The sequence below is a fragment of the Kitasatospora sp. NPDC097691 genome (assembly GCF_040302665.1).
In the GTDB taxonomy this organism is placed as follows: domain Bacteria; phylum Actinomycetota; class Actinomycetes; order Streptomycetales; family Streptomycetaceae; genus Kitasatospora.
Genome location: NZ_JBEORY010000006.1, coordinates 57,672 through 114,496 on the forward strand (window position 1 = coordinate 57,672; position 56,825 = coordinate 114,496).

Consider the following 56,825-nt stretch of genomic DNA (forward strand, 5'->3'; position numbering starts at 1 on the left):
AGCCGGTGGGCGACTTCCGCGGCCTCGGAGCCGCCGAAAGCATGGGCCTCCGGCTCGTAGATCACGGTGGTCCACCTCTTGACGAGCCCATCCTCGACGAGCCTGTCCAGTAGTGCGGTGACGGCGGGTTCGGGGGCGTCGGCGCGGTAGCGCAGCCGCAGGCCCGCTTTGCGGATGTACCACCAGTCTTCCAGCGCTCCGCTGTGCTGGGCGGCGTTGAGCACGGGGGCGAGGAGAGCGGCGGAGCGTCGGTCCATGGCTTCGCGGTCGTTGGGCGTCAGAGTGTGCTGGATCCAGCCGGTGGTCATCGGATCGGTCCTCGGTCAGGCAGTCAGGAGGCAGGTGTCCCAGAGGGTCGCGGGGAGGGTGCCGGAGGCGGGGGCGAGCAGGGCGAGGGCGGTGCCGGCCGCACCTTCCAGGAACGCGGGTCCCTCCGTTGCCAGGAGGCGACATGCCTGCTCATCGGGGTCGGCGTGCGGCGGATGGATGGTGTCCAGGAGCAGGTCGGTGGCCGCGTGGAGCCGGGCGGCGTTGCGCGGCGTGGCGTCGGCGGCGGCGCGGTGGGCGATGTGGGCGAGCCCGCCGTAGCCGTGGCAGGCCGACAGGCCGGTGGTCGCGGCGAGCACCTTGGCGTCCACCAGCGTGGTGGCGAGGGCGTTCTCGGCGTCGTGGCGCAGACGGGGGTCGTCGAGGGCGAGGGCGGCAAGTTGCAGGGCACGCGCGATACCGGCTGTGCCGTAGCACCAGCTCGGCCGCTGCGGCGGCAGTGGCCTGCGGTGGGGATCGCTCAGCTGTGCAGCTGTGATCCAGTACGGCCAGGCGTGTCCGTCACGCCAGCGCTCCAGCCAGGCCAGGATGGTACGGACCGCCTCCCGCTGCCCGTCAATCTCGACACCGTGCCGCAGTGCGAGGGCGAGCAACGCCAGCGGGCCCGCGATTCCGTGTGCCACGCCGGTGTTGGCGTGCCCGTTCGGGAACCGCTCGTCCGGCCTTCCGGACGGTCCGCTCGGGGTCCACCAGCCCGGCAGGGCCTCGCCGTTTTGCCCGTTGATGTCCTCGGTCAGGCGAACCAGGTAGCCCAGGACCCGCCGGATCGTCCCGCCGTCAGGCGCCCGGCGCAGGAGCACGGCGCCGACGCCGGCCAGGCCGCGGATGGCGTCGAACTCGGCGAGCTCCGGAAGGTGGCCGCGGTCGATCCGGGCATGCGCGTCGTCGCAACGCTGGACCACATCGGCGATGACCGCTCGGTCGAGGTGGGCGAGGGCACGGCGGTAGGAGCCGGGGCGCGCCTGGGCTGCACAGGCCAGCGCGTGCGTGAACGCAGGTGCGCCGTAGTACAGATAGCTGTCCGAACCGCTCGTGACCGGGGCGGCGGCCGAGACCGACAGCCAGGCACGGGCGGTCTCCCACGGGCCCCGGCCGGTGGCGGCGCGTTCGATGTGAAGCAGAGCGATGCCTGGAGCGCCGTGTGCGAGGGATTGCCGCCACTGCGGGCGGGACGTCCACGCCTTCGGGGCATCGGCCGGTTCGGCCAGTAGTTCGGCGATCCGGTCGGACAGTTGGAGAGCGGGGTGCGGGATGATCACTGGTCACCGTCCCGGCAGAGACGGGCGAGAGCGGCGGCGCGCGCCAGGTAGAGGATCCGGGCCTCGTCGTCGAAGTCGATGCGGTGCGCGCGGACGTAGGAGCAGTGCAGCAGGGAGCCGAGGACGTCGTCCGCGTCCACGCCTTGTGTGTGCGGACCGGGGAAGTACCGGCGGTAGGAGCCGAGGGCATGGTGGCGGCCCGCCCAGGCATCGACGATCGCGTTGCACGCGGGCTCGGCACGCAGCGAAGCCCAGTCGCGGGCCGGGTCCGCGAGACGTACGGCCTCGCGGAACACCGGCCGGGGCACCGCAGTCGGAGCCTTCGCAGGGATGTTGTCGACGAGCCAGTGCAGCCCTGCGGTGGTTGAGCCGGCGAACCCTGCCGCGATGGCCACCGCATGAGCGGTGAGCAGCGTTCGCCGGTCAGGCAGCGCGGGCCTGGACAGCTGGGCGAGGACGGCGGCGGAGTCGGCGCGGAAGACCTCCTCCGCTGCTGCCCAGGCCGGGCCACCACCCCAGCGTCCGGTCTCGGTGTAGGAGGTCGGGTACACGACCTCGGACAGCAGGCCGGCCTGACAGAGCTCGGCGCTCCACGTGCTGATCACGGCGGCGGCGGGACCGAAGGCGTCCGGGTCGGGCAGAGCGATGCGCAGCCGCAGGTGCTGGCGCGGGTCGCGGAAGCGCACGAACCACCATTTCGGGTGTCCCAGCCGTGCGAGGAGGTCGGGCAGGTACAGGGCCAGGACGGTGTCCTGGCGTTCCAGGTCGCCGTAGAAGGAGGCGAGGAGCACGCGGGAGATGCCTGGTGCGTCGCCGTGGCCCCGCTGCAGGATCCGGGCCGGGGTGGGCTTGGGCAGGCGTGGCCAGGCCGGGGGGCGGGTGGCGGTGACCGGGATGACGATCTCGTGGGCCCGCCCGTCGGCCCAGCCGAGGTCGGCCGGGTCGGGCTCCTCGACGAGGACTGCGTACGGCGCGGAGCGCAGGTGGTCGCGCAGGAGGGCCCGGTGGCCGGGATGGTGGAGGTCGAGCGGCAGGCCCTGGCTCTCGGCGGTCAGCATCACGTGCCGCGGTGCCCGGCGTCGCGTCAGCCACATGGTGAGGGCCGCGCTCCACTGCCGCTGCGGGGCGTTGCCGGCAGGGAGTTCGGCCGCGGTGAGCCGCCAGGCGGCCGGGGAGAGAATGACGCGCCGGTGCCGCAGCCGGGGCCGGAACGGGAGTAGGTGAACCGAACCCCAATCGAAGCGGGTGACCTGCGCCGCCTGGCTGCGGGACAGCTCGGTGATCAGCCGGGCGAGCGGTGGGGTGTGCGTGCGGAGGTTCAGGGCGTGGGTGGCAGCGGCCTCGACCCTCACGCCGAGCGCCGGAGCCGCCAGGTACATGCGCCGCCCGTCGCAGCCCACCGCCAGGTCCTGCGGACCGAGGATGCCATCGGTAGCGGGGCGGTGTTCGGCGAGGCTGATCACCATCTGGCCGGTGGCCGCGCTCCGGGCGACGTGTCCGGTCGTCGCGTCCAGCGGCGGGTACGAGAGCTGCGCGGTGATGGTGTGGCCGTCCATGGTCGGGAGGTTCGTCAACACGTCGGTGAACGCCACCCGGTGCTCGGGGTCGAGGAGGTGGAGGAAGCGGCCGACGGAGACGCCGGCCGCGCGGGACGCCGACACCACCTCCAACCGGAAGTCTCCCCGTTCGAGGGCCTGCTGGGAGCCTGCGTGGAGGCGGGCGAGGATCTCCAGATGCGGGGGCAGACGCAGTTCTGCCGGGCCCAGGTCGAGTGCGGTGATCAGTGCCTCGTCGAGGACGATCTCGCGCTCGCCGTCGAGCGCGGCTCGTTGGGCGAGGGCGGCAAGCAGCTCATCGCGATCGTCGAAGCGCGATCCTTCGGCCGGCCGGGCGCCGGGGTAGCCGTCGGGCCAGCCGATCCCGCTGTCGGCCACCATGTCGAGCAGCGGCACCAGGGCGCCGCGGCCGTACCGCTCGTAGAACCTCTGGTGGTACGCCCGCCACGACGCCGTGCCGTAGGGAGCGGCGCTCAGCCGGGCCAACAGCTGGGCGGCCCGGGCGGCGTCGTCCGCCACTGCGCGCGGGAGAACGAGGTTCGCGTCCAGCCGCAGGTCGACGGCCGACGCAGGACGACTTCCCTCGGCGGTACGGAGGTCCGCCAGGACTTCGGCCGCCTCAGCGATCTGCTCGGCGTCGACGCTGTTCAGAGCCGTCAGGAGGTGCCCGAGGGGGTCGGGGTCGGTCGCCGGAGCACGGAGGTTCGTGACGAGTACCCGGTGGGCGACCAGTTCGGACAGGGCACTGGTGACCTGCTCTTCGGTCGTGGTGGGGAACTCGGCGCGGACCTGGTCGGCCAGGTCCTGGAAGCCGAGCGGAAGTCGGGCGCTGGTGAGCGCGACGGAGACGAACCGGGTGTGGCGCAGGGTCGTCTCGCCGGTGGCCGTGCCGCCGGACCGTTCGACCGGCTGGTGCGGGACGACGAGGCGGTCGCCTCGCACCTGGACGACGTTGTTCACCATCACGTCCAGACGCGCAAGCAGGGTGGGACAGCGCTCCAACTGCCCGATCGCCCTCGCGAGCCGGGATGCCGAGACGCGGGTGACGACGCGGTGCCTGTCACCCCACCGCGTGTCACAGGCCGGTCCGAACCATGCTGCCTGCACGCCGGCGAAGTACCCGAACGGCGTGGGCCGGCCGGCCGCGCGCACGAGGTAGCGGGCGGTGGAGGTCGCTGCGCGCAGTACTTCGCGCGAGTCGGGGTTCGGCTCGGCGATCAGTTGGGCGACGCGATCGGCGAGGGCCGGGCCCGCTACTTCGAGTGCCTGACCGAGCCGAGCGTCGGCCCAGACCGTGCGCAGCCACTGCGCCTGTTGGTGGGCCGCAGCGGGGCTGTCGTCGTCGAGGGCCGGCCAGCTGGGAACCGGCAAGGACGGGTGGGCGACGGCGCGCACGAGCGCAAGATCAGCGGCGCGGTAGGAGATCGTGGGAGCGGGTGGGCGCATGACGGCGGACCTCAGGCTTCGGGGACGGGCCGGGGAGGGCGCTGGTTCCCCGGGAGCGTGTCCCGGGGAACCAGCCGGGAGGGATCAGTGCACGCCGGTGGTGCACGCGCCGCACGTGGCGCCGCAGCCGTCGTCCGTCAGGACCTGCAGGCTCGCCGCGTCGGTGGTCTCGACGATGCGGACGTCGAGGTCGAAGTCGTCGCCGACCACGACGGTCGTGGCGGCCTTGATCTCGGCCGTGATCTTCTGAGCCATGATTGGCTCCTCCTTCGGAGGTTTCCCTTGCGGGGCCTGGAGCCAGGGCGCGGGCTGCGCCCCGCATCACCAGGAGACGGTGGGGCGGCAGGGACGGGCGTCGACGGCCTGCCACCGTGCGGGAGCGAGTAGTTCGCCGGAGGTGCCTGCGGGCTGGGGGTCCACGTGCACAGTGGTCGTGGGCAGCGACCACTGCGCGGGGAAGCCGGGGCCGAGGCCGAGGGCGGGGTGGGGTTCACCCAGTGCGCGCAGTATCAGCCGCTCGCCCGAGAAGGCCGTGCGTCCGTGCAGCAGACGGTGGTTGTCCAGCACGATGCCCTGCCCGGGGGCCAGACGCAGCCGACGGATGTGCCGGTCGACGGCCTGACGCAGAGCAGGCAGGTGCGCCTCTGCGCCGGGCGAGAACCGGGCGAGGTCGTCCTGCCTCAGTCTCAGTCGCCAGCGGCCGTCGAGCAGCTGCTGAATCACCGGAGCGAAGTGGCCGCCTGATCCACCGAAGTAGGCGGCCCGATCAGCGGCAAGCGCCTCGATCGCGGCGGGGTGGTAGGCGGCCAACTCGGCGAGGACAGCCTGCGCGTCGACCAGCAGGGTCTCGCCGCCCGTGTCGCCGGCCCGCGCGCACGCCAACAGGAGCAGTCGGGGCGGCTCCGCATGCTGCGCGCACTCGGTGTGGAGGGCCAGAGCGCCGCGCCCCAGGCCCGCGAACCCCACCTGTCCCGCGTGACGGCCGGTGTCGCGGATGACGGTGAGCCCGTCCGGGTCGGCGTCCCGATGCTTCCAGAGTGAGGACATCAAACGACCAGCTGCGAGGAGCACATCGTCGCGCCCGCCCAGCCTGGTGAGCCTCATCAGCCCGTACTCGCTCAGCACCGTTCCGGCCCGCTCGCGGACTGCCCCGTCCAGCACAGCTGCGGTGAACTCGTCGCCGCAGGTGCCGCTGGTGCCGCTGGTGTCGGAAGACGACATGGTGGATCTCCCTCGTGGGACCGAGTGGGTGGGAGGCGACACACTCTCCACGCCGGACCGTCCCGATGGAAAGTGACAGATTGTCAAAGCGCGATCACGAGAAGCAGGACGTCGGACCACGGTGCAACTGCTACCTTCGACAGACCCGTTCCCGCCCGCGCGCCCCGGAAGAAGAGATGACCGGACAGACCGAACAGCCCTACGTGCCAACGGCTTTCCCGATCTCCGTCAAGGGCGTCGTGCTCGACCAGCAGGGACGGGTACTGCTGCTGAAGAACGAGCGTCAGGAGTGGGAGCTGCCCGGCGGGAAGCTGGAGGGGGCGGAGACACCCGAGGAACGGGTGATCACCGAGATTCAGGAGGAGAGCGGCTGGGAGGCGAGCGCCGGTCCGTTGCTGGACGTGTGGATGTACGAGCCGCTCCCCGGCCGCAAGGTCTTCATCGTCACCTACGGCTGCACCGCCGTCGACGGGCACCGGCCTCCGGTCGTCAGCCACGAGCACAAGGAGGTCGGCCTGTTCCACCGCCACGAGGTGCCCGGTCTGGTCATGCCGCAGGGCTACAAAAGCTCCATCGCCCGCTGGTACGACCTGCAGGACTGGGGCTGACCGGTGGACCGGATCGACCACTGCGGCGGGATCCGCTGGCACTGGACCACTCCCAGGGCCCAGGACATCCTGCGCCGCCGCGCCCTGCCCGAGATCCTGCAGCTCTACCGCGAACTCCACGGCCTGCCGCAACAGGAACTCGCCGACCTCCTCGGCTACTCCACCAGCTACGTCTCCCGCATCGAGACCGGCTCGCGCACGATCACCGACATCGGGGCCCTGCGCCACCTCGCCGATCGGCTCGATCTGCCGCCGCACTGCCTCGGCATCACCGACGACGTCGACGGAGATCACCGGCTCGTGATCCAGCTCGCAGATTCCGTCCTGCGCCTGGCCGAGATCGCCCGCCAGTCCGGCCAAGCAACCACCGCCGTCGCGGAGCTGTGGCCGCTGGTCGCCCGCTTGGAGGCCCGCGCCGCCGATGGCCACGCGGACCTCGACGCCCTGCGCCTGCTCGCCCGGGCCAGGGTCGGCCTCGGCGTCGCCCTCGGCCACGTGCTGCCGGAGGAGCGGATGGCCGCTGCAGCCGGCTGGACCGGAAAGGGGCTGAGCGTCGCCCGGCGCCTGGACGATCCGGCGCTGCACGCCCACGCCCTGCGCCACCACGGCAACGAGCTGCGCAAGTCCGGCCTGCACCTTCGGGCACTGGACCGGCTCGGTCAGGCCCGCGACACCGCCCGCACCGCCACCGAACGCGCCGAAGCGGTCGTCCTGCTCGCCCGTGCGGCCGGAGCCGCCGGGAATGCCGCCGTCTTCGATGAGGCGGTCGAGGACGGTCGCCGGCTCTTGGAGGAGACGGCACCCACCGCTCTGTTCTCCGAGTTCACCCTCCACGAGGTCCGCCTTCGCGGCCTCATGAGCACCGGCCGGGTCGCGGAGGCGGTTCGGCAGCTCGACCAGGCGCCGACAGCCGGGCTCGGGGCGACGTCGCAATGGCGGATCATCGCGGCGATCACCGCCGGCGAGGTGCTGCTGCGGCGTGGAGACACCGCTGGAGCCACGCGACAGCTGACGACCGCGGTCGACGGGGCGACTCTCCACCGTCTGCCTCACCAGTTGCAGCGCATTGTTCGTGCCTGCCGCAGCCTGCCCGCGGTCCGGGATCGGGCGGACGATGCCCTGGCACAGCTGAGGGCCGACATAGCTGCCTGAAGGGCCGGGTCGGGGCGGCGCGGGAACGAGCGCGGGTTCGGGATCACGGGGCTGCCCGAGCGGGCGGGGCGGGCAGTGGAGCCTGGCCGCTCCCTTGCGGGCGAGCGCCGAAGCACCCCGCAGCACCCGGGAGTGGATGACGGGTTCCGACTGCACGTCCGCTACCACGGTGGCCTGGCCGAATTGCTCCCGCAGCGTCACGTCGAGCTCGAACCAGACGGACCAGCCCGTGGGCCGCCCGTCGTCATCGAGCCGCTGGTGCCATCCGAGACCGTCCGCGTAGCCGTCCGCGACCACCAGCCCTCGGCCTCCGGTCGCGTCGAGGTCGTCGACGCGGCTGTTCATCGCCGGTACGACCGTGCCAGGATCCGTAACGGTGATTCGCAGCCGACCCCGCTCGCGATCGACATCGCCCTCGATCAACAACTCGGTCGTGCCGGCCCGATGTTGATCAACAGCGTGCTTGATCGCGTTGTCGACGATCTCCGACGAGCACACGCGTAGCGCATAGGCCCGGAGCTCGTCGAGATCGATGCCGGACTCCGCGACCTTCGCGGACACCTGGTTGCGAATGGCGCCGAGGGACGCGACCGCGAGTCGGGCCTTGATCTCCAGAACACGGTGCATGGCTGTTCCTCCAGGCTGTGCGTGGGGCAGGAGTTCCCGGGCCGTGTGGCGGGGGTTGGCGCGCGGCGGTCATCGCGTGCCCACAGAGATACGCTGCGTGACGATCGAGAGGCAAAGGGAAGAATCTGCTGCTTCGGGTCGAACTCACCGGTTCGGACCCGAAACTCCCGCAAACCAGTGAGTGGTTACTGGTTTTGATCCATCATCAGGAAGTCAGACGGCTAGGCTGTGCCGTCGTAACAGGGAGGTGTGCTGTGGCACACGGGCCGTCCTGCGCAGCGCGCACCAGAGCCAGTGCCGAGGCGAACGGCTGGACGATCGACACTGTGGTTTCCGTGATCGTCGAATGCTGTGAGGTCAGCCGTCTCCGTGCTCACCGCCTGGCTCGGGGGTGGACGCGCGAGGTTGCTGTCGATCAGTTGGCGGCCCTGTGTGCAACGTCCGGGATCGTCGGCCCGAGTGTGGATCCGGAGCAGTTGGGCGTGTGGGAGCGCCACCGCCGGATGCCCCGAGCTCAGACCATCGACCTGTTGTGCCGCCTGTACGAGACCGACGCGCAGGGCCTCGGACTCGCGGGCGGCTACGGCGCGAGCACTCCCTCGCCCGTGGGCGTGCTTCCCGCACTGGCCCTGCGCCGTCCTCCGGCGCCCCACCCTTCGCCGTTCTCGATCGCGCCGGATGCCGACGATCCGCTCGAAGCTGTGGCGCGCTCCCACCGCCGTGCCGTCGAACGCACGCTGGCTGGAACGACGCTCACCAGCGGTGAACTGGAATCACTGGACGGGAAGCTCCTCATCCTGCGGCAGGAGTACGTGACCGGACCCCCGATGGCGATGTTGGCAAAGCTGCTGACGACCCTGGAAGAAGTCCGGCAATACGCAGAAGAGCGGCAGCCGGCCGCCGTCCAGGTGCGACTGTCAGAGATGCTTGCCGTGCTGTCCACCCTGACCGCTGACGCCTTCATGAAGCTGGGGCGCAAGGAGCTGGCCCGGGACTGGTACGGGACAGCGAAGTCGGCCGCTGACGACAGCGGAAACCGCGAACTGCGGACACGGGTGCGCGTGCAAGCAGCGATGCTGCCGTTCTACTACGGTCCGCCGGACGAGGCGGCTGCACTCACCCACGAGGCCGTGCTCCTGAACCGCGGACGCCCGACCGTGACCGGCGCGTTCGCCGCGGCCGCGGACGCACGTATCAGGGCGCACCGAGGCGACGGAGACGGCGCTCGTGCAGCGATCGCACAGGCCCGTGACCTCTTCGAACGCAACCGGCACACAGCCACCGGGGACGACGCCTGGGCGTTCCCCTACCGGCGCCTCCAGCTCTACCTGTCCGGCGCCTACACCGCGCTCGGTGACACCGTCCAGGCCGCGCGGGCCCAGGACGAGGCGCTGCGCCTCTATCCCGACCGCACCGGCATCGACCCTGCGCTGCTGCACCTGGAACGCGCCATGTGCCTGGTTCGCGGGCGCAGCATCTCGGAAGCCTGCCAGCTGGCTCGCGACACGTACCTGACCGTGCCCGAGGGTCACCGCACCCGGATCCTCGGCACCCGTGCAGCCGACATCATCAAGACAGCGCCGGAGAAGGTTCGCTCCCGAGCCGCCCGTGAACTCGGCGAACTCTTGGCACTTCCGGTCGGCGTGACGTGACAGACACACCCACTGGCCGTCAGCCTGACAGGCATGAGTCCTACGGTTCTCCGGATCGGCGGGTTCGCCGAGTCCGAGGTTGTCAACGTCCTCACTACCGCGTGTGATCGAGCAGGGCTCGACCCGGCCGACGCCGTGATGCTGCGCGGCCACACCAACGCCGTCTACCGGCTCCCGGCCGCAGGGGTGGTTGCCAAGGTCGCCAGGATCGGAACACCCCTGGCCAGTGTTCGCCGCACCGTCCAGCTGGTGAAGTGGCTCACCGCCCACGGCTTCCCGACTGTCGAACTCCTTCCGGTGGACCAGCCGGTCATTGCCGACGGGCATGCCGTGACGTTCTGGCAGTACCTCCCTCAGCCCGGCCACCCCGTTCCGGCGGCGCAGCTCGCCGGTCCTCTCCGTGCTCTCCATGAGCTTCCGCGTCCGCCGTTCGATGTGCGCCCCGTCGACACGGTCGGGGCGATCAGGCGGTCGATCACCGAGGCGACCGCGCTTCCGGCGGATGACGTCGCTTTCCTGGAGCGGCGGTTGGCCGAGCTGGACGACGCTCGGCGCCAGTTGCGCTACGTCCTGGCTCCTGGGTTGTTGCAGGGCGATCCGCAGCACCGGAACGCTCTCCACCACCGAGGGGCGGCAGTCCTGTGCGACTGGGACACCGCCAGCTTCGGGCAGCCGGAGCTGGATCTCGTCACCGTCGAGATCCACTGTCGTCGGTTCGGCTACGGGCGGCGCCACTACCGGGAGTTCGCCGACCGGTACGGCTTCGACGTGACGTCGTGGCAGGGCTTTCCGGTTCTCTCGGGGCTCCGGGAACTGCGGATGATCACGACGAACGCCAAGCGGGCGTCGGCCGGCAGTCAAACGCTCGCAGAGGTACGCCGACGCATCAACGGCCTGCGGTCCGGCGAGGACCGGCTCGAATGGAGCATTCTCTGAACCATACGTTCGACCAGCCGGTGACTGATCAGCTCGGACGAGCGCGGCCTGGCGGCCGTGCGGGGGCGTACGGCCGCGTGAACCCGGTCGGTCGCAGGGGCCGTTGACCGGGACGACCACGGTTTCCGGTATCGGATGGGAGTTCCATGCCTCGATCCTCTTCTCACGACGTCCGTCCCAGGCCCCGGCGGGGGTTGCGGCGGGTGGCGCACCTGGTGACGGTGTGCGTCGCCGTGGGTGCGGCGCTGCTCGCGCCCGGCGTCGCCGGGGCGGCCGGGAGGCCCAACAGCGACGCCTTCGACAACCTCGGGCCGGCGTCCCGGGCGGACTGGATGAAGAACGTCGCCGGTGACACCTGGCTGGCGGCCATGTCGCTGCCGGGCACCCACGACACGCTCGCCGTCCACGGGGGCAGCTCGGTGCAGACGCAGCAGGACTTCGGCGACAGCGCGAACACCCTGACGGCGCAGCTGGAGCGGGGGATCCGCGCCATCGACATCCGGGTCCGCGTCACCGAGAACAAGTACTTCACCGTCCATCACGCGTCGTTCTACCAGAACGCCAACTTCGACGACGTGCTGGGCAAGGCGAAGGCCTTCCTCGACCAGCACAAGGGCGAGACGATCGTGATGCGGCTGAGGGCCGAGTGCCCGCTCAGCGGCGGCGGCCCGTTCGACTGCAAGAACGATCCGGAGACGGTCGACAACGCACGGCGCGAGGCCATCTTCAAGGACTACGTGTCCCGCTACCCGGACCTCTTCTACGCCGCCTCGGTGAGTGGGGCAGGCAGGACGGGGGTGCCCCGACTCTCGCAGGCCCGCGGCAAGATCGTGCTGGGCAGCTTCGACGGCCTCGACGGCGACAACTACGGCCTCCGCACCTTCAACGACCACAAGGAGGACCACTACGACGCGCCCGACGTGTCCAGGAAGTGGGACTACGCCAGGGCGAACATCGAGCAGGCGGTCGCCGACGGCAAGGGCGAGATGTTCGTGACGTACACGTCCGCGTCCACCGCTCCGCTCACGGTTCCGTACGTGTACGCGGGCGGGTACGTGACGGCGGGCAAGTACCCGACGCACATCCCGGGCGTGAACTTCAAGTTGATGGACTACCTGGACAACGGCGGGGGCAACGGTCACCTGGGCATCGTCCTGATGGACTTCCCCGGCTGGGGCCTGGTGGACGACATCATCGCCCGTAACCGGGGCAACGTGGTCGCGGACGGCCACCAGGCCATCTGGCAGGTCAACGCCGACAAGACGTACGTCGACACCAAGTACCACCGCTGCATGGTGCGTGGCCCGGAGTTCGACAGTTCCAAGACCGGGGGCCTGGTCACCCAGCGCGCGTGCCAGTCGACGGCGCCCGGCAGCCACCAGTGGGGGGCCGAGCACCCCTCCTACGACGGCAAGGGCTACTACTGGATCAAGGCGAGCAACGGCACCTGCCTGACCGTCCCGTACAACAACGGCACCCCGCCGGGGGCCGGGACGCAGCTGTTCTGGTGGGGGTGCGAGACCCGCTGGTCCTCGGGCAGTCAGCTGTGGAACGTCATCCCCACGTCGGTCGAGGTCGGGGGCGAACGGAAGACGGCCTACAAGTTCGTCAACCAGTGGACGGGCCTGTGCCTCTCGGTCGACCCGGCGACCGCCGCCACCTCCGGCGGCAAGGTGACTCAGGACACCTGCCCGAAGTAGCGGTCCTGCACACAGGGCGGCCCGGTGCGGGGGCCTGAGGGTCCCCGCGTCGGGTTTCCGGAGCCCTACCGCCCCAGGTGGTCGGCCAGGGACTCGACGGTGCGCCGGCGCGGGGTGTAGGCGGCGACCGCCGAGCCGTCCGCGAAGTGCAGCCGGAACCGGGCCATAGCCTGGAACCGCGGACGGCGCTCGATCCGGGTGATCAGGTGGCGCGGGGCGTGCCACAGCACGTCGGCGGCCTTCCGGATGTCGCTCGTCGAGACGAACGCGACCCGCCGGTCGGTGACCAGGAGCAGCTTGTGCATCGCCGCACCGGCACCGGTGGGGAAGCCCTGCGCCAGGCTGCCGGCTTCCCCGGACACCGCGCCGATCCGCCCCAGTTTGTTGCCGAGCCGGGCGCCCGCCCCGTCACCCAGGCCCTTCGCCCCGGCCACCGGGTAGACGGTGGCCACGTCCAGGATCCGCTCACCTGCCGCCAGGAGCGGTTCCACGGCCTGGCGGTAACGGTGCACCAACTTGTCGGTCATTCGATCAGACTAGCGAGGATCGGTAGGCGGCCGACGTCCGGCCTTCCGCCGGGCCCCGTCCGGAGCCCGCCAGGCCCGCCACGCCCGCCACGCCCGCCGAGCCCGCCGGCCGGGTCTGGACGGGGCCCGGCACGAGGGGCGCGATGACGTGCTGGGTGGGGTTGGTGACGTCGTCGTCGTTGTCGTCCGAGTCCACCGAGGCGGTGATCGAGCTGGTCGTCCAGGAGACCACCCCGAGGAGGATGAAGACGACGAGCAGGCCGCGCCCGGCGCCGCTGAGGACCAGCGGGCGGGTGGCCGACACCGGGCCGTCCGGCTCGCTGCCCGGCTCCTCGCCGAACAGGCGCTTGGGGTAGGCGGAGGAGAGCATCACCAGGTAGGCGGCGTAGCGCATCCGGTAGCGCATGATCGCGGCCGTCGCCTCGTACAGTGGCTGCGGCATCCGGCCGAGGACCAGCACCACGAGCCAGCTGATGAACGCCACCATCCACCACCCCGCTTCCAGCAGGCCCTGCACGATCGAGGCCGGGATGACGAGGATGATGCGGAACAGGACGGCGAGCCGGTTAAGCTCACCCGGCCGCAGCCCGACCTGCACCGGGTACTCGGGGGCGTGGAACCGGAACGGCGGGTAGCGGTCCACGGTGAGCATCAGGTACGCGGTGACGCGGGTCTCGTACGGGACGTACACGGTGAGGTAGTCGGCGACGAAGCCGGGCAGCCGGCCGAGCACCAACGCGCCGAACCAGCCGATGACGGTGACGAAGAACGCCACCACCGACAGCACCCACACCACCACCAGCTGCGGGATCGCCAGCAGCGCGCGCAGCAGCACCGTCCAGCGGTTCTGCGCGCCGGGCGCCGGCATGTCCAGTACCGGGAGCCACTCACGGCTGACGGGGGCGGGGGGTGCCTGCCACATCCGGGCCTCCACGGTCTCGGGTCTCGGGCGAGGGACCCGGCGGTCGGACGGCGGCCGCCGGGCGTGCGTCCTCCGAAGATCGCAGCCCCCCGCCCGACCCGCGCGCCACGCTGCGCCGGACGGGTCACCCCCGGCGGACCGGCGGACCGGTGAGTCGGTCGGCCGGCCGGGGAGCGTCCGGTCAGCCGGGCGAGCCGGTCCAGGTGACGTCCTTGCGCTGCAGCCCGGTGCCGTAGTCGAACCGGACGGAGAACGGGTCGGCCGCGCCCTCCGGCAGGGCGTACGCGGACACACTGGTGGCTTCCTGACCCGGGGACACCGAACCGGGGAGGAACTTCAGCCGGTTGCTGCCGTCGATCAGCGTGAAGACGAGGCCGCCCTTGGCATCCCTGACGGTGGGGCTCCCCGATCCGTAGAGCGAGAGCTCCTGGGAGCCGGTGTTGACGACGGTGATCCTCACCTGGATGATCTTGGCGTTCTTGGGGGTCTCGAACACGGTGTCACGCGGGACGTACGGCTCCGGAGCGGCCATGGTGACCTTCAGGCCGTCCGGGTACGTGTAGGACTGGCCGAACGACAGGCGCCGGGCCTTCAGGTCCGCGGCCGCCTTCTGCTGCTCGGCCTCGATCAGCTTCCGCGCGGCCTCGGCCTGCTCCCGCACCTTCTCCGCCCGCTCCTGGGCGGCCCGCGACTCGGCCTCGGCGCGGGCCCGGGCGGCGTCCGCCTCCGCCCGCCGCTCCTCGTCGACCGCGTGCACCCGTGCGAGGACGAACACCCCGGCGCCGGCCGAGACCACCAGGCCGGAGATGCCCAGGATCACGCCGGCCAGTGCCATCGCCCTGTTCGTCGCCACGCCCTTGCGCACGTAGCCCAGGCCGATGACACCGAAGACCAGGGCCAGCAGGGCCGGCAGCCAGGACATCCAGAACAGGATGACGGCCAGGCCGAGGACGACACCGACGATCCCGAGCACCATGGCCGCGATGCCCAGGCCGTTGCGGGGCGGCGGGGCCGGCACCGGGTACGGCGGCCAGTACGGCATGCCGCCCGGGTGCGGGCCGGGGGCCGGGGCAGGCACAGGCGCAGCGACGGGGGCCGGGCCCGCGACGGGGGCCGGGGCAGCCGCAGGAGCAGGGACCGTGGCCTCGCCCGGTCGCTGAGCCTCGCCCTGAGCCGGGTTCAGCGGCGCCCACGGGTCGGCGCCGGACACCTCGCCGCCGAACACCTCGCCGCCGGCCACGTCGTCGGCAGCCACCGCGACAGCAGCCACCTCGTCGGCAGCCACCTGGTCACCGGCCACCGCGACAGCAGCCACCTGGTCACCGGCCACCGCGACGGCAGCCACCTGGTCACCGGCCACCGCGACGGCCTTCTCGGCATCCTCCGGGGAAGCCTTCTCGGCCTGCGGTCTCTCGGGAGGGACAGGAGCGGTCATACGAGATCCTTCGCGAACGATGAGATGAGATGAGGAGCCGAGGAAGCGGGAACGGCCGTTCGACCCCGGGACAACGTCTCCTCCGACTCCCCGGCGACAGCGGCCCGATCCGCGCGGAACGGTCACCGGTCCGGGTCGGACCCGCGCGTCAACACACCCCGGCGCGGGACACCGACAGGGCCGGCAGGTGATCAACATACAGGTGCCCGGTGACGGCTCCGCCATCGCGGTCCCCGACCGAGCGGAGCCCCCGGGCCGAGCCCCGGGCCAAGGCCGGCACCCGTGGTTCGTCCGCGACGGACCGTGAACGGCTTCCGGAGGGGCGTCCTCACCCGCCGGTGCGGCCCAACAGGTCCTCGACGGTCTGCGCGCGGCGCAGCGTCTCGAAGCGCACGGCGCCGTCGGACGCCACGGTGACCCCGTGCACGGCGGGTTCCAGCAGGCTGTTGTAGGAGAACGGGGTGGAGGTGTAGTAGGCCCCGGTGTCCAGCAGCGCGACCAGGTCCCCAGGCTCCAGGAGCGGCAGCGGGCGGGCCCTGGCGACCAGGTCCCCGGCGAAGCAGGCCGGCCCGGCGACGTCCTGTTCGACCGGCTCCCCGTGCTTGGCCGCTCCGGTGCCGTCGTGCGCGGTGACCCGCAGCGGCCAGGAGTCCGGTGCGAAGACCGTCCGGGTGGCCACCTGCGCACCGGCGAAGGTGATCGCGATCGCCCGCCCGCCGGAGGTCTTGGTGTACTCCACGTAGGCGGCGGTGAAGCCGCTCTTGGCCAGCACGGACCGGCCGAACTCGGTCACCAGCCGGAACTCGCCGGAGAACAGGTCGGGCACGTGCGCCCGCAGCCGCTCGACGTACTCCCGGTGGTCCGGAGCGACCCGGTCGTCGGCGAAGTTGACCGGCAGACCGCCTCCGATGTCCAGGCCCACCACCTGACGGCGGCCCAGCTCGCGGTTGATCCGCCGGGCGAGGGCGACGGTCGCGGCGACGCCGTCCGCCATCAGGTCCAGCGGGCAGCCCTGGCTGCCGACGTGGCAGTGCAGCCAGCCGAGCCAGGGCCGCTCCCGGAAGGCCGCGACCAGCCGCGCGGTGTTGCCCTCGTCGGCCAGGGCGATGCCGAACTTGGAGGTCGCGGTGGCGGTGCTCATCGCCCCGATGGCGCCGGCGCCGAGCTGCGGGTTGACCCGCACCCCGATCCTGGACCGGGTCTGCCCTGCCTGCCGGGTCCGCTCTGCCTGCCCGGCCTGTCGGGCCGTCAGCAGTTCGTCGACCCGGGCCAGCTCCTGCCAGTTGTCGATGTTGACGGCCACGCCGAGCTCCAGCGCCCGGGCCAGCTCGCGGCGGGTCTTGGCCGGGGAGTCGAAGACGATCCGCCCGGGCTCGAACCCGGCCGCGAGCGCCTGGGCGAACTCGCCGGGGCTGGCCACCTCGCAGCCCATGCCCAGGGCGCGCAGCCGCTCCAGCACCGGGACGAGGCTGTTGGCCTTGGCCGCGAAGGCGTGCAGCACCTCGACCGAGTCGGGAAAGGCGCGGTGCAGCGCGTCGACGGTCGCTGCCACCGCATCCAGGTCGAGGAAGCCCGCGAGCTGCGCGTCGTCCGGGTCCAGCAGGCCCTCGCGGACCGCCGCGCGGAGGATGAGTTCACGCCGCTCGGGCCCGTACAGGGCCGTCAGCTGGGGGTTCGCCATGGTGGCACACTCCGTCCGGTCGTCTCGGTCGCACGACCCCGGGGTTGCTCCGGCGGGCCGTGCGACCAGACTGCCCGTCAGCCGGCGGGCAGGTCCTCATCCCACGACCCGGGTTTGCGGCGGCGCCTCCGTGCCGGCCGACGACGGGCGGGCGGCGGCCGCCCGCCTTCGCGTCGGACGACGAACGTGCCGCGGCATCCTCGCGCCACACGACGAAGTACCGGCGTCCCGCCGCCGCAGCGCACGGGGCAGCAGCGCCGCACCGGCCGCGCGCCGAACGCGGCGGACTCAGCCCTCGTCGGCCACCGAGCGCCGGAGCAGCAGCAGTTGGAGCTGGGCCAACAGCCTGGCGTCGGGGTCGTCGAGGTCGATGCCGCTCTCCCGCACCACCGTCTGGTCCAGGCGGTGGGCGTAGGTGCTGCGGGCCACACCGAGGGCCTCCGCGGCCCTGGCCTTCTCCCCCGGTTGGTCCAGGAAGGCGCCCAGGGTGTCGACCAGCGGGACCTCGCCCTTGCGGGTGGACGCCAGCAGCCGGGTCACCGGGGTCTCCACCGGCAGGTGGCGCGCCGCCCGCAGCGCCTCCACGAAGTGCAGCAGTGCCACGGCGTCGGCGACCTCACCGACCCGGGCGACGTCAGGCACGTTCCGGCCGAACAGCAGGCCGCCCAGCGCCAGTTCGGCCGTCCGCCAGGATTCGGGCGCCCCGTCGAGCCGGTCCTGCACCTCGCCGATGCCCACCCGCACCCGCAGCCCCAGCTGCCGCGACAGCTCCGCGGCCAGCGACTCGGCCAGCAGCCCGACCCGCTCCCGGGCCCGGACCGGATCCTTCGCCAGCCCGCCCAACAGGACCAGGACGCCCCGCGTCGAGGGCACCACCACCGACACCTCGCCCCGCCCGGAGCAGTGCCGGAACGCCGCCTCGACCAGCCCGCCGCGCGCCCGGACGTCCTGCGGGCCGCCCGGCCCGGCACCGACCGACAGCACCGCGCACCGCTCCGCCATCGGCAGCCCGGTGCGCGCCGCCGGCAGTTCGGCGGACCCCTGGCCGTCGAGCAGCACCCGGACCGCTTCCAGCAGCAGCCGGTCCTGCCCCTCCCGCCGCGCGCGGTCGTGCAGCAGGTGGGCCACGGCCGCCCGCGCCGCGGCGCGCAGGGCCTCGCGGTTGGCCGGGGTGTCCAGGGGACGCTCGCCCTCCGCCGCCACCCAGATCGAGCCCAGCGGGATGTCCCCCGCCCGGACCAGCACGATCAGGCGCTCGGGGGCCTCGCCCTGCGCCTTGCGGTGGAGCACCCTGTCCGACCGCAGCAAGTCGCGGTCGAACCCGGCGTTCCGCAGGTCGTCGCGCCGGTTCGCCGGCGGCTTCTGCCCCAGGATGGTCCAGATCCGGACCCAGTCCACGTCCTGGCCGATGGGCGAGTACGCGAGGACGTTGTACGCCATGTCCTCGATCGTCACCGAGCCGCCGACCTGCAGCGCGATCGCCTTGGCCAGCTGCGGCAGGTCGCCCAGCGGCACACCGGCGATCCTCGGTTCCGGCGGGACCGACAGCCCCGCGTGCAGGATGCCGATGACGGTCGGCCAGTCGGTCCACCGGCTGCGGAAGAGCACCGCCGTCCCCGCTTCGGCGGCGGCCGCGCCCAGCGCCTCGTGCCCCGAGCCGGTCTCCACCGGCCGGAAGAGCACCCCCGCCGCACCGGCCGCCCCCGCCCGGCGGACCAGGGCGACCGCCTCCTCGGTGTGCGGATCGACCCCGACCGCGACGAGCAGGTCGCCCTGCGCCGCCGGCGGCTCCAGCTCGTCGAGCACGATCAGCCGGCTCACCGGCCGGTCCGCTCCTCCCGGCGCGAGGCCTGGGACGACGAAGTCCCCCGCGAGCGTCAGCAGGCTCAGCAGGGTCGGCCGCGACCCGGGCTGCTCCGCGCGTTCTGCCCGCTCCGCCTGTCCTACCTGTCCTGCCTGTCCTGCCTCGGACATGGGCCACCCCTCCCCAGGGCACACGCGCCACGGCCGGGTCGGCGTCAACTCGCCCAGGGCGTCCACCGGTTCGACCAGCGTAGTGCCGCACCCGGACGGCGGCCACGCCGATCGGAAGCCGGGGCCGGGCCCGGGACCGGGACCGGCGCCGGGAGCTACCCCTCGGTGAGCGCCTCCGCCAACCGGTCGGCGAACGCGGTGAGCCAGTCCAGTCGCGGCCCGCTGCGGGCGATCCGGAACCCGTGCCGGCGCCCCCAGAACGCGGCCTGGACGGCGTGGAACTGGGCCCACCGCCGGACGCGTTCGCGGTCGAGTTCGGCTGCCTCGGCGAACACGTCCAGGATGCGGTGGACGGCCCTGCGCGGGTCGTCCGCTTCGAGGAGCGTCAGGGCGCGCGACTTCAGCAGGGTGCCGCCGTCGTAGGCCGGATCCCCGACGTACCCCTTGGGGTCGACGGCCAGCCACGGCTCGCGGCCGGCGCGCAGGATGTTCCCGGCGTGGAGGTCGCCGTGGACGAGGGTGTCCGGCTGGACCGGGCCCAGCTCCCGGACGGTCGCCACGGCGGCGTCCAGCACCGGCCGCGGCAGCGGATGCGCCAGTTCCTCGTCGTCCCGGCGCAGTTGCTCCTCCCAGGCCTCGGCCTGCCCGCGCAGCCGGGGCAGGCCGGGCGGCGCGGGGACGGCCAGGCGGCGGTTGAGCCGCCCGGCGACCGTCACCACCTCGTCGCCGTCCTCGACCTCCGCCAGGGTCGCGGGCCGGACCCGCTCCAGCAGCATCGCGTACCGCGCGTCGTCGCGCTCGTGCAGCAGGACGGCGCCCCGCCCGGCCCACGCCACGAACGCGTCCGGCTCGTGGACGTTGCCGGGATGCGGGAACGACACCTTCAGCACCGCGGGCTCCCCGGCCCGACCCCGTACCGGGACGATGACACCGACGCCTCCGTGCATGACCTCGCCGTCCGGCACGCACCCCCAGCGCCCCAGCAGCTCCTCCACGATCCCGGGCACCTCGGCGATCCACCGCGCCCCGACCTCCCCCTCGCGCTCGACGGTGCTCCGCGCGAACTCCTCCGGCATGGCCATCATCCCGGCACCCTACCGGCGGCTGCCGGGCCCTCCGTCGACAGCGGATCAGTACGGGCGGGCCGTGACGGGTGTCGCGCCGGTGTCGCACCAGGCTGGGGAGGCTGCCGCGTTGTTCGGGTCGCGGACCGGATTCGATGTGGACCCACGTCGAACAGGACCCGGGGCTGCTACGCGTCGACATCTTCGTCACCGGAACCGGCGCCGGGCCGGCAGCGAGGAGAACCCATCAGCGGGGGTAGGGTTTACCCCCCGTCCGGCCGGTGGGTTCACACTGCCGACCCGGCTCCGCCCGGTGCGACATCGTGGGGCCATGACCGATCGACACTCAAACACCGCCGCCCGCCCCTGCCCGGCCGGCAGGATGAAACGCAAGCGCCGTATCAGTGCTGTCGCGGTGCTGGCGCTCGCCACCCTCGTCACCGGAACCGGCGCCGGGTTCGCCGCCACGACCACACCGTCGGCCACACCGGTGGCCACGCACGCGTTCGACACCGCACCGGCCACAGCCACCGCGCCCACGCGGTCCTTCCAAGGCGCGCTCCCCGCGCCGACCGGCCCCTACGCCGCCGGCGAGGACGTCATCCACCTCACCGACGCGAGCCGTCCCGACCCGTGGGTGCCGTCATCCGGCCCCCGCCGACTGACCGTCACGATGGTCTACCCGGCCGTCCCCGGGACCGGCACACCGGCCCCTTACATGACCCTCGCCGAGGCAGCCGGAGTCCTCCGGCACCGGAAGATGCCTGCGAGCTCCGGCGTCACCCCGCAGAACCTCGCCGGCGTCACCACTCACGCCTTCGACGGCGCGCGGCCGCAGCGCGGCAAGCATCCGCTGGTGGTCCTCTCACCCGCGTACGAGGACCCGCGCATGACGCTCACCTCCCTCGCGACCGACCTGGCCAGTCACGGCTACGTCGTCGCGCTCGTCGGCCACACCTACGAGGACAGCGGCGAGACGCTGGCGAACGGCCAGACGCCGCCGTGCGCGATCTGCGATGCCCCGGCGACGCTCGACTTCGACTCCGTCGCCGCCAGCCGCGCGCTGGACGTGTCCTTCGTGATCGACCAGTTGACGCACGGCACTACCGCGTGGCCCCTGGCACACCTCATCGACAAGCACGAGATCGGCATGGCCGGACACTCCCTCGGCGGAGCGGCGGCCGCCGCCACGATGATCGCCGATCCGCGAGTACGGGCCGGAGTGAACATGGACGGCTCCTTCCACCCGGACCCGATGCCCGGCCAGATCAACCGGCCGTTCCTCATGCTGGGTACGACCGCCAACACCGATTGGGAGCACCCCTGGGCCGCCCTCGGCGGCTACAAGAAGTGGCTGACGGTCACCGGCGCCGACCACTTCAGCTTCGCCGACCTGGACCTGCTTCAGGAGCAGGCCGGGTTCCCGACGCCGGCCCTCTCCCCGGAACGCGGGGTGGAGATCACCCGCGAGTACGTGACAGCGTTCTTCGACCGGACGCTGAAGGGGACCGACAGTCCGCTGCTGGACGGCCCCTCGCCGAACAATCCGGAAGTACTCTTCCAGCCCTAGTCCTGCGCCGCGTTGATCCTTCGGGGGTTCATGCGGCTTTGGGTGGGCTGCCGTCGTAGGTCCAGCGGTGGGGCCCGGCCTCGTGTTCGTACCAGTCGTTGCCGGGCGCTGACCCCGTCGCTTCACCGGGTCGGCGCGCGGGCATACTCCAGCCTGTTGTCACGAGTGTTGGGGGGACTGTGCAGGATCGATCGTCGGGTCCGAGGTCGGGTCGGGTGTGGAGCGACGCCGAGGACGTCCGGCTGCTGGAGGGCGGGCGGCAAGGCCTGGGCCTCGACGAACTCGCCGTCCGGCACGGCCGTTCCGTCGGCGCCATCCGCGCGCGCCTGACGCGGCACGCGCCGTTCGCCTTCGCCACCGACGAGGAACTGCTGCGGTGGGCGCGTTCCTCGCCGCCGGTCGACGGCGCGCACGCCCCGGAGCCGGACGGCGGCGCCGACGGCACCACGGGCGGCAACACCGACGGCGGCAGCACCGACGACGGTGCGGTCGGCGCGGCCGAGGTCCTCGCCGAGTGGCAGCAGCTGACCGGGTACGCCCTCGCCCCCGAACGGCAGGCGGCCTTCCTCGCCCGTTCGGCGGTCGGCACGCTCGCCGCCGAGGATCCGACGGTGCGCCGGGACGCGGGGCGGCGCCTGTGGCGGGAGACCCGGCAACTGCTGCTGGAGGACTGGGCCCTGGAGTGCCGGTGCCCGGGCGCCGCCACACTCGCCCCGCCGTGGAGCGCCATCGCCGAACGCGACGACGACACCGCGCTGCTGCTGCGCGAACTCCTGGCCGCGGCCGTCGACGAGATCCCCGGCGACCGCGACCGCCGGATCATGGCGAGCCGGTTCGGCGTGGGCGACCAGGACGCCCGGACCCAGGAGCAGATCGGCGCCGACCACGGACTCTCCCGCGAACGCATCCGGCAACTGCAGAACCGGGCCGTGCACGCGATGGCCCGCTCCGCCGCCCCCGCCACCGGGCGACTCCGCACGCTCGTGGCGGAACTCGGGCGCCTCGACGGGCCCGCACCGGACGACGGGCGCCCGAAGGGCGCCGCGGGAGCGAGCAACGCAGAAGGCCCGAACGGCGCCGAGGGCCCGGACACCGCGGACGGACCGTGCAGCGCCGAGCGGCTTCTCGACCTGGCGCAGGTCCTGGTGCCGTCCATGGCGCCGCGCCAGGCGGTCACCCTGCTGGCCACCATGGCCGGGGTTCGCAAGCTGCCCGCCGAGAACCTCGCGGCGCAGGCCATGACGATCCGTACGCTGCGCCACGACGCGCAGCGCCGCGAGGCCGGCCGGCAGGGGCGGATCGAGCGGGCGACCGCCAGGTGGGAGCGCCTGGCGGGCCGGATCGAGTGGTTCGGCACACCCGAGAGCGCTCCCCCGCGGAGCGAACTCTCCGCGCTGCGCGAGGCGGACGACGACGATCCGCGTTCCGGGTCGTGGCACTGCCCCAAGCTCGACCGCGCGGTGGCGTACGAGTCGGAGAGCGAGCTCCACCTGGTCCAGCTCCTGTCGTTCGCCCCGCAGATCGCGTACTACCAGGAGCAGCCGCTGGCCATCGGCTACGAGTTCGACGGGCGCACGCGCACCTACTTCCCGGACCTGCTCGTCGCCACGAGGGACGGGCGCTGCGTCCTGGTCGAGGTCAAGCCACTCTTCGAGATGGCCACCGCCGTCAACGTCGCCAAGTACCGGGCGCTGGCGGCGCTGTGCCGCGAACGCGGCTGGGGGCTCCTGGTCACCGACGGGCACCGCACCCGCGCGCTGCTGGAGGAGCACCGGCCGGACCCCGCGCTCGCCGGCCTCATCGGCCCGTTGCTGGACGACGGGACGGTGCTGGGGTGGCCGCACGTCATCGCCGCCGCCGGCGGGGAGCGCCCGGACTGGATGGACTTCGCGGCCCTGGTCCTGAGCCGGGGCTGGGACTGGCGCACCCGGCCGTTCCGGCTGAGCATCGGCAGCGCGGACTGAGGCCCGGCCCGGCCGGTGGCACCGGCGTCCTCGCGTTCAGTTCAGTCCTCGGCCGCCCACGCGATCGCCTGGTCCTGCTGGGCGAGCGGGAAGGTCCTGGTGGTGCCCGGCGTCATCCACCCGAAGAGGGCCGTCGCGTGGGTCATCCACTCGATGTCCGTGACCAGGGCGATCCGCTTCCAGGCCCGCAGGTGCTCGATTCCGATCTTGAGGTCCTCCCACAGCGCCCCGCCGGTCATGCCGTGGAACTCCCGGATGACGATGACGCAGCGCACCGCGCCCTGCTTCGCCGCTTCCTCCAGGGCCGGCAGCAGCACGTCCCGGTAGTCCTCGGCGGAGAGCTTGCCGCCGGCCTCGAACCCGATGACGTTCTCCGGCAGTCCGTCCAGCTTCTCGATCACGAGCGATTCCCTTCTCTCTCCACCCCGAGGACGCCCTCAGGGTAGGCGGCTGACGGCGGCCTCGCCCGGTCGGCTCAGGACGGGGTCACCGTGACGGTTCCGGACGGACCGGAGGACGCCGGCGACGATGACCCGGGCGACGATGACGCCGGCGACGACGCAGACGGCACGGGCGAAGGTGAGGCAGGCGACGAGGACGCCGGCGACCCGGACGGCGCCGCAGACGTGGACTTCGCGGAACTGCCGGGAGCGGACGGCGTGGGCGAGGCGGGCTTCGGTGCGACCTGGAGGCCGGTGACGTGGCCGTCCGCGGTGAGGAAGTACTGGAGTCCGGCGTAGCCGGGCGTGACCAGGATCCCCTGGGTCATCTTGGGCAGCTGGCTGGAGCGGGCGAGTTCGGTGCCGTCCTGGGCCCGGCGCCACACGACCTGTTCGGTGGTGTACTTCTTGAGCCCCTGGAAGAACTTCACCGGGATGTCGGTTCCGATCAGCACGCGCTGGTCCTTGGGGCCGATCAGGGTCGTGAAGCTGAGGGTCGTCTGGTCCTGTGTCCACGCCACCGACAGCGCGCCGTTCGACAGGTCGATCCCGGCCAGTTTGCCCGCCCCGGCGTCCATCGCGTAGACGCGGTTGTTCTCTGGGTCGACCGAGACCATCGACGGGATGAAGCTGTTCTTGGTGCCGCTGGAGGCGAACGGCTGGATGTTCGCCACCTCGGTCGAGTCGTTCTGGGAGACGGCGACGACGCTCATCGGGGTCGGGGTCGGCTTCCCGCCGTTGGTCATCGCGACGACGTAGTCGTTGATGACGGCCATGGCGGACGCGGCGGTCTGCCCGTCCTTGAGGTAGGGCACCGGCCCCCACGAGGGGTCGGGGGCGAAGCCGTTGTTCCGGTAGGTGTAGCGGTAGAGCTTGGTGGCGCCCGGCAGGTAGATCTCCTGCGTGCCGTCGAGCGTCGACGTGGTGATCCGGCCGCCCATCATCTCCGGCAGCGTGACCTGGGAGATCACCTGGAGGGTCTTCGGGTCGATCGCCACCATGATCGAGGGGGGTACGGCCGTCGGGTCGGGGCAGTTGAGGAAGGCGCTGAACCCCTGTTCCGTGCACCCGGGTTGCCGGTTGACGGTCTTGGCGACGATGGTCCCGTCCGGCAGCGCGTCGTAGCCGTTGTACGCGGTGTCGCGCGGGGCCGATCCGCCGGTGGGCAGCGTGGTCCGGGCGAGGACCCTGCCGGTCTGCGGGTCGATCCGGGCGATGTGGTAGCCGTAGATGACCACCAGGCTGCCGTCCGACAGGACGTTCAGGACGCCGGGGTAGTCCCATTCGTCGGTCGCGTTGGTGTTGATCAGCACCTGCCGCCAGACCTCGTTGAAGGTCCCGGGTTCCACCCGCGAGACGAACGAGCCGGAGGCGCCCGGGTCGTCGCCGTAGCCGCCGCCGTAGACGTAGAGCTCGTCGGGGCCGCGGTCCACGATGTTGTACGGCGTGGCGTAGACCTGCTGCGAACCGTAGGCGTAGACCTGGTTGTCGGACGGGGCGCCCTCGAAGTGCGCGCACCCGTACCGGTGGGTCCGGTTCGAGTCGTGGACCTCGAAGGCCGCGATGGTCGGGTACCACGGGGCGTTGCCCTCCGCGGCCGAGCAGGACTGCTCGCCGGGGACGAGGGTGGGATCGCCGACCAGCGGACCGCCCGCGGCCACCACGTCCGCGGGCGGGGAGCTCCCGTGCGAGTCGGCCGGGCGCGCTCCGGAACCGGAGCCGGAGCTTGAGCAGGCGGAGAGCCCGAGGAGCAGGGCCACGACGGCGGCCGTCAGCCGGCGAGCGGGAAACCGGGGAACGGACAACCGGTGGGGCAAGGGGGGGCTCCTCGGGTCGGATCGGCGCGCCGGCCGGTGTGCGGCTCGTCCGGCGTCGGGCCGCGGAACAGGCTCGCAGAGCGGTCGGCCCCGGCCCGGCGGACACGCCGCGCCCCCCGCCACCGCCCCCGGGCCGATCACCCAGGCGGACCCGCCGCCGATCGCGCGACCGGTCCCCCACCGGGGCGTTGTCAGTTGCTCCTTGTACTGTCGATCGCACGCAACGATTCGTTCGACACGGGGGCATGAGCAATGATCAGGACCGATCCGGAGACACCCGACCTCTTCCTCACCCCGGTCGAGGACGTCTTCATCCGCAACCACCTCGGGCCGCACCCTCGGCTCGACCCGGCGACCTGGTCGCTCACCGTCGAGGGCCTGGTGGAGCGGCCCCTGCGGCTGGACTTCCCGACCCTCCGGGGCCTGCCGCACCGCCGCTTCACCGCCGTCCACGAGTGCTTCGGCAACCCGCTGCACCCCACCGTGCCGACCCGCGCCGTCACCAACGTGGAGTGGGCCGGCGTCCCGCTCGCCGCCGTCCTGGAGCTCGCCGGCCCGCGCCCGGAGGCCCGGCACGTCTGGCTGGAGGGCGCCGACACGGGCGACTTCGCGGGCGAGAGCGGCCTGAGCTACCTCAAGGACCTGCCGCTGGACCAGGCGAGCGCCGAGGTCGTCCTCGCGCACACCATGAACGGCGAACCGCTGCACCCCGACCACGGCTACCCGGTACGGGCGGTGGCACCCCTGATGTTCGGGACCAACTCGGTCAAGTGGCTGAGCCGGATCGTGCTGGCCGCCGACCGCCCCGACCACCTCTTCACCACCCGCCTGTACACCCGCGTCCTGCCCGGCGAGAGCGAGACCCGGCCGGTGCGCGAGAAGGACGTCAGCAGCAAGCTGCTCACCCCGGTCGACGGGCGCACCGTGCCCGCCGGAAGCTGCGAACTGGCGGGCTACGCCTGGAGTTCCACCGAGGTGACGTCCGTCGAGATCGCCGTGGACGACGCCGACTGGCGGCCCGCCGCGCTCGACCGGCGCGGCCCGGACCCGGCCTGGCAGCGCTTCCGCCTGCGCCACGACCTCGCCCCGGGCCCGCACCGAATCCGCTGCCGGGCCACCGACTCCGCCGGGCGCGTCCAGCCGCTCTCCGGCGACCGGAACGCCGTCCACGAGATACACGTCGTCGCCGAGTCGGGTGGGCGGCCGTCCGAGGTCTGACGGCCGGGTCGGGCTCGGCTCGGGCGCCGGGACGCCCTCCAACCGGACGGCGGCGGAGCCGAGTTCGGTGCGGCGGCCGATCCCCGGGCCGTTACTCGGCCGGGGGGCGGGGTGGGTCGGGCGGCCAGGGGCTGTGCGCCGCGACCTGGGCGCGCAGCCCGCGCAGGGCGCGGGCTGCGCCGATGCCGACCGCGCCGACGACCCGCCCGTCGCGGACGCAGGCGGCGGCGAAGCGGTGCTCCGCGACGCTGCCATCGACCGGTTCGAAGCGGTCGGCGGCTCCGGGGCGGCCGTACGCCTGGACCCGCAGCCCGTACTGGTCGGTCCACAGGTACGGGACCGGGGTGTAGGCCTGCAGTGTCCCGTCCGGACCGGCCAGCAGGTTCCGGGCGGCGTGCAGGGCCTGTTCGGTGGCGTTGGTGCGCTGTTCGAGGCGCCGGTGGCGGCCGGTGTGCGGGTCGGGCCAGGAGGCGGCGTCGCCGGCTGCCCAGACGCCGGGGCTGGCGGCGCAGTGGGCGTCGCAGACCAGGCCGCCCTCCAGCCGGAGGCCGCTGTCGGCCAGCCAGTCGGTGGCGGGTTCGGAGCCGACGGCCATCAGGACGGTGTCGGCCGCGAGGTCGGTGCCGTCGGCCAGCCGTACGCCGGTGGCACGGCCGTTGCGGTGCAGGAGGCCGGTGGCGGCCGCTCCCCGGTGGATCCGTACGCCGTGTTCGCGGTGCAGGCCGGTCAGCAGGGCGGCGGTCTCGGTGCCCAGGACCGCGGCCAGCGGGGTGTCGGTGGACACCAGCCAGGTCACCTCGGCGCCGAGTCCGACGGCGGTGGCCGCCGCCTCGGCGCCGAGCAGTCCGCCGCCGACCACGAGCAGCCGGCCCCCGGTGCGCAGGTCCTCGCGCAGGGCGAGGGCGTCGGCGAGGGTGCGCAGCACGTGCGCGCCGGCGAGCGGGGTGTCGGCGCCGGGCAGCCGGCGCGGGCGGACCCCGGTGGCGATGACGACCGCGTCGCAGGGCACCCGGCGGCCGTCGGCGAGGTGGATGGTGCGGGTGTGGCGGTCCAGGCGCTGGGCGGGCACCCCCAGGCGCAGGTCGAGCCGGAGCTCGTCCAGGGCCCGGGGGTCGCGCAGGGTGAGCCGGTCGGGCTGCCACTGTCCGGAGAGCAGGTGCTTGGACAGCGGCGGCCGGTCGTACGGCGGCGCGTCCTCGGCCCCGATGAGGGTGAGTCGGCCGTCGTAGCCGGCCCGGCGCAGCGCTTCGACGGTGTGCAGTCCGGCCGCGCCGGCTCCGACCACGGCGATCCGGCGCGGTGCGCTCACGCGGTTTCCAGGCGGATCGCGGCGGCCGGGCAGACGGCGGCGGCGTCCTGGACGGCCTGGTGGAGGTCGGCGGGCGGCAGGGCGTCGAGCAGGACGACGATGCCGTCCTCGTCGCGCTGGTCGAAGACCTCGGGGGCGGCGACGACGCAGTGTCCGGCGCCGCAGCACTTGTCCTGGTCGATGTGGACGCGCATGCGTGTTCCCTTCGGGGCAGGGCCGAGTGGGGCCCTGGTGTCGGTGAACTCTGGATTCGGTGAACGGTGTCGGCGGTAGGCGGTGTCGGCGGTAGGCGGTGTCGGCGGTAGGCGGTGTCGGCGGTGTCGGCGGTGAACGGTGTCGGCGCGCGGGCGGTGTCGGCGCGCGGGCCGGGGTTTCACCAGGCGATCGGCAGCTCGTGGACGCCGTAGATGAGCATCTCGCTGCGGAAGCGGACCTCCTCGAACGGGACGGCCAGGCGCAGTCCGGGCAGCCGGCGCAGGAGGGTGTCGAGGGCGATCTGGAGTTCCAGGCGGGCGAGCGGCTGGCCGAGGCACTGGTGGACGCCGAAGCCGAACGCGAGGTGGCGGCGGGCGTCGCGGGTCAGGTCGAGTTCGTCGCCGCCGGGGAACTCCTGGGTGTCCCGGTTGGCGGTGTTGATCATGCAGATGACGCCCTCGCCCGCCCGGATCCGCACGCCGCCGACCTCGACGTCCTCGGTGGCGACCCGGGTCAGGCCCGAGTGCACGATCGTCAGGTAGCGCAGCAGCTCCTCGACCGCGCCGGTGACGGACTCCGGGTGGCGGCGCAGGTGGTCGAGCTGGTCGGGGTTGCGCAGCAGGGCCAGGACGGACAGCGCGGTCATGTTCGCGGTGGTCTCGTGTCCGGCCACCAGCAGCAGCCGGCCCATCGCGCCGATCTCCTCGGTGCTGAGCTCGCCGCGGGCGACCAGGCGGTTGAGGATGCCGTCGTCGGGCTCGGCGCGCTTGGTCTCGGTGAGCTCGACCAGGTAGTCGGCCAGCCGCTGCTGGGCGGCGGCGACGTCCTCGGGCGAGGAGTCGCGGTGCAGCAGGACGCGGCTGCACTCCTGGAAGAAGTCGTGGTCCCGGTAGGGGACGCCGAGCAGGAGGCAGATGACCAGGGAGGGCAGGGGCAGGGCGAACTCGTGGACGAGGTCGGCGCCGGTGCGTCCGGTGGTCATGCGGTCGAGCAGGTCGTCGGCGATCCGCTGGATCTCCGGGCGCAGCGCCTCGACCTTCTTGATCATGAACTCGCCGGTGAGCATCCGGCGCAGGCGGGCGTGTTCGGGGTCGTCCATCCTGATGAAGGTGGGCTGACCGGTGTTCAGCTGCCGGATGCCGGCGCTGATGAACGGGAAACCGGGGCGGGTGGAGTCGGAGCTGAAGCGGGGGTCGGAGAGGACGGCCTTGATGTCCTCGTGGCGGGTGACCAGCCAGCTGGGCGCGCCGTCCCACAGGGAGACCCGGGTGACCGGCTCCTCCTGGCGGGCCTGCTGGTAGGCGGGGGGCGGGTCGAAGGGGCAGGCGCCGCGGGTGGCGGGGTGGGTGAAGCGGGGGGTCTGGGCGGCCGTGGCCATGAGGGGGCTCCCTTCTCGGAGCTGGGTCGTCGCCGGCTCGGGCGTGCGTGGCGCAGCGTGGGGGTGTGCCGTGCCGTGCGCTGGGTGGGGTGTGCCGTGCGGTGTCGCCGTGGGTGGTGCTGTCCGGTGGTGCCGTGCGGTGTCGCCGTGGGCGGTGCGGTGCGGTGGCGCCGTGGGTGGTGCGGCAGGGGTGCAACCAGGGCCATTTACGTGCCCTAAGCAACTAACTCACCGTCACGCTAACTCGCACTCCGTTGCGGCGAAAGGCCCCGTCCCGACAGCGAACGAATCTGTCCGAAATCCGGTCGGACGCCCGGGCCACCCTCACGGCCCGCACCGGATCGCTACAGTTCCCCCATGCCGGACGCCGAAGACCCCGAAGACGAACGGACCACCGCCTCGGACCTGGAGGCCGTACTGGCCACCCTGGCCTACCTGCTGACGCGTTCACAGCACCACGAACGCCAGATGGCCCGGGCGGGCATCACCGCCGCCCGCTCGGACGTCTACCTGCTGCGCGCACTCTCCGAGGCCGACGGCGCCAGCCGGATCGGGGACCTCGCCGACCGGCTTATGGTCAAGCCCTCCCACGTCACCCGGCAGATCGACCGCCTGCAAGGCCAGCAGCTGGTGGAACGCACCCAGGACGCGACGGACCGGCGGGCCCGCCAGGTCGAACTCACCGCCGAGGGACAGGCCGTACTCGACCGGCTGAAACAGGCCAACATCACCGGACTCGCCGACGCCCTGGACGGCGTCCCGGACCCGGACGTCGCCGCCACCGTCCACGTGCTGCGCCACCTGGTGGACCGCTACGTGCAACGCGTCCGGACCACCCTGCTCTCCGAGGACGAGCCGCTCCCCCACCCCTGCCAGGCGGAGACGAACGCCCCTGCGGGCCGGATCCGCTGAGGATCACCGGACCTTGAGGATCCGGTCGGAGGAGCGCGCCTGCGGGTAGTGGATGCGCAGGGTCGTGGACCGGCCGTCGACGAGCGTGTGCACGAAGGTCGCTTGGGCCGGGCAGTGTCCCGGGGCCGACGCGGGATTGGTGAAGTCGACCTCCACGACGGTGAGGTCCCGAGCGGCCAGGACCCCGACGATCCGGGCCCGCACTCCCCGGGCGATCGCCTCGCGCTCGTGGGCGGACCACCGCTCGATGCCCGACCAGCGTCCGACCGCGTCACGCACCTCGACGTCGGCCGCGAACAGGTCCCGATAGGTCCGCGGGACCGGACGCTCGTGCAGCGCGGTGTAGAACTCGTGCCACTGCCGGTGACGCACGGCCTCCATCCGGGCGTGATCCGTCGGCGCACCCTCCGCGGACGCCCGCAGCGCCTCGGCGAGCCGCGAGCGGGCGCGGTTGAGCCGGCTGCGGACCGTACCGACCGGGACCTGGGTGACCCGGGCGATCGCGTCGTACCCGGTGCACCGGGAGAAGTGGCGCAGCACCACCGTGACCCGCTCCTCCTCGCTCAGCCCGCCGAGGGCGTGCCACACCCACTCGCGCGTCATGGTCCGGTCGAGAGCCTCCTCGGGCCCGGGCACCGGGTCTGCCGGTTCGCCCCGGCCGAGGCGCCCGACGCGCTCGACCTGCTCGACCCGCTCGTACGGCACCTCGCGGCGTTGCCTGATCCGCATCAGGCAGGTGCTGCGCAGCACCGCGCGCAGCCACGCGCCCGCAGCCGCCGGCTCGCGCAGCTCACCCACGTGCGCGAGCGCGGCCAGGTAGGTGTCCTGAAGGGCGTCGAGGGCGTCGGCGCGGCTTCCCAGCAGCCCGATCGCGGTCGCGTACAGCGACGGACGCCACCGCTCCAGGAGCACCGCGAGCGCCTGCCCGTCCCCGGCTCGCGCCAGGGCGCCCAGCTCCGCGTCGGTCGGGTCGCAGCACCTCATACCTCGAGGATGCGCCCACGTCCTCGAAAGTTCGCGAACTCCGGAGCCCGCTCAGGCATCCGTTTCCCCGAGACCGGCGGCCACGAACCCCGCCGGACAGCACCCGAAGGAGGCCCCCCTCATGTCCGACACCGCCGTTCCGACGCCCACCGGGCCCGAAGTCCACGAGAAGGACCACAACAAGGACAACAAGGACAACAAGGAGATCGTCAAGGCCTTCGTCGAGGCCTGGAACACGCGCGACTTCGACCGCTTCGACCGGCTCATGGACGCGGACGCCGTCCTGCGGGTCGGCGCCGCCGCCGTCCCCTGCGGCCCGGCGAGCACCCGCGCCATCGCCCGGGAGTGGACCACCGCGTTCCCCGACTGGCACTTCGACCTGCTCATCCTGATCGCCGAGGGCGATCGCGTGTTCGCGCACATGCCCTACAGCGGGACCCACCGTGCGCCCGTCCTCGGCGTGGCACCCACCGGGCGCTCCTGCACCGTCGACGAGATGGTCGTCTTCCGCCTCGCCCACGGCAGGATCGCCGAAGCCTGGGAGGTCTACGACGAAGCGGGCATGTGGCGCCAGCTCGGCTCGGCACCGCCCGCCTGAGCACCCGCCCCGGCCGCCCAGTGGCCGGGCCGCCCAGTGGCCGGGCCGCCCGGCGACCGGGCCGCGCGTCCTGACCGCCGTCGAGGACGCCCTCGGCCGCACTCAGGCCGCGCTCAGGGCGCGCTCAGGGGGCCGCGAACAGCCCGGGGAAGCCCGCAGCCAGCCACGGCTTGCGGCCCCAGGCGAGCACCTTGCCCCGGAGGAGGGCGTCGGTGGCGGTGTAGCGGCTCAGCGCGATGAGGAGGAACGCCACCGGCTCGGTGAGGATCGTGCAGTCCGGGCGGCGCGGCGGCTCCTGGCTCACCACGGCGACGCCGTCCGTGAAGGTCACCGCGAAGGCGTCCAGGCCCCGGACCCGCAGCAGGTAGCAGGCGCCGTGGCCGGCCGCGGCGCGCGCGTCCGTCACCCACGGCATGGCCGCGCGCAGGAACGGCATCGTCAGGCCGACGCGGTGCCGGTCGATCGGGTGCGGCCGCCCCAGGGCGACGGCGATGTCGTAGAGGTGGCCCAGCATGTGGGTCAGCAGGTAGGCGCCCAGGGTGTCCAGGTCCATCGGCCCCAGCGGGGTCGACACCGGCTCGGTACCGGCCCGCGGCCCCGCTGCCGCCGTGAACTCCCGTGCCCGCCGGGCGATCTCCTCGGCGAGCACGTCCGGGTCCCGCTCCGGCCGCTCGGCCAGCGAGGCCTCGTTCGCTGCCGCCAGCGAGCCTGCCGTCCCGTCCCCGTACGGCCGCTCCTCGCCGGCCGCCAGTGCGGCCATCAGCTCGTTGGCCATCGCCAGGTGCGCGGCGGCCTCGCCGACCGTCCACTCCGCACCGGGTATCGGGGTGTCGCCACGGCAGCCGGCGAGCAGGCCGACGGCCTCACCGCCGACCGCGGTGAGCGCCTCGAACAGCGCGGTGCGTGCGGCGGCGCCGAGGGGTTGCTGTTGCTGGGGGAACGGGAGCGTCATGGGGGTGAAGACTGACCGACCCCCGCGCCGCTGTCCAGACCCGTGACACGCCCGGACGGCCTCCCGGGCGCAGCGGGCCGGCAGGCCAACGGGGCCGACGGGGCGGGACGGCCGGCGGGAGCGGCTTTCGGCCGATGAGCGTCCGCGCGGGTGTGGCTCCGGTGACCCGTGCGGTCCCGCGCGCCACGCCTGGTGCACCGGCCGGTCGGGCGCGAGTGAAGCGGCAGCGTGCGACCGCCGTGGCGACTTTTCCGCTGTCATATGCGGAACTTCACCATCCCTCCCTATATTCGCCGGAGCACGTCATCGAGGCACGTCATCGAGGCACGTCCCGGCCGCGGGTTGCAGCGGCACTGTCACCACCGACAACGAGGGCGGAACCATCGTGCGCAGGAACACCGGGAACACCGGGAACACCAGGAGCAAGAGGATCGGCATCGCCGGCTGTCTGCTGGCCGGATTGGCCGCGGCCTGCGTCGTCACGGCCCCGGCCGCCGAGGCGCAGACGGCGTCGCCGACCCGGGTCGAGGGCCTCAACTGCTCCACCCCGACCATCGGATACCTCAACGACCAGTGGTACTACGGCATCTCGTGCGACGCCTGGGGCACCACCAAGTGGTGGGTGAACGTCAACTGCTCGAACGGCTCCTACCGGAGCGACGGCCCGCACACCGACTTCCTGAACGTCCTCCTGTACTGCCCGCCCGGCACCACCGTCACCAAGGGCTGGGTCAGCTACACCCCGTGAGCCGGACCCGTGAGCAGTCCCAGCGGATCTGACTCCGACCCGCACTGACACCGGCGCAGCGAGCCAACCCGGTGGACGGTCGACGCACCACGCAGCACGCAGCACGCAGCACTCACCACGCACCACGCTGCTTGTCGACCGTCCACCACCCGTTCCGGCACCGCCCGCCGTGACACGCGCACCCCGCACCGGGTTCTCGGGAGGGAGCGCGCGCCACTACGGTGGACCGATGGCATCGATCAAGCACTTCCAAGTCACCTTCGACTGTGCCGAACCCGAGCGCGTCGCCCGTTTCTGGTGCGAGGTGTTGGGGTACGTCGTACCGCCCCCGCCGCCGGGGTTCGCCGACTGGGACGCGTTCAATCTCGCTCTGCCGACGGAGCGTCAGGGTTCGGCGTTCGCCTGCGTCGATCCCTCGGGGGTGGGACCGCGCCTGTTCTTCCAGCGCGTCCCCGAAGGCAAGGTCGTCAAGAACCGGCTGCACCTCGACGTCCGGGTCGGCACCGGGATGGTGGGCGAGGAGCGCCTCGCCGCCCTTGAGGCCGAGTGCGAGCGCCTGGTCGCGCTCGGCGCGGTGCGCGTGCGACTCCTGCGGGCCGACGGGTTCAACGAGTCGTGCATCGTGATGCAGGACATCGAGGGCAACGAGTTCTGTCTCGACTGACGGGACTCCCCCACCCGGGCCGGGCCGGGCCGGCTGAGCGGAGCACCGGCTCAGCCGGCCCGGCGCTCGGCCACGGCGACCACCGCCACCCTGGGGACCTCGGCGATCCAGCCGGCGCCGGCCGGGCGGACGAACGGCCGCGTGGGCGCCGCGAGCGGGCCGCAGAGCTGCGCGAGGTGCGCGGTGTGGTCGAACGAGCGGGTCAGCAGGTCCCAGCCGGCCTCGGCGCCGAGGTCGTCGAGGTACTCGGCCAGCCCGTAGGCCGCGGCGAAGTGGCCCACCATGGCGGCCTTCGCGCCGTCAGGGGACGCCGCACGGACCGTGATCGGGTCGTAGACGTCGACCAGGCGCACCGCGACGGGATGCGGCGCGAACAGGTCGAGCAGGTCGATGCGGGTGAAGTGCCGGCAGTCGTGGCGGATCGCGGCGCAGGGGTCGACGACGGTGCGGAAGAAGGCGGCCGTCGGGCTGTGCGGCTCGAAGTCGTGCAGGACGACCCGGCCGCCGGGGCGCAGGACCCGGACGGCCTCGGCGACCGCGGCGGGGCGGGCGGCGGGCGGGATGTGGTGGGTGCCGTAGGCCAGCAGCACCGCGTCCACCGTCCGGTCGGCCAGCAGCAGCCGGTCGGCGGCCTGCCGCACGGCGGGCAGGCCGTGGGCGAGGGCGGCGGCCACCATCGTTCCGGAGATGTCGCCGGTCAGCAGCCGCAGCCCGTCCGGCGCCTGGTCCGGGCGCCGGGCCGAGGCCCGCGCCAGCAGCCCGTCCCCGCCCAGCACGTCCAGCACCAGCGGCTCCGCCCCGCCGCCGCTCCGGGCCTCCGGCGCGGCCAGGCGCAGCAGCTGCCGCGCACCGGTCCAGCGCACCAGCGGATCCCGGTGGGCGCGCCGGTAGGAGTCGGCCCGCCCGCCGCTGCCGGAGTCGAACTCATTGATCCACAGGCGGAGTTGACCGGCCGCGGTGGCTCCGTCGACCCGGCCCGGGTCGAGCAGCCGGTGCCAGCCGGGATGCCGGTCCGCGAGGTGGCCGAGGTACTGCTCCACGGTCATGGCGGGAAGGTAGGACGGCGCGGGCACGGGCGACTCCTTCGTCGGCTACGGGCAGCATCCCCATGCCTGCCCGCCACCGCGCCGGGCACACCCCCGCGTCCAGGCGCACGTAGGCCGCGCGGACCGGGCCCGGCGCGCCTCCGCTCGTCGGCCTCGGTCGGCTGCCGCGGCCGGCCCCCGTACCGGCCATGCCGCACGCAACCCGCTCTGACAAGTTGTATGCGGACAGATAGCTCGAACCGGCGAACTCCGCTCTGAACACTGACCGATGCGGGCACCTCACCCACGGTTGTTTAGCCACGAAGCAGCGCCTCGCCGTCGGGTGTGTGACCGTCAACCGGACGCGGCCGGCGGCGGATGAGCGAAAGGCAGAAAGCCATGACCATGATCCAGACCGGCAAGCTGCAGCTGAACTCCACCAACGCCTCGGAGGTGACCGGCGGGGTCACCTCGACCTTCACCCAGGTCGTCTTCCCGTCGCCCTTCCCCGACAACGCCAACGCCAACGCCAACGTGATCGTCGTGCCGTTCGTCCAGACCTTCAACGGCCCCGACACCCCGGGCCTGCGGATCGCCGACGTCACCACCACCGGGTTCAAGATCCGCATGAACGAACTCGTCGGCACCGGCAGGGCGCTGTCCGACGGCCCGCACACCTCCGAGACCATCGGCTGGATCGCCGGATGGGTCGACAGGTCTCCCCCGGACTCGGCCCCGCACTGACGCAGCGGGCCGGATTCGGGTCGCACACCGGGCGCGGGGCTCCGGCTTCCGCTGCGTCATCACTGTCAGTCGAGCAGGACGCCCGGGTTGAGGATGTGGTGGGGGTCGAGGGCGGCTTTGGCGGCGCGCAGGGCGAGGGCGAAGGGGTCGGGGCGCTGGCGGTCATAGGCGGGGCGGTGGTCGCGGCCGACGGCGTGGTGGTGGGTGATGGTGGCGCGGTGGCGGTGCAGGACGTCGTTCGCGGCGGCCTTGATGTCGTCCCAGATCCGGACCTCGGCGCCGGGGCGGCCGGCGACGGCGACGGTGAAGTAGGGGGCGGCGCCGTCGGGGTAGACGTGGGTGAGACGGCAGTTGACGGTGGCGGGGTGTCCGGTCGCCTTCAGGGCCGCGGCGGCCACCTCGGTGCGGACGGCGTCGATCAGGGCGGGGATCCTGTCCCAGGTGGCGGCGGTCTCGAAGGTCTCGACGACGGCCCCCATCCGGGCCAGGCCGTCGCGCAGGTAGGGCATCCGCAGGAAGGCCGAGCGCCAGGCGCTGACGGCCGGGTCGGCGGGGGCGTCGGCCGCGGTGTCGCGGTCGGGGGTCGGCGGCTCGGTGCGGCCGCCGTGGGCGCGGGCGATGTCGAGGGCGTCGGCGAGGCGGTCGCGGACGGGGCCGGTGGCCGACTCGAAGCCCAGGACCAGGACGGTGGAGCCGTCGCGGGAGGCGCCGGAGAGCAGGGCCTCGCCGGGGTCGAGCAGGCGGCAGTTGGCCGGGGCGAGGTCGGTCTGGGCGATGGCGCGTACGGCGTCCAGCGCGCGGTGGAAGTCGCCGAAGGCCACCGAGGCGGAGGCTTTGTGGCGGGGACGTTCCTGTAGGCGCATCCAGGCCTCGGTGATGACGCCGAGCGCGCCCTCGGAGCCGAGGAACAGGCGGTCGGGCGACGGCCCGGCGCCGGATGCGGGCAGGCGCCAGGAGGTGCCGGCTCCGGCGGGCGTGATCACGCGCAGGGACTGCACGAAGTCGTCGATGTGGGTGCGGACGGTGGCGTAGTGGCCGCCGGCCCGGGTGGCGAGCCAGCCGCCGAGGGTGGAGAACTCGAAGCTCTGCGGGAAGTGGCGCAGGGTCAGGCCGTACGGGCGCAGCCGGCCTTCCAGGACCGGCCCGAGGGCTCCGGCCTGGATGCGGGCGGCACGGCCGACGGTGTCGATCTCCAGGACCCGGTCCATCGAGGTCAGGTCGAGCGAGAGCACGGCGCGGTGGGTGTCGCCGCGGTACTCCACGCCGCCGACGACGGAGGAGCCTCCGCCGAAGGGGATCACGGCCACGCCGTGTGCGCCGGCCCAGTCCAGCAGGTCGGCCACGTCCTGGTCGCCGGTCGGGCGGGCGACCAGGTCGGGGATCCGGCCGGGCCGGCCGTGCAGGGCGCGGATGACGTCGCGGTAGGCCTTGCCCATGGCGTGGGCGGCGCGGGCCTCGGGGTCGGCGGTGACCAGGTGCGCCAGGGAGGGCGGGGGCGTGACGGCGGGGCGGGCGATGGCCAGGTCGGCGATGCGGGGCACCGGCAGCGGGCGGGCCAGGGTGCCCGGCAGGAGGGCTCCCAGCGCGGCGCATTCGGCGTCGTCGGGGTGGGCGTCGGCGTAGCCCCAGCCCCACCAGGAGCGGGTGCGGGTGCGGGGGGAGCCGGGGTCGGACGGGGCGACAGGCATGGCGGCGCTCCAGCGGGGTCCAAGGAATTTACCCAGTGGTAAATTACCCTAGGATAAGATCAGTTCCATGACAACGCTCCCTTCCAAGGCCGGCACCAAGGGCATGCCGCGGGCCGACCGCGAACGGCAGGTCCTGGCCGCGGCCACCGAGGAGTTCGGCCGCCACGGCTACGAGGCCACCACCGTCGCCGCCGTCGCCGCCCGCGTGGGCGTCACCAAACCGCTGCTGCACCAGTACTTCGGCAGCAAGCAGGACCTCTACCTCGCCTGCCTCGACCCGGTCGGCGACCGGCTGCTCGACGCCATCCGCACCGCGATGGCCGAACCCGGCACCGACGCACCGCCCACGCCGCTGCGCGTCCTGCACGCCCTCTTCGCCGCCCTGGACGGGCAGCGCGAGGCATGGTTCGTCCTCTACGACCCGTCGCTGCCGCCCGGCAGCGACGCCGCCCACCGCGCGGCGTACTACCGCGACGCCATCGACGACCTCGCCGCCGACGGCACCGCCGGACTCCTCCGGGCCGCCGGAACCGACGACCCCCTGGACGCCGACGCCCTCATGTACGCCTGGCGCGGCCTGTGCACCGCCCTGGTCCGCTGGTGGATCAACCACCCCGACCAGACGCCCGAGGCCATGGCGCGACGCTGCGCCCGGCTCTTCGCCGCCGCCCGCGCCATCGTGCCCGCCGACGGCGAACCCGCCTGAGCCGCACCGCCGACGGCGAACCCGCCTGAGCCGCACCGGCGTCCAGGAGTCGGCACGCGCCGTCCTCGCGCGGGCGCGTCCTCCTGCGGTCAGGCTGCGCCGCGGAAGACGTACGCCGTCATCGGGGCGGTGACCGGCCCCGGGCCCAGCCGGGCCGTCACCTCCGCCACCACCGTGGCCCGGACGGAGGCGGCGTCGCCGCGGTCCTCGACGGCCGCGCGCACCGGCGTCCCGGTGAGGAACCCGAGGGCGACGTCGGCGGCCGACGCGGCCCGGCCCTCCAGCGTCAGCTCCCGTTCCTCCTCGACGGTGAACCCTGCGGCCGCGAGATCGGCGGCCACCACGGCGGGGTCGGCGTAGCCGTGCGGGACGGTGCGGAGGAACCGCGGCGGGTCGGTGGGAAAGGCCCGCTCCAGCCCGGCCTGTACGGCGGCGTCGAAGGCGTGCGTGCCGAGCGGGCCCCAGGTGGTGAACAGGAACCGGCCGCCCGGGGCCAGCACCCGACGGACCTCGGTGAAGGCCGCGACCCGGTCCGGGAAGAACATCACGCCGAACTGACAGACCACCAGGTCGAAGCCGCCGTCCGCTCCGTCCGGGAACGGCAGCCGCTGCGCGTCGGCCTGCCGCCACACCGCGCCCGGGGCCCGGTCCGCACCGAAGGCCACCATGGCCTCGTTCAGGTCGGTGGCCGTCACCTCGGCCGACGGCGCCGCTGCCAGCAGCTCTGAGGTCAACACACCTGTCCCGGCGGCCAGTTCGAGGATTCGCCGGGGGTGGAGTGCCACCGCCCGGGCGGCCAGGTCCTCGGCGAAGGGCCGGAAGAGCACCGGCACGAGGTACTGCTCGTAGGCCGTCGGCATGGACTCGGACCACCGCCGGTCGGCATCGCTTCCCGTCATCCTCGCGACGGTAGCGCCGTGCCAGGAGGCCCGCGCCCCGCCGCGCCGCCGATCCTCCGCGCCGTACCGCCGTACCCCCGTACCGCCGCGCTGTACCGCCGTACCGCCGTGCCGCCGTACCGCAGCCGGCGTCCGAGGACACGGCGCCGGTCGAACGGGCCGCACCCGCCTCGTCGCGGCATCAGGCCGGGCCGCCGCCGAGCCGGGGGCGGACCCCGAGCCGCTGGTACAGGACCCGGTGGGACCGGCGCTCGCGCGTGACGAGCCCGGCCCGGTACAGGATCTGCAGGTGGTAGGAGACGGTCGCCGGGGCCAGGTACAGCCGCTTGGCGAGCTCCGCGGTGGAGCGGGCCTGGCTGAGTTCGGCCAGGATCCTCGCCCTCGTCGCGCCGATGAGCCGGTCATCGCCCGACGGCGCGAGGCAGTCGGCCGGGGCCGCGGGATAGATGATCAGCGGGGTGCGCGGGGCGGGCGCACCCGGTTCCCCGGCGCAGAAGATCGCCTGGTTGACGAAGGCGCTGGGCACCAGGACCACCGCGCGGGCGTCCACCGTGAGACCGTGCGGGCTGCCGGGCCGGAGGCGGAGGGTCAGGTCACCGTCGCGCCAGGCCAGGTTCGGGGCCAGCCGGTTGAGGGTGTCGGCGAGCCCGTGGTGCGCGATGGCGGTGGCGCGGGCGCTGACGTCCGCCTCCAACCGGGCCAGGATGCCGGGCCACGACGGCTCCAGCGCCGCGCGCCAGAACTGTGCCATCTCGTCGGTGAGACGGTGCGCGAAGGACCGTTCGCCGCGCTCCAGCGCCTGGAGGAGCGGTCGTGGCGCACCCTGGCCCGAGGCCGGATCCCACGGATGACCGTTGACGGCCAACGCCAGCTCGTAGCCGATCCGTTCGGCGGGGGCCGTGGCGACCAGGTGCAGCGCCGCGTCGACGCTCGTCTCGAAGCCCTGCGACTCGGGCCGCAGGAAGTCCGGGGCGTAGCCGCACGGGCCGCCGCCGCCCACGGCGCCCAGCAGGCCGAGCCGGTGTTGCACCAACGCGTCCCTGGTCCGGGCCCGCCACTCGGCGCTGAGCGCCTCCGGGGTCCGCCGGAGGGAGTAGAGCAGGTCCTTCGCGGAGTCCAGCGGGGACACGGCGAACCTGACGGCCCCCAGGCCCTCGGCGCCCAGGCTGATCCGTATCACGAGCCGTCCCCCCTCGCGCCGGAATGTGAAAACCATCGAATCATTCGACCGGCCCGACCGGTCGGGGATTTCCTGGATTCACCGCACAAGCGTCGGCGCGATCGGCTCGCGCGGCTCGGGCGCACAGCCGTCGGGTTCCGCCCTCCTCGGGGGTGGGGCGGAGCCCGACGCCCGCTCCCCCGGCCGGATGGCGGCCAGGGTCAGTGGGTCGCCTCGACGGCGATCCCGACGAGTTGGAGGATCGCGTGGCCCCAGGCGGTGGCGGCGATCAGGACGCCGAAGACGACGGCGGTGAAGACGGTGAACGCCTCGTCGGTGCGGCTGCGCGCCTCGGTGCGGCGCCGGAGCCGGATGACGATGAGGATCGCGAGGAACGCCGTCGCGCTGATCGTGTACTGCACTGTCCGCCCTTGACGCTGTGTGAGGCACCGGTCACCCGGTGCATGCTGCCGTTCGGGTGAGCATGCCAGAGCGAGAGGCGGCCAGGGGCGGGTTTCGCGGAAATCAGCCGGGTGCGAACGGCCCGAGGGGCGAGCGCTTCGGGGCACGGAACGCGTACGGCCGGGCGGCAGGGGGCCGGCCCGTGCCCGCTCGGGGGTTCGGGCGACGGGCCGACCGTCTTCAGCCTGCGGTGCGCGGGCGTTCCGCGCACCCTCGGCTAGGCCGGCAGGTGGCGCGGCGGCGGCGGAGCGGGACGCGCTCGCGCGGCCCCGGCAGTGCCCGGCCGTCGAAGGGCCGGGCAGGAAGCGGGTCAGGAGGCCGGTCGGACGATCCAGAAGCGGGACTGACGGTACGCGGCGCCGTTGGGGTCGTCGGCCGCGACGCGGGGCGGGGTGTGGAGGCACAGGACGCGGCCGCCCAGCCGCCGCTCCTCGGCCGCCAGCCAGCGGGACTGCCAGAGCATCCCGGCCGCCATGCCCGCCAGGAACATGCCGACCGGGATCCCCGTGGCGTAGCCGACCGCGAGTCCGATCCCCAGGACCAGGAGCAACGGCACGGTGAGGCCACGGGAGAGCAGGTCGAAGGTCTTGTCCTCCGCGACCGTCTCGGCGGTCGGCGGCGGAGGGGTCAGGTGCTCCAGCCGCGTCTCGTACCAGGGCCGACGTGCCTTCAGGATTCCGAAGAACATCGTCACGAAGAGGATCACGCCGACCAGCACGCCCCGCACCGGGTCCGATCCGTGGTCTCCCGCCGTGAAGGCCGGCACGCAGCTCACCAGGCTCACGGAGAGCAGCAGGACCGCCTGGATCCGTACCGACGCGACGAGCCCCACCAGCCGCAGACCACCGCTCACGTAACCGTCCCCCCGATTCGACCAAGATCACCGGGATCCTAGCGGGCGCCGGACGCCCACCGGCACACCGGGGCGACGGCACGGGTCACACGGGCCAGTCGGTGTCGGCCAGGCCCCGGAGTTCGGTGTCCCAGTCGATCAGGTTCCCTTCCGTGCCCTGGGGGACGAGCGCGAAGGTCTCCCGGCGCAGCCAGCGGCGCACCTGTCGGGGCGGGAGGTCGATGAGGACGGTGCCGTCGTGGCCCCGGAGCATGATGCGCAGGGCCGTGCGGCCGTGGCAGGTGCAGGGCGGCCAGATGCGGACGTCGCCGAGGCCGACGGGCTTCTGCAGCCCCTCGCACAGGAGGTCGCGGGCGAACTGCCAGATGCCCCCTTCGGCCGCGGGCCCGAGGAATTCGAGGGCGACGGCGAGCGGGTCGTCGGCGTGGTACTCGAAGCGCACGGGGATGTCGACGGACCGGTGCTCGCCGAGGACGAGCCGGGCGTCGAGGAGGATCTCGGTGCTGGCGGCGTCCGGGCGGGACTGGGGACTGGGCAGCGGCTGGGGGGCGGGCACGGGGACTCCTGTGTCGGTGTCGGTGTGGGGGGGCGAAAGGGGCCGGCGCCCGGTCGTAGGGGGCGGAAGGGCGCCCGCCCAGGGTGCGCACGGGTGGGTGCGGACAGGGCACGGGCGGGGTGCGGACCGGGTGCGGGCGGGGTGCTGTTCCCGATCAGAGGATCCCGAATACCGTTCCGACCGGGCGGATGCCGTTCCCGCCACGGGCTCTGCGAGCCGCCGGGAGCCGGGGAAGGCGGATCCGCGGTCCAGGCTAGGAAGCGATCCCGGTGGAGGTGTCCGGGCCGTGCACCGGGACGTGACGATCCGTGCACCGTACGGTCGATGCCGCCACGTCGGATGCGCCCACCGGCTACGTCGGGTGCGCCCACCGGCTGGACACGGTGCGCCGTCGGAACAGGCGCCGGGCCCGCGCCTTCCTAGTCTGATGCCGTTTTCGCGCACCGCTCCGGTCTCCCGGATGGTGCCCACACCCGTAGAGCTTCGTAGCGCTTCGTCGTGCTTCACGGAGCGCTCCGTGAAGCGCTTCACCGGGCTTTGCAGGGCTTCAGAGAATCCGAGGACTCGACAGTAATGACGACCCCTGACACTCCCACCGTCGTGCTCGTGCACGGCGCCTTCGCCGATGCCTCCAGCTTCGCCCGGGTCATCCCGCAGCTGCTGGCCGACGGGCTGAACGTGGTGGCGCCGGCCGTGCCGAACCGCAGTCTGGTCGGCGACTCCGCCTACATCGCCTCGGTGGTCCGGCGGATCCCCGGGCCGGTCGTGCTGGTCGGCCACTCCTACGGCGGCGCCGTGATCACCGTGGCGGGCGCCGAGGAGAACGTGCGGGCGCTGGTGTACCTGGCGGGCTACGCGCTGCAGGAGGGGGAGAGCCTGGGCGAGCTGCAGGGCGGCTTCCCCGACTCCGAGCTCGCCTCCGCGCTGGTGTACAGCCCCTTCCCGACGGAGGGCGGGGACGGCGAGGGCACCGACGTCTCGGTGGAGGTCGACCGCCTCCCGGCGATCTTCGCCGCCGACGTCGACCCTGAGCTGACCCGGGTCCTCGCCGTCTCGCAACGGCCGCTCGCCGCCGCCGCGTTCGGCGAGGCCGCGCCGACCGTCGCGTGGAGGACCAAGCCGTCCTGGGGGATCGTCGCCACGGCCGACCGGACCATCAACCCCGACGTCCAGCGGTTCGGCTACCACCGGGCCGGCGCGACCGCCGTCGAGGTCGACTCCTCGCACCTGGTGATGCTCGCCCACCCCGAGCGGGTCGTCGACGTGATCCGCGAGGCCGTCCGGACCGTGACCGGCTGACCTGCCGGCCGCCCCGCCCTCCCCTTCACCCCTTCACCCCTTCACCCCGAGGAATCCAGGAACACCATGACCAGCCAGCCACACCTCCACCAGCACGGCCCCGAGATCCAGGAGTTCGGCACCGTCACCCAGCTGCCGATCGCCCTCTCCCACGACGCCCGCCAGTACTCGTGCCAGCGGCTCAACCGCGTCCTCGCGGACACCCAGTTCCTGTACGCGCTCTACAAGAAGTGCCACTGGGGCATGCGCGGGCCGACCGCGTACCAGCTGCACCTGCTCTTCGACAAGCACGCCCAGGAGCAGCTGGAGCTGGTCGACGCGCTCGCCGAACGGGTGCAGAGCCTCGGCGGCGTCGCCGTCGGCGACCCCCGGCACGCCGCCCTGATCACCGGCGTCCCGCGCCCGCCGGACGGCATCGAGAACGTGCACTCGATGCTCTCGCGGCTCCTCGACGCGCACGAGACCATCCTCGCCGACACCCGCGACGCCGCCACCCGCACGGCCGGGCTCGGCGACGACGGCACCCAGGACCTCCTGGTCTCCCAGGTCATCCGCACCGGCGAGACCCAGGTCTGGTTCCTCGCCGAACACCTCGTCACCCCCGACGCGGGCGCCTGACCCCGGTCCGGACGACCCCGATCCCGCCCCCGGCCGGGCCCGTCACCCGACGGGTCCGGCCGGGGTCGTCCCGCCTCACCGCCGTTGCCTCCGCCCGCCCGACCCGTGGGCTCCAGTGGCGACACCGGTGGCTGCGGCCGCACGGACGGCCCGATGGCCGGTCTATCAGGCAAGCGGCTTGCGGTAGCGGACGAATTCGTTCTGCCGCCGGAACCCCACACTCTCGTAGAGGTCGTACGACCGGTACGGATTCGTCGTGCCCGTGAACAGCCGGGCGGTCGTCGCACCTTGCTCGCGAAGGCTCCGCAGCCCCTCCAGCAGCAGGACCCGGCCGATTCCGAGGCGCCGCTGGTCCGTCCGGACACTCAGCTCTTCGACCTCGCCCACGGTGTGGTCGTGGCGGCGGATGGAGCAGAGGGCGACGCCGACCATGTCCTGCCCGTTCCAGGCGGCCCTCCAGCATGCCGGGTCGGCTGTGTCGACGAAGTCCTGGAAAGGCCATTTCCGAGTGAAACCGTTGTCCGCATAGGAGTCGACGACCGTCCTCCAGGCTGCACGGTAGTGGCTTGCCCTGATCGGTCCCGTCCGTATCCCGGCCGGCAGTTCGCCGCCCCGCTCGGGCAACTGCCGAAGATCGCCCAGCTCCAGCTCGACCAGGCTGAAGACACGCCGGTAACCGGCTGCGAGCAGCAGCGCCGTGGCATCCTGCTCGGAAGCCGCGGCATTCGCGCCGATCACTGCCGTTCGCGCCGTTCCATGCTCTTCGACGAGCCGGCGGATCCGCTCCTCGGCCCAGCTCAGCATGGCCGAGCCGATGCCCCGGCCGCGGTGCTCGGGCACGAGGTAGCCGCGGTGCAGGTACAGCCAGGTGTCGTCCCGCTCCTGCCACCACCGGATCGTCGAGTAGCCGACAAGGCTCCCGTCGAACACGACCAGGATCTGGTTCTTGGACGGCTCCTCCAGCCTGGCAGAAGCCTGGGCGATCTCGGCCGCTGTCGGGAGCCCTTCCACCACCGAACGGACATCGACCCGGTCCCGTTCGACACACCCCAGCCGCACCGCGGCCATGGCGCCGTGGTCTTCGTCGCCACGATACGGCCGGAACCCGAAGCCGACCGGAAGGTCCTCTCCTGCCACGCCATCGAACATGACCGGATGATCTCGAATGTCGCGGCAGGTCCGCCACCCCATTCACGATTCACGGCCGGCTCAGAACAGGGCGTCCTGCTCCGTCGCCGGCGGGGCGGCGAGCCGCTTGGGTGGCAGGCCGGCCGCCGCGTCCAGGTCGAGGAGGGTGTGCCACCGGCCGGCCGCACACCCGTCGGCCAGCAGCCGGACCAGAAGCCGGGCGGTGACCTCGACGTCCGGCATCGCCCGGTGACGGCCGGCGGGCCTGGGGATGCCGTAGTGGCCGAGCAGGGCGTCCAGCCGGTAGGAGCCGAGCCCCGGCAGGACGGCCTTGGCGAGGCGGATCGTGTCCAGGAGCCGGGTGCCGGCCAGGACCGGGCAGTGCACGGCCTGGTGGGCGATCAGCCCGGCCTCCGTGGCGGCGTGGTGGGCCACGATCCGGTACGGCGGCGCGGTCAGGTGGGCGTCCAGGCGGGCCATCACCTCGGCGGCCGGGGCCGCATGGGCGAGCAGCTTCTCGGTGATGCCGGTCGGCCCTACGACCGACGCGGTGACGAGGACGTCGGCGGGTGGGCGGATCAGCGCCTCGAACCGCCCCGCCTCGACGAGCCGGCCGGCGACGGGGCGCAGCGCGAGGGCCGCGACCTCGACCGGCTCGGCCGGCCGCCCGGCGGGGGTGAGCGCCTCGAAGTCCACCACGAGGATGGTCAGTTCGGCGAAGCGCGGGTCGCGCGTCAGCTGCTCCACGTCGACCCATCCTGACGGATCGTCCGCGCCTGCCGCCGGATCGGCGCGCCCGTTCCTGGTTCGGTGGACGGGTCACACGGGTTGGGTTTCGAGGTCACGGTCGATGGGCTGCCGGTCGCGGGCTCTGCGGGTGTCGGGGTGGTCGGCGCCCAGGTGGTGGGTGAGGGCGACGAGGGCCGTGGTGTGGAGGTCGGTCGCTTCGGCGGGGTGGTCGAGGGCGCGCAGGGTGCGGGCGAGGTCGGCGGTGCAGGCGAGGGTGTCCGGGTGCTGTTCGCCGTGGCTGGTGCGCAGGTCGTCCAGGGCCTGTCGGAGCAGGGGCAGGGCGGCGGTGTGGTGGCCTGCGTCGGTGTGGGCGTTGGCGAGGTTGATCGTCGCCTTGAGGGTGAAGGGGTGCCGCGGGCCCAGGCGTTCGGCCAGCGCCCCGACCACCGCCTCGCCGTGGGCGACGGCCGCGGCTGCGTCGCCGCTGGTGCGCAGGTAGAGGGCGAGGTTGGCGGCGCAGGCGAGGGTGAAGGGGTGGTCGGAGCCGAACAGACGCCGGTGCGCGGCGTGGAGGCGGACGGTGAGCGCCCTGGCGAGGTCGTCGTCCCCGGCGGCGCTGTGGTCGGCGGCCAGGTTGACGGCGCAGACCAGGGCGTCCGGGGAGTCCTCGCCGTATCGTTGCGCGAAGCGCTCGTGGGTGGCGGCGTTGATCGCATGGGCCTCGCGCAGTCGGCCGGCCCTGCGGAGGGAGACGGCGAGCGAGGTGGCGGCGCGCAGGTTCTCGGGGAGGTCGGGGTCGAGGACGGTGCCGAGGTCGGCGACGACCTCGGCCAGTAGGTCGATCGAGGCCCGGAACTCGCCGAGGTCGCGCAGGTCGCGGGCGAGGCAGAACTTGCTGGTGAGGGTGTACGGGTGGCGTGGGCCGAGGACTTTGGTGCGTCGGTCCAGAGTCTCCCGGTCCAGATCGCGGGCGGCCTGGCTGTCCCCGACGAGCCGGTGGCCGATGGCGAGGTTGTGGCCCATGGTGAGGGTGCGCGGATTGTCGGCGCCGAACAGGGTCCGTGAGCGGGCGTAGGTGTCGTGGTCGAGCGTGAGGGCGACGTGGAAGCGGCCGAGCACCCGGTGGTCGGCGCCCAGCGATCCGGCGGTCGTCAGGGTGTGCGGGTGGTGTTCGCCGAGGACGGCCCGCTGTCGTTCCAGCACGGACTCGTCCAGCGCGTACGCTTCGCGGTACCGGCCCTGGGACCGCAGGACGTTGGCCTGTTGGAAGCGCAGCAGCAGGGTCTGCGGGTGGTCCGCACCGAGTTTCGCGGTCCAGCGCGGGATGAGGGTGCCGCTGAGGTCGTCGGCGCGCTGCAGTTCGCCGCGTTTCCACAGGTAGCGCACCCGGTCGATGAGCAGCTCCCGCGGCTCGGGGTCGTCGCAGTCGTACGTGGAGCAGGCGCCCAGGTGAGGCCAGATGTCGTCGAAGGCGGGCCAGTTGGCGGGGTCGTCGACGCCGCCGCGGGCGGGCCGCGCACTGGCGAGGACGAGGTGGACGTCGTGGGCGGCGGTGCGCCGCTCCTCCTCGGTCATCCCGTCGCGGACCACGGCCTGGACGAGCCGGTGGAGCTGGACCGTCCCCCGGCCGGTGTCGACCCGGGCCAGGGAGTACCGGCCGATCGCGCGGATCGCTTCGGCGAGCGCGAGCGGTCCGTCGGGGCGTGGGCCGTCAGGGAGCGAACCGTCAGGGCGTGGATCGTGCCGGGCGAGTGCGCCGATCATCGGGTCGCTGTAGAGGAGCCGCATGGCGATGGGCTCCGGGGCGAAGTGCGCGCACAGTTGCAGCAGGCGGGTCGCCCCCGGGGCGTGGGCACGCAGGCGGGGGGTCGAGACGTTCCAGGCGGCGGCCAGTGAGGCGGGGTAGTCCGCGGGACGGCCCATCGAGAGCACCTGGACGGTGGCGTTGCGCAGTTGGGCCAGGTACGTGTCGACGGGCATCGCGGTGGTGTCCAGCCAGGCGGCGGCGACCTCGACCGCCAGTGGGAGGTCGCCGAGCTCCTCGGCCACCGCGTCGGCCTGCTGTGCGGTCAGGCCCGGGACCCGGCGGCACAGGTGCTCGGTGCTCTCCTCGCGGGTGAAGACGTTCACGGCCAGGGCCTCGGCGACCCGGCTCCACTCCGGGTTGCGGGAGGTGACCAGGATGTGGCCGGGGCCGCCGGGCAGGAACGGGAGGATGTCGGCGGGTTCCTCGGCGTTGTCGAAGACCAGCAGCCAGCTGGCCGCCGGGGCGCCGCGCCGCAGTGCGGCGAGCGCCGCGTCGGCGGCCTCGGCAACCGAGTCGCCGACCTGGAGTCCCAGTTCGCGCGCGACGTCGGCGAGCGCGGGGCGGATCAGCTCGGGCTGTTCGGCGTCGATCCACCAGACCAGGTCGTACTGCGTCTTGAACCGGTGCGCGTACTCCAGCGCGATCTGCGTCTTGCCGATCCCGCCGAGGCCGTAGAGGGTCCGGGAGGTCGGCAGCACTGCCGCCAGGCCGCCGCCCAACTGCCGGTGCAGGTGCGCCAGGACCGCGCCCCGACCGGTGAACGAGGGATGCCTGGGCGGCGCCTTGAAGTGAGCCGGGCCCGAGCCGGGGTAGCGCAGGCCGGTGAGGTCGGGTACGCGGGGCGTGCCGCCGAGCGCGGTGCGCAGCGAGTCGGCGGCCTGCTCGGCGGAGAGGCCGGTCAGGGCGACGGCGGGAGCGGTGGTGGGGACCCCGGCGGCCGGGGCGACGGGCGAGCCCTTCGGATGTGGGGCCGGCGGGTGCGAGGTCGGCGGTGGCACGGCACCGTCGATGCGTACCGTCAGCAGGGCCTGCTCGTCCAGGGCACGGGACAGCGGCGAGCGCAGGTAGGCGGGCGAGAGCAGCACGATCGTGCGTTCCGGGGAGCCGTCGCGCATCAGCGCGAGACCCGCCCTGACCAGGACGGACTCGATCCACCGCGCCCACGCTCCGTCCTCCGGGGCGTACCGCAGGTCGAAGCCCGTTCCGAGCGGCGCGCCGCACAGCGGGCAGTCCACCGGCCGGCGCAGCCGGACCGTCCCCCGGCGCAGGCCGTGCGGGTACGGCGACGGCCCGGTGCCTGCGGCGATCAGCCGGTCGGCGGCGGCGCACAGTTCGACCGGCCGCCCCCCGGCGGCCGCGGCGACGGCGGTCAGCTCGGTCTCCGGCGCGCCGAGCCCGTGGACGGCGAGGCGGTCGGCCAGGTACCCGAGGGCTTCCCAGTCGGCGAAGTCGCGCACCGGGACCACCCGGCGCCACAGGGTGCGCAGCCGTGGGTCGGTGCTCCGTGTGGTCGCCACCAGGGCGTCCCCGGGGGCCGGGTTCGGCCACAGGCCGGCGAGGTCGTCGTACGCGGCCAGGCCGTCGAGGACCAGCAGCCAGCGGCGGTCCGTGGTGTTCAGCCAGGCGAGCAGGTCCGGCACGCCGGCGGTTGCGGCGAGCGGCCCGAGGCGTACGGCGGCCCGGGCGTAGCCGTCCAGGACGGCGGCGCGGCTCGACGCGTCGATCCACAGGACGAGGTCCACGGTGCCCGCCCGCAGCGCCGCGTGGGCGTGGTGGGCGGCGGCCTGGGTCTTGCCGGTGCCGGCCGGGCCGCTCAGGACCACGGCACCGCCCGTGCGCAGGGCGCCGTCCAGGGGCGGGCGGTGGAGGTAGCAGTCCGCGGGCGCGGGCACGGCGCCGATCTGCACCGGCCAGGCGGGGGCGGTGGTCGAGGTGCCGTGGACGTGGACGTCGCGCATGCTTCCGGCCACCACACCACCGGAGTTGACGAGGTCGTTGCGGCTGTGCACGCCGGCGTGCGGGGCAGATTGCAGGCCGACGTACGAGCCGGCCTGCGAGCCGGCGGTGTCGTGAGCGACTCCGGGGGCGGTCAGCGCGGGGCCGCCCCCGGCGGGGTAGGGCGCTCGGTACCGCCGATCGTGACCGGGCCGCTGAAGTCGCGGCCGATCGCGCCGCCCTGGTTGCTGACGTCCCCTCCGGCGGTCACCCCGCTGTTGTCGGCCCGGACCCGAACGGCGCCGCCGGTGGCGTCCGCCGTGTCCGTCGCGAGCGCCACCAGTGCGCGCAGCCGCTCCGCGGCCTCGGCCTGCTCGGCCGGGTCCAGCCCGTCCAGGAAGTCCTCCAGCCGGGTCTGCCAGGAGGCCTCCTGCCGCCCGGCCACCGCAGCTCGCTCCTGCGGCTCGGCCGCCTCCAGGGTCTGCCTGGTCCGATCGAGGCGTTCCCGGACGGCCTGCTCGTCCTGCGCCCTGCCCCGGCCCAGCAGCCGGGCGGTCTGTTCCCGGACGGCCGTCCACACGTCCGTACCGGCGGCCTGGACGATCCCTGCGCCCCCGGCCGCGGCCAGTGCGCTCAACGCCTCCACCAGCATGCTCGGCGACTCCCCCATCATCGGAGACAACACCCGTGTCGATCGATCTGATGGTCATTCAACTCCATTCACTCCCGGGAAAGAAGACCCCGAGGCCGCCCGATCCCGCCCGGGGCGGTCGACCGGCCGACGAGGTGCAGTGAGCACTTCTCCCCCGGCCACCAGTGGGTGGCCGAACCCCGCCGCGCGCTTCGGCGGCGTTCACGAGCTGTGGTGCTCACCACCCGCCCCGTACCGGTACCGCCCCGTGCAGCACCCGGCCCGCCGCCCGGTGTGCTTCGAGCCACCGGGTGAAGGCGTCGACACGCGCCTCGGGATCCGACTCGACGGGCTCGCCAGGCTCATCCGACCCCGCCGACCCCGCCGACCCGACCGACCCGGCCGAGCGGGTCGGCGGCGGCACGATGACGACCACGGCCTCGCCCCGTTCCTCGGCGGCCGCCAGCCAGCGGGGCGACACCTCGACCCGTGAGCCGGGCTCCCACCCCTGGCGGCCGCCGACCAGTACCAGCCGCGCCACCCGGCCGTCGGCGACCTCGATGGCCCCGGTCGTCTCCGGCGGCTCACCGGCGGCGACCACGAAGCCGCTGTCGACCGCGGCCTCCACCAGCTCGGTGTGGAGGTCCGCTCCGACCTGCACGATCAGCTCCGCGACCGGAGGCCCCTGCGCCACGTGGCGCACGACCAACGCCCACACCACCGGCCCCTGGGCCCCGCCGCCGTCCGTCCCGCTCGCCATGCCCCTTCAACGAGCCGCACCCGCCGACCGCCCCCGGTCGTCACCCGTCCGGGGGACGGCATGCGGACGCGGCGGGCGTCGTCCCCTCGTAGCGCCATGCGAACCCAAAGACGCCCCGGATAGTCATGCTAATAACCGGTACGGGTGATTTCGGCGCTCTTGTGTATCTCCCGACAACTACCATCCACTTTCTGTGACTGAACGTCAGAACACCTCAACGGAACGGGAGTCCGCCGACGTCGTCGTCCTCGGCGCGGGGCCTGCCGGGCTGACCCTCGGAAACATCCTCCTCGCACACGGGATCGACTGCGTCGTCCTCGAACGGGCCGAACGGGCGGCCCTGCAGGTCCGGGCCCGGGCCGGCTTCCTCGCCCCGCACACCGTCCGCACGCTGGAGCGCCACGGCCTGGCCGACGGCCTGCTGCGGCACGGCCGCGCGCACGGCGCCTGCGAGTTCCGCACCGACACCGGCGGCTTCCGGCTGGACTACGACCGGCTCGGCCGCCGCGAGCACCACACCGTCTACCCCCAGCAGGACCTGGTCACCGACCTGCTGGCGCACTACCTGGACGCGGGCGGGCGGATCCGGTTCGGGACCGAGGCCCTCGCCGTACAGGACGCCGACGGCCGCCGGCCCACGGTCGACGCCCGCGACGCGCAGGGCCGCACCACCCGGTGGCAGGCCCGGTACGTCGCCGGGTGCGACGGGCGCCACGGCGCGGCCCGGCGCTCGCTGCCCCCGGGCGCGCTGCGCCACCACCGCGACCACGGCATCAGCTGGCTCGGGCTGCTCGCCGAGGCGCCCCCGAGCCTGGACACCGTCGGCTACGCGACCCACCGGCGGGGCTTCGCCGGGCACATGGCCCGTACGCCGGAGGTCACCCGCTACTACCTGCAGTGCGGGCGCGGCACCCCGGCCGACGCCTGGAGCGAGGAACGCGTCTGGGACGAACTCGACCTGCGGATGCGCTCCGCCGACCACGGTCCGCTGCGCCGCGGCAGGATCCTCCAGCGCACCGTCGTCGACCTGCGCTCCGACGTCGTCGAGCCGCTGCGCCACGGCTCGCTCCTGCTGGCCGGCGACGCCGCGAGCCTGATCAGCCCCTCCGCCGCGAAGGGCGCCAACCTCGCGGTGCTGGAAGCCGAACTCCTCGCCCTGGCCCTGGTCGACGACCTCGCGCACGGCGACGCCGCGGCGCTCGACGACTACTCCCGGCGGTGCCTGGCCCACATCTGGCGCGCGCAGGAGTTCTCGCACTGGATGGTCCGGCTGCTGCACACCGACTGCGGCGCGGACACCGGCCCGGGCTCCGGCTCGGACGCCGAATCGTTCTTCCACGAATCCATGCGGTGCTCGCGCCTGGAATCCCTGCGCACCTCGCGCGCCCACCAGGACTGGTTCGCCGAGAACTACGTCGGCGTCTGACCCTCACCCGTTCCTCCCCCTGCCCCTCCCCCGGCACCGCGGTCCGAACCGCCGGGACCCGACCACCGGAAGTAGGACGCCCCCCGATGACGGCAACCCCCCTGACGACGGCAGCACCCCTGACGACGGCAACCCCGCCGATGACGCCGACGCCCCCCGACGACGCCGCCCGCCTGCGCGAGGCCGCCGCGTTCGTCGAGGAACAGGACACCGCCACCCTGCTCCGTCTCCTGCTGCCCGGCCTCGCCGGCCCGGAGCTGCGGGCGCTGGCGGACCACTGCCGTTTCGCGCACGCCGCACTGCTCGTCTTCCCGCCGGACGAGGCGACGCTGCATGCCCACCTGGCCGCCTGCGGGCTGGCCCCGGACACCCCCGCGTACCCGAGCACCGTCGTACGGCAGCGCCTGGCCCGCCGGCACGGGCGCGGCGAGGCCGAACTCGACGTCAGGATCGTGCGCCCGCCGGTGCCCGGGCCGCACCGGGAGCAGCGCACGGTCGAGGTGTTCGCACTGACCGTGCCGCCGGGCTCGGACCTGGCCGCGATCGCCGCGCACGAACGCGCCCACCGGCACGAGGCGCACGTCGCCTTCGAGGTCGCCCGCCCGGACCCGCTGGTACTGAGCGGCCTCTGCTCGCTGCTGGCCCGGTACGGCGCCGCACCGGACGGCGGCGGGTACAACCCGCACGAGGACGGCACGGTCCTCTACTTCGCCACCCCCGCCCACGCCACGGCCGGGTACCGGCGGGTGGAACTCCACGCGCGGGGCGACCACCCGACCGTGCTCGCCGCCCACCTCGGCGCGGACAGCACGGGCGCGGACGGTGCGGGCGCGGACGGTGCGGGAACGCACGGTGCGGGAACGCACGGCACGGGCGCGGAAGACACGGCCGCGGAAGGCACGAAAGCCGGGCGGACGGCGGCCGGACACGCGGGCGCGGACCGGACGGCCGAAGCGCTCCTGCAGCTGCTGACCGGGGCGTGGACCACCCAGGCCCTGGCGGTCTGCGCGCAACTCCGGCTGCCCGATGCCCTGGACACCCGCACCCCGGCGGGCCCGCAGACGCTGGCCCGTACGGTCGGAGCCCACCCGCGCAGCCTCGCGACCCTCCTGCGCTACCTCGCGATGGTGGGCGTGACGGCCCGGGAGGGGGACGGTTTCCGGCTCACCGAGCTCGGTGCCCTGCTGCGCACCGACGCCCCCGGCTCGATGCGGCCGCTGGCCCTGATGTACGGCGGCCCGTTCTACCGCTCCTTCGGCGCCCTCGGCCACACCGTGCGCACCGGCGAGGCCGGCTTCGACCACCTCTTCGGCGAGAACCACTTCGAGCACTTCGCCCGGGACCCGGAGCTCGCCGAGCTGTTCGACCGGTCGATGGCCGCGAGCTCGCGGATGTTCGAGCCGGTCCCCGGCCACCCGGTCCTCGTCGCCGCGAACGGAGCACGGCACCCGGCCACCGTCGTCGACGTCGCCGGCGGCAACGGCGAGCTCCTGGGACGCATCCTGGCCGCGCACCCGCGCGTGCGGGGCGTCCTGCTGGAGCGCCCGCACGCCGTGGACGCGGCGCGCCGGCTGCTCGACGCGGCGGGCTGCGGCGAGCGCTGCACCTACCGCAGCGGCGACTTCGCGGACGTCCCGCCGGGCGGGGACGTCTACCTCCTGTCCCGGGTGCTGCACGACTGGGACGACGCGCGCTGCCGCAAGATCCTGCGCCACTGCGCCCGCGCCATGCCCGCCCACGCCGACCTGCTCGTCATCGAACGCCTGCTGCCCGAGGACGGCTCGACCTCCCTGGCGACGGCATGGGACCTCCACATGATGTGCAACACCGGCGGACGCGAACGCCGCGCCGACCACTACGCCCGCCTGCTGGCCGACGCCGGCCTCCGCCTGGTGGACCACTCGTCCCTGCCGCTGGGCGCCGCCGTCCTGCACGCCCGCAAGGCCGACGGGACGGGCGGAACTGCCGAGGACGCCCGTCGGTGAGGCCGGCCTCCGCGCGCTCCGGACATCCGCCCCGTCCCGTCCCGGCACGGCCCGGCACGGCCCGGCACGCTCCGGCCGTTCCGCGGGACCGTCAGCGGACCCGATCGGGCGGGGGAACCGACCAGCCGACCGGGTCGAAGGTCAAACCGGATTCCGGCACGTGCGGTGCCCCACCTGATCACGCAGCCATGTGGTCACGTGGTCACGCGGTCACATGACCCGCCGGCCCGCCCCGGACCGGGACTGGCTAGGCCAGGCGGGCCGTGGCCAGGGCCAGCGCGCGGTCGAGCGCGTCCCCCGCGTCGCACGGGACGTCGGGGCGCACGCCCGTCCCCTCCCAGTTGGTGCCCGAGACGGCGTTGACGGCGCGGGCGACCGGCACGGCGAGCTCCAGGTGCGGGTGCACCGTCCAGCCCTCGCGCGGGTGGGCGCCGCCGCGGGTGGTCTCGCCGACGACCTCGGCGCGCTTCAGCTGCTGCAGGTCGTACGCGAGTTCCTCGCCCGCGGAGAACGTGTCCCCGCTGGTGAGCACGTAGACCGGCTTGCTGCCGCCGAAGCGGGCGCCCGGTACGACGGAGGGCGTCCAGAACTGCTCGGCCACCTCGCCCTGGCGCGAGAGCAGGGTGTGGAGATGGGTGCGGCCGTCGATCAGGTAGCCGCAGATGAACGCGACCGTGTCGGGGTCGCCACCGAGGTTGCGGCGCAGGTCGATGATCAGGGCGCGGGCCGGGGCCACCAGGGAGAGCGCCGCGGTCAGCGGCTGCGCCGCCCAGTCCAGCGGGAAGATGTGCGGCGTGAGCTCCAGGAGCGCGACGCCGCCGTCGAGAAGTTCCACGCGGGGGACGCCGCCCAGGGAGTCGTCGAACTTCCGGCGCATCGCGGCGAGAGCCGCGCCGCCCTGGTGCGCCGGCACCGGCTCCGCGTGGTACTTGAGAGCCAGGTGGAGGTCACCGTTGACGGACCGCAGATCGGTGGTGACCGCCGCGGCCAGGTCCTCGGCGGTTCCGGCCGGGTAGGCGCCCTCGGCGCTGCGGCGCCGCAGCAGGTCCGCCAGGCCGCGGGCGACATCGGGGAAGACGTAGTTCGCGGCGACCCGGTCGGCGATCGACTCGACGACGGTGGTGGTGGCGGCGGTGTCCAGCGCGGGTATTGCGGTGATGGCGGTCATGGCAGGAAGTAGACCAGCGGCCTTGCCAAAGCGTCAACCGCATTTAACACTTGATTCCGTGAACCGGGAACCAGCAGACGACGCCCAGCAGATCAGCACGCCCCTCCAGCACTCCGCACTCGCCCACCCCCTGCGCCAGCGCCTGCTCTTCGCCCTGAGCGGCAGCCCGTCGACGATCAGCAAGCTGGCCGCACAGCTGGGGGTGAACAAGGGCAGCGTCTCCCACCACCTCAAGGTGCTGCGCGAGGCGGGACTGGTCCAGGAGGCCGGAACCCGGCAGGTCCGCGGCGGCACCGAGCAGTACTACCGGCGGTCCGCGGAGCGCCTGCTCGTCGACGAGCCGCAGGCCGAGGGCATCGCCGCCCTGTTCGGCGCCGTCGCCCAGGAGGTGGACCGCTCCCCCGTCGACCA

Annotated in this window: 50 protein-coding genes and 1 pseudogene (2 of these 51 cut by a window edge); 19 read left to right on the plus strand and 32 right to left on the minus strand. The window is 73.4% G+C overall.

All coding sequences use genetic code 11. The annotated features are described in order from the left end of the window. From fxlM to ABTY56_RS06210, 5 genes are all read right to left on the minus strand, one after another. Positions 1–308, minus strand: the 5' portion of a protein-coding gene (fxlM, locus tag ABTY56_RS06190; protein WP_350627051.1) for a methyltransferase, FxLD system. 1,768 nt of this gene lie to the left of the window's left edge; 308 of the gene's 2,076 nt are visible here — the first part of the coding sequence; it begins with the start codon at positions 306–308; its stop codon lies beyond the left edge, outside the window. A gap of 15 nt (positions 309–323) precedes the next feature. Further along, positions 324–1,583 (minus strand): lanthionine synthetase C family protein, encoded by a 1,260-nt coding sequence (locus ABTY56_RS06195; protein ID WP_350627312.1) that lies wholly within the window; start codon positions 1,581–1,583, stop codon positions 324–326. After that, a complete protein-coding gene (locus ABTY56_RS06200) occupies positions 1,583–4,588 on the minus strand; it encodes a lantibiotic dehydratase (protein ID WP_350627053.1) in 3,006 nt (1,001 codons plus the stop codon). Before ABTY56_RS06200 ends, ABTY56_RS06195 begins: the two co-directional genes overlap by 1 nt. 84 nt (positions 4,589–4,672) lie before the next feature. Continuing rightward, entirely contained in the window at positions 4,673–4,843 is a 171-nt protein-coding gene (locus ABTY56_RS06205) for an FxLD family lanthipeptide (protein ID WP_350627055.1), read from the minus strand. Between the two features lie 66 nt (positions 4,844–4,909). After that, positions 4,910–5,809, minus strand: a complete 900-nt coding sequence (locus tag ABTY56_RS06210) for a TauD/TfdA family dioxygenase (protein ID WP_350627057.1) — start codon at positions 5,807–5,809, stop codon at positions 4,910–4,912. Between the two features lie 176 nt (positions 5,810–5,985). On the opposite strand from ABTY56_RS06210, the gene ABTY56_RS06215 reads away from it, so the two are divergent. Both ABTY56_RS06215 and ABTY56_RS06220 read left to right on the plus strand, forming a co-directional pair. Then, positions 5,986–6,417, plus strand: coding sequence for an NUDIX hydrolase (locus ABTY56_RS06215; RefSeq protein ID WP_350627059.1), 432 nt, complete (start codon positions 5,986–5,988; stop codon positions 6,415–6,417). Between the two features lie 3 nt (positions 6,418–6,420). Continuing rightward, positions 6,421–7,569: a helix-turn-helix domain-containing protein gene (locus tag ABTY56_RS06220; RefSeq protein WP_350627061.1), complete on the plus strand. Its 1,149-nt coding sequence runs from the start codon at positions 6,421–6,423 to the stop codon at positions 7,567–7,569. A gap of 315 nt (positions 7,570–7,884) precedes the next feature. Here the strand turns inward: ABTY56_RS06220 and ABTY56_RS06225 are convergent. Next, a pseudogene (locus ABTY56_RS06225) lies at positions 7,885–8,196 on the minus strand (ATP-binding protein); the annotation flags it as partial. 326 nt (positions 8,197–8,522) lie between these two features. On the opposite strand from ABTY56_RS06225, the gene ABTY56_RS06230 reads away from it, so the two are divergent. From ABTY56_RS06230 to ABTY56_RS06240, 3 genes are all read left to right on the plus strand, one after another. Further along, positions 8,523–9,848, plus strand: a complete 1,326-nt coding sequence (locus ABTY56_RS06230; protein WP_350627063.1) for a helix-turn-helix domain-containing protein — start codon at positions 8,523–8,525, stop codon at positions 9,846–9,848. 33 nt (positions 9,849–9,881) lie between these two features. Then, complete coding sequence (locus ABTY56_RS06235; RefSeq protein WP_350627065.1) at positions 9,882–10,784, plus strand: phosphotransferase; 903 nt, start codon at positions 9,882–9,884, stop codon at positions 10,782–10,784. A 203-nt stretch (positions 10,785–10,987) separates the two neighbouring features. Beyond that, positions 10,988–12,484 carry a phosphatidylinositol-specific phospholipase C domain-containing protein gene (locus ABTY56_RS06240; RefSeq protein ID WP_350627067.1) on the plus strand — a complete coding sequence of 499 codons (1,497 nt, stop codon included), beginning with the start codon at positions 10,988–10,990 and terminating at the stop codon, positions 12,482–12,484. Positions 12,485–12,549: 65 nt separating this feature from the next. Here the strand turns inward: ABTY56_RS06240 and ABTY56_RS06245 are convergent, their stop codons facing one another. From ABTY56_RS06245 to ABTY56_RS06270, 6 genes are all read right to left on the minus strand, one after another. After that, positions 12,550–13,011, minus strand: coding sequence for a hypothetical protein (locus ABTY56_RS06245; RefSeq protein WP_350627069.1), 462 nt, complete (start codon positions 13,009–13,011; stop codon positions 12,550–12,552). A 4-nt stretch (positions 13,012–13,015) separates the two neighbouring features. After that, positions 13,016–13,933, minus strand: coding sequence for a DUF4389 domain-containing protein (locus ABTY56_RS06250; RefSeq protein ID WP_350627071.1), 918 nt, complete (start codon positions 13,931–13,933; stop codon positions 13,016–13,018). Between the two features lie 181 nt (positions 13,934–14,114). After that, a complete protein-coding gene (locus tag ABTY56_RS06255) occupies positions 14,115–15,368 on the minus strand; it encodes a DUF4190 domain-containing protein (RefSeq protein ID WP_350627073.1) in 1,254 nt (417 codons plus the stop codon). A gap of 328 nt (positions 15,369–15,696) precedes the next feature. After that, positions 15,697–17,049 (minus strand): type III PLP-dependent enzyme domain-containing protein, encoded by a 1,353-nt coding sequence (locus ABTY56_RS06260; RefSeq protein WP_350627075.1) that lies wholly within the window; start codon positions 17,047–17,049, stop codon positions 15,697–15,699. A 288-nt stretch (positions 17,050–17,337) separates the two neighbouring features. Next, a complete protein-coding gene (locus ABTY56_RS06265) occupies positions 17,338–19,023 on the minus strand; it encodes a PucR family transcriptional regulator (RefSeq protein WP_350627077.1) in 1,686 nt (561 codons plus the stop codon). A 155-nt stretch (positions 19,024–19,178) separates the two neighbouring features. Continuing rightward, positions 19,179–20,108, minus strand: a complete 930-nt coding sequence (locus ABTY56_RS06270; protein WP_350627079.1) for an aminoglycoside phosphotransferase family protein — start codon at positions 20,106–20,108, stop codon at positions 19,179–19,181. 310 nt (positions 20,109–20,418) lie between these two features. Here ABTY56_RS06270 and ABTY56_RS06275 point away from each other — a divergent pair, with 310 nt between their 5' ends. Next, positions 20,419–21,657, plus strand: coding sequence for an alpha/beta hydrolase family protein (locus tag ABTY56_RS06275; RefSeq protein WP_350627081.1), 1,239 nt, complete (start codon positions 20,419–20,421; stop codon positions 21,655–21,657). Positions 21,658–21,872: 215 nt separating this feature from the next. Next, the gene (locus tag ABTY56_RS06280; protein WP_350627083.1) at positions 21,873–23,621 is read left to right on the plus strand and encodes a TnsA endonuclease N-terminal domain-containing protein; all 1,749 of its coding nucleotides are present in this window, start codon (positions 21,873–21,875) and stop codon (positions 23,619–23,621) included. A gap of 41 nt (positions 23,622–23,662) precedes the next feature. Here the strand turns inward: ABTY56_RS06280 and ABTY56_RS06285 are convergent, their stop codons facing one another. Together ABTY56_RS06285 and ABTY56_RS06290 are read right to left on the minus strand one after the other, a co-directional pair. Continuing rightward, complete coding sequence (locus tag ABTY56_RS06285; RefSeq protein WP_350627085.1) at positions 23,663–24,022, minus strand: SpoIIAA family protein; 360 nt, start codon at positions 24,020–24,022, stop codon at positions 23,663–23,665. A gap of 74 nt (positions 24,023–24,096) precedes the next feature. Next, positions 24,097–25,878 carry a hypothetical protein gene (locus tag ABTY56_RS06290; protein ID WP_350627087.1) on the minus strand — a complete coding sequence of 594 codons (1,782 nt, stop codon included), beginning with the start codon at positions 25,876–25,878 and terminating at the stop codon, positions 24,097–24,099. Positions 25,879–26,130: 252 nt separating this feature from the next. Here ABTY56_RS06290 and ABTY56_RS06295 point away from each other — a divergent pair, with 252 nt between their 5' ends. Further along, positions 26,131–27,096 carry a molybdopterin-dependent oxidoreductase gene (locus ABTY56_RS06295; RefSeq protein WP_350627089.1) on the plus strand — a complete coding sequence of 322 codons (966 nt, stop codon included), beginning with the start codon at positions 26,131–26,133 and terminating at the stop codon, positions 27,094–27,096. Positions 27,097–27,187: 91 nt separating this feature from the next. Here ABTY56_RS06295 and ABTY56_RS06300 read toward each other — a convergent pair whose 3' ends face one another. From ABTY56_RS06300 to ABTY56_RS06310, 3 genes are all read right to left on the minus strand, one after another. Continuing rightward, positions 27,188–28,405 (minus strand): NAD(P)/FAD-dependent oxidoreductase, encoded by a 1,218-nt coding sequence (locus tag ABTY56_RS06300; RefSeq protein WP_350627091.1) that lies wholly within the window; start codon positions 28,403–28,405, stop codon positions 27,188–27,190. Further along, positions 28,402–28,599, minus strand: coding sequence for a ferredoxin (locus tag ABTY56_RS06305; protein ID WP_350627093.1), 198 nt, complete (start codon positions 28,597–28,599; stop codon positions 28,402–28,404). Before ABTY56_RS06305 ends, ABTY56_RS06300 begins: the two co-directional genes overlap by 4 nt. Before the next feature lie 179 nt (positions 28,600–28,778). Continuing rightward, positions 28,779–29,978, minus strand: coding sequence for a cytochrome P450 (locus ABTY56_RS06310; protein ID WP_350627095.1), 1,200 nt, complete (start codon positions 29,976–29,978; stop codon positions 28,779–28,781). 357 nt (positions 29,979–30,335) lie between these two features. Between ABTY56_RS06310 and ABTY56_RS06315 the strand changes: the two genes are divergently transcribed. Beyond that, positions 30,336–30,890 (plus strand): MarR family winged helix-turn-helix transcriptional regulator, encoded by a 555-nt coding sequence (locus ABTY56_RS06315; RefSeq protein WP_350627097.1) that lies wholly within the window; start codon positions 30,336–30,338, stop codon positions 30,888–30,890. 3 nt (positions 30,891–30,893) lie between these two features. On the opposite strand, the gene ABTY56_RS06320 is transcribed toward ABTY56_RS06315, so the two are convergent. After that, positions 30,894–31,874, minus strand: coding sequence for a sigma-70 family RNA polymerase sigma factor (locus tag ABTY56_RS06320; RefSeq protein ID WP_350627099.1), 981 nt, complete (start codon positions 31,872–31,874; stop codon positions 30,894–30,896). Between the two features lie 121 nt (positions 31,875–31,995). Here ABTY56_RS06320 and ABTY56_RS06325 point away from each other — a divergent pair, with 121 nt between their 5' ends. After that, complete coding sequence (locus ABTY56_RS06325; RefSeq protein WP_350627101.1) at positions 31,996–32,472, plus strand: ester cyclase; 477 nt, start codon at positions 31,996–31,998, stop codon at positions 32,470–32,472. Between the two features lie 124 nt (positions 32,473–32,596). On the opposite strand, the gene ABTY56_RS06330 is transcribed toward ABTY56_RS06325, so the two are convergent. After that, entirely contained in the window at positions 32,597–33,424 is an 828-nt protein-coding gene (locus tag ABTY56_RS06330; RefSeq protein ID WP_350627103.1) for a maleylpyruvate isomerase family mycothiol-dependent enzyme, read from the minus strand. 385 nt (positions 33,425–33,809) lie between these two features. Here ABTY56_RS06330 and ABTY56_RS06335 point away from each other — a divergent pair, with 385 nt between their 5' ends. Together ABTY56_RS06335 and ABTY56_RS06340 are read left to right on the plus strand one after the other, a co-directional pair. Next, complete coding sequence (locus tag ABTY56_RS06335; RefSeq protein WP_350627105.1) at positions 33,810–34,172, plus strand: hypothetical protein; 363 nt, start codon at positions 33,810–33,812, stop codon at positions 34,170–34,172. A 229-nt stretch (positions 34,173–34,401) separates the two neighbouring features. After that, entirely contained in the window at positions 34,402–34,836 is a 435-nt protein-coding gene (locus ABTY56_RS06340; RefSeq protein ID WP_350627107.1) for a VOC family protein, read from the plus strand. 50 nt (positions 34,837–34,886) lie between these two features. Here the strand turns inward: ABTY56_RS06340 and ABTY56_RS06345 are convergent, their stop codons facing one another. After that, complete coding sequence (locus tag ABTY56_RS06345; protein ID WP_350627109.1) at positions 34,887–35,882, minus strand: class I SAM-dependent methyltransferase; 996 nt, start codon at positions 35,880–35,882, stop codon at positions 34,887–34,889. 378 nt (positions 35,883–36,260) lie between these two features. Between ABTY56_RS06345 and ABTY56_RS06350 the strand changes: the two genes are divergently transcribed. Beyond that, positions 36,261–36,605 (plus strand): hypothetical protein, encoded by a 345-nt coding sequence (locus ABTY56_RS06350; protein WP_350627111.1) that lies wholly within the window; start codon positions 36,261–36,263, stop codon positions 36,603–36,605. A 65-nt stretch (positions 36,606–36,670) separates the two neighbouring features. Here ABTY56_RS06350 and ABTY56_RS06355 read toward each other — a convergent pair whose 3' ends face one another. Further along, positions 36,671–38,293 (minus strand): FAD-binding oxidoreductase, encoded by a 1,623-nt coding sequence (locus tag ABTY56_RS06355; RefSeq protein WP_350627113.1) that lies wholly within the window; start codon positions 38,291–38,293, stop codon positions 36,671–36,673. Between the two features lie 67 nt (positions 38,294–38,360). Between ABTY56_RS06355 and ABTY56_RS06360 the strand changes: the two genes are divergently transcribed. Continuing rightward, positions 38,361–38,999: a TetR/AcrR family transcriptional regulator gene (locus tag ABTY56_RS06360; RefSeq protein WP_350627115.1), complete on the plus strand. Its 639-nt coding sequence runs from the start codon at positions 38,361–38,363 to the stop codon at positions 38,997–38,999. Positions 39,000–39,088: 89 nt separating this feature from the next. On the opposite strand, the gene ABTY56_RS06365 is transcribed toward ABTY56_RS06360, so the two are convergent. The 5 genes from ABTY56_RS06365 to ABTY56_RS06385 form a co-directional block, all read right to left on the minus strand. Continuing rightward, entirely contained in the window at positions 39,089–39,898 is an 810-nt protein-coding gene (locus tag ABTY56_RS06365; protein ID WP_350627117.1) for a class I SAM-dependent methyltransferase, read from the minus strand. A 181-nt stretch (positions 39,899–40,079) separates the two neighbouring features. Beyond that, a complete protein-coding gene (locus ABTY56_RS06370; RefSeq protein WP_350627119.1) occupies positions 40,080–41,078 on the minus strand; it encodes a winged helix-turn-helix domain-containing protein in 999 nt (332 codons plus the stop codon). A 200-nt stretch (positions 41,079–41,278) separates the two neighbouring features. Further along, the gene (locus ABTY56_RS06375) at positions 41,279–41,479 is read right to left on the minus strand and encodes a hypothetical protein (protein ID WP_350627121.1); all 201 of its coding nucleotides are present in this window, start codon (positions 41,477–41,479) and stop codon (positions 41,279–41,281) included. A 350-nt stretch (positions 41,480–41,829) separates the two neighbouring features. Next, a complete protein-coding gene (locus ABTY56_RS06380) occupies positions 41,830–42,372 on the minus strand; it encodes a hypothetical protein (protein ID WP_350627123.1) in 543 nt (180 codons plus the stop codon). A gap of 85 nt (positions 42,373–42,457) precedes the next feature. Beyond that, on the minus strand, positions 42,458–42,928 hold the full coding sequence (locus ABTY56_RS06385) for an SsgA family sporulation/cell division regulator (protein ID WP_350627125.1): 471 nt from the start codon (positions 42,926–42,928) through the stop codon (positions 42,458–42,460). Between the two features lie 573 nt (positions 42,929–43,501). Here ABTY56_RS06385 and ABTY56_RS06390 point away from each other — a divergent pair. Further along, on the plus strand, positions 43,502–44,227 hold the full coding sequence (locus ABTY56_RS06390; protein WP_350627127.1) for an alpha/beta fold hydrolase: 726 nt from the start codon (positions 43,502–43,504) through the stop codon (positions 44,225–44,227). Positions 44,228–44,293: 66 nt separating this feature from the next. After that, positions 44,294–44,845 (plus strand): Dps family protein, encoded by a 552-nt coding sequence (locus ABTY56_RS06395; protein WP_350627129.1) that lies wholly within the window; start codon positions 44,294–44,296, stop codon positions 44,843–44,845. A 165-nt stretch (positions 44,846–45,010) separates the two neighbouring features. On the opposite strand, the gene ABTY56_RS06400 is transcribed toward ABTY56_RS06395, so the two are convergent. The 5 genes from ABTY56_RS06400 to ABTY56_RS06420 all read right to left on the minus strand — a co-directional run bounded on the left by ABTY56_RS06400 (position 45,011) and on the right by ABTY56_RS06420 (position 51,835). Further along, a complete protein-coding gene (locus tag ABTY56_RS06400; protein ID WP_350627131.1) occupies positions 45,011–45,994 on the minus strand; it encodes a GNAT family N-acetyltransferase in 984 nt (327 codons plus the stop codon). A 60-nt stretch (positions 45,995–46,054) separates the two neighbouring features. Continuing rightward, entirely contained in the window at positions 46,055–46,720 is a 666-nt protein-coding gene (locus ABTY56_RS06405) for a 3'-5' exonuclease (RefSeq protein WP_350627133.1), read from the minus strand. 72 nt (positions 46,721–46,792) lie between these two features. Then, a complete protein-coding gene (gene fxsT / locus ABTY56_RS06410; RefSeq protein WP_350627135.1) occupies positions 46,793–50,518 on the minus strand; it encodes an FxSxx-COOH system tetratricopeptide repeat protein in 3,726 nt (1,241 codons plus the stop codon). Between the two features lie 80 nt (positions 50,519–50,598). After that, a complete protein-coding gene (locus ABTY56_RS06415) occupies positions 50,599–51,114 on the minus strand; it encodes a hypothetical protein (protein ID WP_350627136.1) in 516 nt (171 codons plus the stop codon). A 199-nt stretch (positions 51,115–51,313) separates the two neighbouring features. Then, positions 51,314–51,835: a hypothetical protein gene (locus tag ABTY56_RS06420; RefSeq protein WP_350627138.1), complete on the minus strand. Its 522-nt coding sequence runs from the start codon at positions 51,833–51,835 to the stop codon at positions 51,314–51,316. Between the two features lie 193 nt (positions 51,836–52,028). On the opposite strand from ABTY56_RS06420, the gene ABTY56_RS06425 reads away from it, so the two are divergent. Then, positions 52,029–53,261, plus strand: coding sequence for a 4-hydroxybenzoate 3-monooxygenase (locus ABTY56_RS06425; protein ID WP_350627140.1), 1,233 nt, complete (start codon positions 52,029–52,031; stop codon positions 53,259–53,261). Positions 53,262–53,347: 86 nt separating this feature from the next. Continuing rightward, positions 53,348–55,246: a methyltransferase gene (locus tag ABTY56_RS06430; protein ID WP_350627142.1), complete on the plus strand. Its 1,899-nt coding sequence runs from the start codon at positions 53,348–53,350 to the stop codon at positions 55,244–55,246. A 247-nt stretch (positions 55,247–55,493) separates the two neighbouring features. Here ABTY56_RS06430 and ABTY56_RS06435 read toward each other — a convergent pair whose 3' ends face one another. After that, a complete protein-coding gene (locus ABTY56_RS06435) occupies positions 55,494–56,414 on the minus strand; it encodes a S41 family peptidase (protein ID WP_350627144.1) in 921 nt (306 codons plus the stop codon). A 58-nt stretch (positions 56,415–56,472) separates the two neighbouring features. On the opposite strand from ABTY56_RS06435, the gene ABTY56_RS06440 reads away from it, so the two are divergent. Beyond that, a protein-coding gene (locus ABTY56_RS06440) for an ArsR/SmtB family transcription factor (protein ID WP_350627146.1) crosses the window boundary here: on the plus strand, positions 56,473–56,825 show its 5' portion. 181 nt of this gene lie beyond the right edge of the window; the window shows 353 of its 534 coding nt (coding positions 1–353); the start codon lies at positions 56,473–56,475; its stop codon lies beyond the right edge, outside the window.

Bases quoted from the DNA above. Each gene is read 5' to 3' on its own strand.
- ABTY56_RS06430 (WP_350627142.1), top strand. From the start codon at position 53,348: ATGACGGCAACCCCCCTGACGACGGCAGCACCCCTGACGACGGCAACC.
- ABTY56_RS06355 (WP_350627113.1), bottom strand. From the start codon at position 38,293: ATGCCTGTCGCCCCGTCCGACCCCGGCTCCCCCCGCACCCGCACCCGC.
- ABTY56_RS06345 (WP_350627109.1), bottom strand. From the start codon at position 35,882: ATGACCGTGGAGCAGTACCTCGGCCACCTCGCGGACCGGCATCCCGGC.
- ABTY56_RS06210 (WP_350627057.1), bottom strand. From the start codon at position 5,809: ATGTCGTCTTCCGACACCAGCGGCACCAGCGGCACCTGCGGCGACGAG.
- ABTY56_RS06435 (WP_350627144.1), bottom strand. From the start codon at position 56,414: ATGACCGCCATCACCGCAATACCCGCGCTGGACACCGCCGCCACCACC.
- ABTY56_RS06255 (WP_350627073.1), bottom strand. From the start codon at position 15,368: ATGACCGCTCCTGTCCCTCCCGAGAGACCGCAGGCCGAGAAGGCTTCC.
- ABTY56_RS06415 (WP_350627136.1), bottom strand. From the start codon at position 51,114: ATGGGGGAGTCGCCGAGCATGCTGGTGGAGGCGTTGAGCGCACTGGCC.
- ABTY56_RS06235 (WP_350627065.1), top strand. From the start codon at position 9,882: ATGAGTCCTACGGTTCTCCGGATCGGCGGGTTCGCCGAGTCCGAGGTT.
- ABTY56_RS06325 (WP_350627101.1), top strand. From the start codon at position 31,996: ATGTCCGACACCGCCGTTCCGACGCCCACCGGGCCCGAAGTCCACGAG.
- ABTY56_RS06205 (WP_350627055.1), bottom strand. From the start codon at position 4,843: ATGGCTCAGAAGATCACGGCCGAGATCAAGGCCGCCACGACCGTCGTG.
- ABTY56_RS06320 (WP_350627099.1), bottom strand. From the start codon at position 31,874: ATGAGGTGCTGCGACCCGACCGACGCGGAGCTGGGCGCCCTGGCGCGA.
- ABTY56_RS06265 (WP_350627077.1), bottom strand. From the start codon at position 19,023: ATGTCCGAGGCAGGACAGGCAGGACAGGTAGGACAGGCGGAGCGGGCA.
- ABTY56_RS06245 (WP_350627069.1), bottom strand. From the start codon at position 13,011: ATGACCGACAAGTTGGTGCACCGTTACCGCCAGGCCGTGGAACCGCTC.
- ABTY56_RS06260 (WP_350627075.1), bottom strand. From the start codon at position 17,049: ATGGCGAACCCCCAGCTGACGGCCCTGTACGGGCCCGAGCGGCGTGAA.
- ABTY56_RS06305 (WP_350627093.1), bottom strand. From the start codon at position 28,599: ATGCGCGTCCACATCGACCAGGACAAGTGCTGCGGCGCCGGACACTGC.
- ABTY56_RS06295 (WP_350627089.1), top strand. From the start codon at position 26,131: ATGATCAGGACCGATCCGGAGACACCCGACCTCTTCCTCACCCCGGTC.
- ABTY56_RS06330 (WP_350627103.1), bottom strand. From the start codon at position 33,424: ATGACGCTCCCGTTCCCCCAGCAACAGCAACCCCTCGGCGCCGCCGCA.
- ABTY56_RS06310 (WP_350627095.1), bottom strand. From the start codon at position 29,978: ATGGCCACGGCCGCCCAGACCCCCCGCTTCACCCACCCCGCCACCCGC.
- ABTY56_RS06275 (WP_350627081.1), top strand. From the start codon at position 20,419: ATGACCGATCGACACTCAAACACCGCCGCCCGCCCCTGCCCGGCCGGC.
- ABTY56_RS06270 (WP_350627079.1), bottom strand. From the start codon at position 20,108: ATGATGGCCATGCCGGAGGAGTTCGCGCGGAGCACCGTCGAGCGCGAG.
- ABTY56_RS06420 (WP_350627138.1), bottom strand. From the start codon at position 51,835: ATGGCGAGCGGGACGGACGGCGGCGGGGCCCAGGGGCCGGTGGTGTGG.
- ABTY56_RS06400 (WP_350627131.1), bottom strand. From the start codon at position 45,994: ATGTTCGATGGCGTGGCAGGAGAGGACCTTCCGGTCGGCTTCGGGTTC.
- ABTY56_RS06340 (WP_350627107.1), top strand. From the start codon at position 34,402: ATGGCATCGATCAAGCACTTCCAAGTCACCTTCGACTGTGCCGAACCC.
- ABTY56_RS06215 (WP_350627059.1), top strand. From the start codon at position 5,986: ATGACCGGACAGACCGAACAGCCCTACGTGCCAACGGCTTTCCCGATC.
- ABTY56_RS06200 (WP_350627053.1), bottom strand. From the start codon at position 4,588: ATGCGCCCACCCGCTCCCACGATCTCCTACCGCGCCGCTGATCTTGCG.
- ABTY56_RS06250 (WP_350627071.1), bottom strand. From the start codon at position 13,933: ATGTGGCAGGCACCCCCCGCCCCCGTCAGCCGTGAGTGGCTCCCGGTA.
- ABTY56_RS06395 (WP_350627129.1), top strand. From the start codon at position 44,294: ATGACCAGCCAGCCACACCTCCACCAGCACGGCCCCGAGATCCAGGAG.
- ABTY56_RS06365 (WP_350627117.1), bottom strand. From the start codon at position 39,898: ATGACGGGAAGCGATGCCGACCGGCGGTGGTCCGAGTCCATGCCGACG.
- ABTY56_RS06390 (WP_350627127.1), top strand. From the start codon at position 43,502: ATGACGACCCCTGACACTCCCACCGTCGTGCTCGTGCACGGCGCCTTC.
- ABTY56_RS06315 (WP_350627097.1), top strand. From the start codon at position 30,336: ATGCCGGACGCCGAAGACCCCGAAGACGAACGGACCACCGCCTCGGAC.
- ABTY56_RS06350 (WP_350627111.1), top strand. From the start codon at position 36,261: ATGACCATGATCCAGACCGGCAAGCTGCAGCTGAACTCCACCAACGCC.
- ABTY56_RS06360 (WP_350627115.1), top strand. From the start codon at position 38,361: ATGACAACGCTCCCTTCCAAGGCCGGCACCAAGGGCATGCCGCGGGCC.